46 protein-coding genes and 1 tRNA gene (2 of these 47 cut by a window edge) are annotated in these 57,671 nt (G+C 69.6%); 32 read left to right on the top strand and 15 right to left on the bottom strand.

The genetic code is table 11. The annotated features are described in order from the left end of the window. A protein-coding gene (locus KEG38_RS30915; protein ID WP_272423523.1) for a YbhB/YbcL family Raf kinase inhibitor-like protein crosses the window boundary here: on the bottom strand, positions 1-5 show its start. The gene continues 460 nt to the left of window position 1, outside the view; 5 of the gene's 465 nt are visible here — the first part of the coding sequence; the start codon lies at positions 3-5; the stop codon falls past the left edge of the window. A gap of 210 nt (positions 6-215) precedes the next feature. Between KEG38_RS30915 and KEG38_RS30920 the strand changes: the two genes are divergently transcribed. After that, complete coding sequence (locus tag KEG38_RS30920; protein ID WP_272423524.1) at positions 216-1,286, top strand: hypothetical protein; 1,071 nt, start codon at positions 216-218, stop codon at positions 1,284-1,286. A 165-nt stretch (positions 1,287-1,451) separates the two neighbouring features. Continuing rightward, positions 1,452-1,925 (top strand): hypothetical protein, encoded by a 474-nt coding sequence (locus tag KEG38_RS30925; protein ID WP_272423525.1) that lies wholly within the window; start codon positions 1,452-1,454, stop codon positions 1,923-1,925. Between the two features lie 3 nt (positions 1,926-1,928). On the opposite strand, the gene KEG38_RS30930 is transcribed toward KEG38_RS30925, so the two are convergent. From KEG38_RS30930 to KEG38_RS30940, 3 genes are all read right to left on the bottom strand, one after another. Next, on the bottom strand, positions 1,929-2,942 hold the full coding sequence (locus KEG38_RS30930) for a diacylglycerol/lipid kinase family protein (RefSeq protein ID WP_272423526.1): 1,014 nt from the start codon (positions 2,940-2,942) through the stop codon (positions 1,929-1,931). Between the two features lie 128 nt (positions 2,943-3,070). After that, positions 3,071-4,144, bottom strand: coding sequence for a hypothetical protein (locus KEG38_RS30935; RefSeq protein WP_272423527.1), 1,074 nt, complete (start codon positions 4,142-4,144; stop codon positions 3,071-3,073). An 87-nt stretch (positions 4,145-4,231) separates the two neighbouring features. After that, on the bottom strand, positions 4,232-5,569 hold the full coding sequence (locus KEG38_RS30940; RefSeq protein WP_272423528.1) for a hypothetical protein: 1,338 nt from the start codon (positions 5,567-5,569) through the stop codon (positions 4,232-4,234). Between the two features lie 186 nt (positions 5,570-5,755). Here KEG38_RS30940 and KEG38_RS30945 point away from each other — a divergent pair, with 186 nt between their 5' ends. After that, positions 5,756-7,123: an MFS transporter gene (locus tag KEG38_RS30945; protein ID WP_272423529.1), complete on the top strand. Its 1,368-nt coding sequence runs from the start codon at positions 5,756-5,758 to the stop codon at positions 7,121-7,123. On the opposite strand, the gene KEG38_RS30950 is transcribed toward KEG38_RS30945, so the two are convergent. Continuing rightward, a complete protein-coding gene (locus tag KEG38_RS30950; RefSeq protein ID WP_272423530.1) occupies positions 7,120-8,598 on the bottom strand; it encodes a hypothetical protein in 1,479 nt (492 codons plus the stop codon). The genes KEG38_RS30945 and KEG38_RS30950 overlap by 4 nt on opposite strands. A 234-nt stretch (positions 8,599-8,832) precedes the next feature. Here KEG38_RS30950 and KEG38_RS30955 point away from each other — a divergent pair, with 234 nt between their 5' ends. Then, positions 8,833-9,624 (top strand): hypothetical protein, encoded by a 792-nt coding sequence (locus KEG38_RS30955; protein ID WP_272423531.1) that lies wholly within the window; start codon positions 8,833-8,835, stop codon positions 9,622-9,624. On the opposite strand, the gene KEG38_RS30960 is transcribed toward KEG38_RS30955, so the two are convergent. Both KEG38_RS30960 and KEG38_RS30965 read right to left on the bottom strand, forming a co-directional pair. Next, on the bottom strand, positions 9,625-10,899 hold the full coding sequence (locus KEG38_RS30960; RefSeq protein ID WP_272423532.1) for a patatin-like phospholipase family protein: 1,275 nt from the start codon (positions 10,897-10,899) through the stop codon (positions 9,625-9,627). Continuing rightward, positions 10,896-15,320: a serine/threonine-protein kinase gene (locus KEG38_RS30965; RefSeq protein ID WP_272423533.1), complete on the bottom strand. Its 4,425-nt coding sequence runs from the start codon at positions 15,318-15,320 to the stop codon at positions 10,896-10,898. Before KEG38_RS30965 ends, KEG38_RS30960 begins: the two co-directional genes overlap by 4 nt. A gap of 77 nt (positions 15,321-15,397) precedes the next feature. Between KEG38_RS30965 and KEG38_RS30970 the strand changes: the two genes are divergently transcribed. The 3 genes from KEG38_RS30970 (at position 15,398) to KEG38_RS30980 (ending at position 20,025) form a co-directional block, all read left to right on the top strand. Further along, positions 15,398-16,573 (top strand): hypothetical protein, encoded by a 1,176-nt coding sequence (locus KEG38_RS30970; protein WP_272423534.1) that lies wholly within the window; start codon positions 15,398-15,400, stop codon positions 16,571-16,573. Positions 16,574-16,784: 211 nt separating this feature from the next. Then, positions 16,785-18,593, top strand: a complete 1,809-nt coding sequence (ftsH, locus tag KEG38_RS30975) for an ATP-dependent zinc metalloprotease FtsH (protein WP_272423535.1) — start codon at positions 16,785-16,787, stop codon at positions 18,591-18,593. Positions 18,594-18,669: 76 nt separating this feature from the next. After that, positions 18,670-20,025: a LysM peptidoglycan-binding domain-containing protein gene (locus tag KEG38_RS30980; RefSeq protein WP_272423536.1), complete on the top strand. Its 1,356-nt coding sequence runs from the start codon at positions 18,670-18,672 to the stop codon at positions 20,023-20,025. On the opposite strand, the gene KEG38_RS30985 is transcribed toward KEG38_RS30980, so the two are convergent. Then, the gene (locus KEG38_RS30985; RefSeq protein ID WP_272423537.1) at positions 20,022-23,555 is read right to left on the bottom strand and encodes a serine/threonine-protein kinase; all 3,534 of its coding nucleotides are present in this window, start codon (positions 23,553-23,555) and stop codon (positions 20,022-20,024) included. The two genes, KEG38_RS30980 and KEG38_RS30985, sit on opposite strands and share 4 nt — an antisense overlap. Before the next feature lie 107 nt (positions 23,556-23,662). Between KEG38_RS30985 and KEG38_RS30990 the strand changes: the two genes are divergently transcribed. The 4 genes from KEG38_RS30990 to KEG38_RS31010 are packed head-to-tail and all read left to right on the top strand — an operon-like array spanning position 23,663 to position 26,395. Beyond that, complete coding sequence (locus tag KEG38_RS30990; protein WP_272423538.1) at positions 23,663-23,914, top strand: MoaD/ThiS family protein; 252 nt, start codon at positions 23,663-23,665, stop codon at positions 23,912-23,914. A gap of 4 nt (positions 23,915-23,918) precedes the next feature. Continuing rightward, a complete protein-coding gene (moaA, locus tag KEG38_RS30995; protein WP_272423540.1) occupies positions 23,919-24,968 on the top strand; it encodes a GTP 3',8-cyclase MoaA in 1,050 nt (349 codons plus the stop codon). Positions 24,969-24,980: 12 nt separating this feature from the next. Further along, positions 24,981-25,919, top strand: a complete 939-nt coding sequence (gene moaC / locus KEG38_RS56105; RefSeq protein ID WP_372518203.1) for a cyclic pyranopterin monophosphate synthase MoaC — start codon at positions 24,981-24,983, stop codon at positions 25,917-25,919. Beyond that, positions 25,916-26,395, top strand: coding sequence for a molybdenum cofactor biosynthesis protein MoaE (locus KEG38_RS31010; RefSeq protein ID WP_272423541.1), 480 nt, complete (start codon positions 25,916-25,918; stop codon positions 26,393-26,395). The genes moaC and KEG38_RS31010 overlap by 4 nt, the downstream gene beginning before the upstream one ends. 2 nt (positions 26,396-26,397) lie before the next feature. Here the strand turns inward: KEG38_RS31010 and KEG38_RS31015 are convergent, their stop codons facing one another. The 3 genes from KEG38_RS31015 to KEG38_RS31025 are packed head-to-tail and all read right to left on the bottom strand — an operon-like array spanning position 26,398 to position 28,905. Next, entirely contained in the window at positions 26,398-27,600 is a 1,203-nt protein-coding gene (locus KEG38_RS31015; protein WP_272423542.1) for a molybdopterin molybdotransferase MoeA, read from the bottom strand. Next, the gene (locus KEG38_RS31020) at positions 27,600-28,148 is read right to left on the bottom strand and encodes a MogA/MoaB family molybdenum cofactor biosynthesis protein (RefSeq protein WP_272423543.1); all 549 of its coding nucleotides are present in this window, start codon (positions 28,146-28,148) and stop codon (positions 27,600-27,602) included. Before KEG38_RS31020 ends, KEG38_RS31015 begins: the two co-directional genes overlap by 1 nt. Before the next feature lie 4 nt (positions 28,149-28,152). Further along, entirely contained in the window at positions 28,153-28,905 is a 753-nt protein-coding gene (locus KEG38_RS31025; RefSeq protein WP_272423544.1) for a patatin-like phospholipase family protein, read from the bottom strand. A 128-nt stretch (positions 28,906-29,033) separates the two neighbouring features. Between KEG38_RS31025 and KEG38_RS31030 the strand changes: the two genes are divergently transcribed. Further along, on the top strand, positions 29,034-30,005 hold the full coding sequence (locus tag KEG38_RS31030; RefSeq protein ID WP_272423545.1) for a prolipoprotein diacylglyceryl transferase: 972 nt from the start codon (positions 29,034-29,036) through the stop codon (positions 30,003-30,005). Between the two features lie 69 nt (positions 30,006-30,074). Here KEG38_RS31030 and KEG38_RS31035 read toward each other — a convergent pair whose 3' ends face one another. Then, positions 30,075-30,959 (bottom strand): acyl-ACP desaturase, encoded by an 885-nt coding sequence (locus KEG38_RS31035; RefSeq protein WP_272423546.1) that lies wholly within the window; start codon positions 30,957-30,959, stop codon positions 30,075-30,077. A 437-nt stretch (positions 30,960-31,396) separates the two neighbouring features. On the opposite strand from KEG38_RS31035, the gene KEG38_RS31040 reads away from it, so the two are divergent. From KEG38_RS31040 to rodA, 7 genes are all read left to right on the top strand, one after another. Further along, positions 31,397-32,317 carry an RNA recognition motif domain-containing protein gene (locus KEG38_RS31040; protein ID WP_272423547.1) on the top strand — a complete coding sequence of 307 codons (921 nt, stop codon included), beginning with the start codon at positions 31,397-31,399 and terminating at the stop codon, positions 32,315-32,317. Between the two features lie 234 nt (positions 32,318-32,551). Next, complete coding sequence (gene rpmG, locus KEG38_RS31045) at positions 32,552-32,713, top strand: 50S ribosomal protein L33 (RefSeq protein WP_136930735.1); 162 nt, start codon at positions 32,552-32,554, stop codon at positions 32,711-32,713. Positions 32,714-32,936: 223 nt separating this feature from the next. Beyond that, positions 32,937-33,971, top strand: a complete 1,035-nt coding sequence (locus KEG38_RS31050) for a rod shape-determining protein (protein WP_136930736.1) — start codon at positions 32,937-32,939, stop codon at positions 33,969-33,971. Positions 33,972-34,084: 113 nt separating this feature from the next. After that, on the top strand, positions 34,085-34,963 hold the full coding sequence (mreC, locus tag KEG38_RS31055; RefSeq protein WP_272423548.1) for a rod shape-determining protein MreC: 879 nt from the start codon (positions 34,085-34,087) through the stop codon (positions 34,961-34,963). A 23-nt stretch (positions 34,964-34,986) separates the two neighbouring features. Then, on the top strand, positions 34,987-35,514 hold the full coding sequence (locus KEG38_RS31060) for a rod shape-determining protein MreD (protein WP_272423549.1): 528 nt from the start codon (positions 34,987-34,989) through the stop codon (positions 35,512-35,514). Continuing rightward, positions 35,511-37,460 (top strand): penicillin-binding protein 2, encoded by a 1,950-nt coding sequence (gene mrdA / locus KEG38_RS31065; protein WP_272423550.1) that lies wholly within the window; start codon positions 35,511-35,513, stop codon positions 37,458-37,460. Before KEG38_RS31060 ends, mrdA begins: the two co-directional genes overlap by 4 nt. Continuing rightward, complete coding sequence (gene rodA / locus KEG38_RS31070) at positions 37,457-38,590, top strand: rod shape-determining protein RodA (RefSeq protein ID WP_272423551.1); 1,134 nt, start codon at positions 37,457-37,459, stop codon at positions 38,588-38,590. Before mrdA ends, rodA begins: the two co-directional genes overlap by 4 nt. Positions 38,591-38,757: 167 nt before the next feature. Here rodA and KEG38_RS31075 read toward each other — a convergent pair whose 3' ends face one another. The 3 genes from KEG38_RS31075 to KEG38_RS31085 form a co-directional block, all read right to left on the bottom strand. Next, a complete protein-coding gene (locus KEG38_RS31075) occupies positions 38,758-40,233 on the bottom strand; it encodes a GTP-binding protein (RefSeq protein WP_272423552.1) in 1,476 nt (491 codons plus the stop codon). A gap of 129 nt (positions 40,234-40,362) precedes the next feature. Continuing rightward, positions 40,363-41,070 carry a PA14 domain-containing protein gene (locus tag KEG38_RS31080; RefSeq protein ID WP_272423553.1) on the bottom strand — a complete coding sequence of 236 codons (708 nt, stop codon included), beginning with the start codon at positions 41,068-41,070 and terminating at the stop codon, positions 40,363-40,365. 59 nt (positions 41,071-41,129) lie between these two features. Next, positions 41,130-42,092 carry a rhomboid family intramembrane serine protease gene (locus tag KEG38_RS31085; RefSeq protein ID WP_272423554.1) on the bottom strand — a complete coding sequence of 321 codons (963 nt, stop codon included), beginning with the start codon at positions 42,090-42,092 and terminating at the stop codon, positions 41,130-41,132. Positions 42,093-42,236: 144 nt separating this feature from the next. On the opposite strand from KEG38_RS31085, the gene KEG38_RS31090 reads away from it, so the two are divergent. The 13 genes from KEG38_RS31090 to KEG38_RS31150 form a co-directional block, all read left to right on the top strand. Beyond that, a complete protein-coding gene (locus tag KEG38_RS31090) occupies positions 42,237-43,019 on the top strand; it encodes an RNA polymerase sigma factor (RefSeq protein ID WP_272423555.1) in 783 nt (260 codons plus the stop codon). Beyond that, positions 43,016-43,726, top strand: a complete 711-nt coding sequence (locus KEG38_RS31095) for a hypothetical protein (RefSeq protein ID WP_272423556.1) — start codon at positions 43,016-43,018, stop codon at positions 43,724-43,726. The genes KEG38_RS31090 and KEG38_RS31095 overlap by 4 nt, the downstream gene beginning before the upstream one ends. After that, positions 43,723-44,313: a hypothetical protein gene (locus KEG38_RS31100; protein ID WP_272423557.1), complete on the top strand. Its 591-nt coding sequence runs from the start codon at positions 43,723-43,725 to the stop codon at positions 44,311-44,313. The genes KEG38_RS31095 and KEG38_RS31100 overlap by 4 nt, the downstream gene beginning before the upstream one ends. A gap of 8 nt (positions 44,314-44,321) precedes the next feature. Further along, positions 44,322-45,296 carry a lysophospholipid acyltransferase family protein gene (locus tag KEG38_RS31105; protein WP_272423558.1) on the top strand — a complete coding sequence of 325 codons (975 nt, stop codon included), beginning with the start codon at positions 44,322-44,324 and terminating at the stop codon, positions 45,294-45,296. 41 nt (positions 45,297-45,337) lie between these two features. Then, positions 45,338-46,972: a DnaJ domain-containing protein gene (locus tag KEG38_RS31110; RefSeq protein ID WP_272423559.1), complete on the top strand. Its 1,635-nt coding sequence runs from the start codon at positions 45,338-45,340 to the stop codon at positions 46,970-46,972. Between the two features lie 75 nt (positions 46,973-47,047). Continuing rightward, positions 47,048-48,877 carry a molecular chaperone DnaK gene (gene dnaK, locus KEG38_RS31115; protein ID WP_272423560.1) on the top strand — a complete coding sequence of 610 codons (1,830 nt, stop codon included), beginning with the start codon at positions 47,048-47,050 and terminating at the stop codon, positions 48,875-48,877. A 28-nt stretch (positions 48,878-48,905) separates the two neighbouring features. Then, positions 48,906-50,459: a hypothetical protein gene (locus tag KEG38_RS31120; RefSeq protein ID WP_272423561.1), complete on the top strand. Its 1,554-nt coding sequence runs from the start codon at positions 48,906-48,908 to the stop codon at positions 50,457-50,459. Continuing rightward, a complete protein-coding gene (locus tag KEG38_RS31125) occupies positions 50,456-52,519 on the top strand; it encodes a M1 family metallopeptidase (protein ID WP_272423562.1) in 2,064 nt (687 codons plus the stop codon). The genes KEG38_RS31120 and KEG38_RS31125 overlap by 4 nt, the downstream gene beginning before the upstream one ends. Positions 52,520-52,524: 5 nt before the next feature. Beyond that, positions 52,525-53,565, top strand: a complete 1,041-nt coding sequence (locus KEG38_RS31130) for a hypothetical protein (protein WP_272423563.1) — start codon at positions 52,525-52,527, stop codon at positions 53,563-53,565. A gap of 63 nt (positions 53,566-53,628) precedes the next feature. Continuing rightward, positions 53,629-53,701 (top strand) — tRNA-Phe (locus KEG38_RS31135). Between the two features lie 197 nt (positions 53,702-53,898). Then, positions 53,899-55,326, top strand: a complete 1,428-nt coding sequence (locus KEG38_RS31140; RefSeq protein ID WP_272423564.1) for a carboxypeptidase-like regulatory domain-containing protein — start codon at positions 53,899-53,901, stop codon at positions 55,324-55,326. Positions 55,327-55,366: 40 nt separating this feature from the next. Then, positions 55,367-56,521 carry an SUMF1/EgtB/PvdO family nonheme iron enzyme gene (locus KEG38_RS31145; protein ID WP_272423565.1) on the top strand — a complete coding sequence of 385 codons (1,155 nt, stop codon included), beginning with the start codon at positions 55,367-55,369 and terminating at the stop codon, positions 56,519-56,521. A 94-nt stretch (positions 56,522-56,615) separates the two neighbouring features. Beyond that, a protein-coding gene (locus KEG38_RS31150) for a serine/threonine protein kinase (RefSeq protein ID WP_272423566.1) crosses the window boundary here: on the top strand, positions 56,616-57,671 show its 5' portion. It continues 507 nt past the right edge of the window; the window shows 1,056 of its 1,563 coding nt (coding positions 1-1,056); its start codon is at positions 56,616-56,618; the stop codon falls past the right edge of the window.

The following is a 57,671-nucleotide window of genomic DNA, read 5'->3' on the forward strand; positions in this document are numbered from 1 at the left end:
AGCATGCTCCCTCCTCGGCGCGCCTGTCTTCGTTTCACCCGCGGCGCAAGGAGCATCTGCGGCCCACAGCGTCGCCCTTCCATCCCCCGGTGGACGCTTGGGGGCGCCGCCCGGATCCCCCCACCGGTTCGGCCCGGTCGGACCTGACACCCTCGCGAAAACGAGATACATCGTGCGCCATGGCTCTACGCGCGAACGTAGCCCGATGCGCGAGCATGATCGCGCTCGGCCTCGTGGTCTCCACGATCGGCTGTCAGGAAGAGAAGAAGCCCGCGGCGCCCATCGCCGACGCGGGCGCGGATGCCCAGACCGGGCCCGTCGTCGGCGGCAAGCTCGGCGAGGCCCTCGCCGCCGCAGCCCAGGCGCCGCCCGCGCAGTCCGCTGGCCCGAAGGACGGCGCCGCAGGAGGCCCGCCCGAGACCGGCATCTTCGAGCCCGCCGCGGCCGACGCCGCCCACGCGCCCACGGCCGCGCCCAAGATCGAGCTCTTCGGCGACGGCAGTGATCCGAAGGTCCCGCTCTCGTACGCGTTCGCAGGCGGCGACGAGCGCAAGACGACGCTCCTGCTCCAGGTGCGCGCGGCGCAACAAGGGCTGCCGCCGCTCGTCGTCGAGATCGCGTTCAAGGCCGACAAGGCGAAGGACGACAAGAAGAAGACCGACAAAGCAGCCGAAGCGGCCCCGGCGGGACAACCCGTGGTCGTGAAGCTCGCGTCGGTCCGCGCGATCCGCGGTGACGTGCCGGCCGAGCTGAAGAATCTGAAGGACAGCGTGATCCGCTATCGCCTGCAGCCTTCCGGGATCGCCACGGATCTCGTGGTCGAGTACCCGAAGGACTCGAACCCGGGCATCGAGCTCATGACGGGTTCGCTGATCGACGCCGTGCTCGCGTCGACGGTGCCCTTGCCGGACAAACCGGTCGGTGTCGGCGCGTACTGGATGGTGACCGACCGGGCGCGCTCGTCGGGCGTGGATGTCCTGCGGTACCGCGTGGCGAAGGTGGAGAAGCTCGACGGCAAGCGGGCGACGCTGTCGCTCGAGGTCCGGCAATACGCGACGAACACGACGCTCGGCCTGCCCGGCTTGCCGAAGGACGTGCCCGTCTCGCTCGAGCGCTACGAGTCGCGGGGCAAGGGCGAACTCGAGGTGGGCGACAGCCGGTTCATGCCCGAGCGGGGGCAGATCGCGCTCGTGATGCAGTCGCTCCTGAAATCGCCGAATCAGCCGGCGGGTCAGCAGCTCGTGATCCAAACGGAGACGAAGGCCGCGCTCGGGGCCGCACCCTGACGGGCAAGACGGGAGCACGTGGAGCGGGCGATCCCGACCGCTCTGCGACGTTCCCGCCCTGCACGTTCCTTTTTGGCGGAAGGGGGCGTTGGCGACGCTCGTGCATAAAACCCCTGTGAGGAGGCGCGGCGGGCCCGTCCGAAGGCGGGGTCCTCGCGGTACAGCATGGGGGACGCCAAGAACAAGGACACCGCGGGATCGGAGATCCCGGCGAGCCTGTCGAATTTCCTCGCCGAAGCCTCGCTGACGGAGGGGCAACGCCGTCGCATCGCCCTTTTTCGGAGCGTGGAAAACGCGGTCTGCTCGCGGATCGAGCAGATCTGCGTGACGAGCGGGATCGACGTCGTGGACGTGGCCGTGCTCGTGGTCGACGTCTCCGCGCACGAGCTGTTTTTCCAGGACGACGAGCCCGTGGGCACGTGCGTGCTCATCGGGCACCGCGACAAAGTCCACGCTTTCCTGCGATCGGCGCTCCCTCCCGCGGAGGACGCTCCGTTCGATCCGTACGAGGATCTCCGCACCGCCGCGCCCGCGCGTTGCGTGCGCGTGATGATCGTCGACCACGAGTCGCTGACGGTGATGAGCTACGGGACGTTCGTCACGGTACGGCTCGACGCCTCCGAGATGCCGGAGGCGTGAGCGTCACGAATTGCCCGGCTGGATCCAGGGCGGGGGGAACGCAAAGGTGCTCCCGCCCGGCGGCCGAATGCCCGCCTTGTGTGCCACGACAATCTGGACGCGCGGCCCCACGCGCATCTCGAGCGGCCCGTGCTGCTCGTGCAGGTCGCCGTCGAGCACGTACCGCACCACGCCCGAGCGAGCTTCCAGGATCGCGTGCTCGGCGAGGTGGTCGTACGTGTGCTCCTCGCCCATCGGGCGTGCTTGCCAGATGTCCGGGAGCTTCTTGACGAACCCGAGCGCGGTCGTGTGGATGCCGAGAATGTGGAAGCGGCCGGGGACGTGGCCCGAGCGATAGAAAGGCCGGAAACCGAGGCCAATCTGGTCGACCGTGCCCGCGGCGATGCAGAGGTAGTCCCGCATGGGCAAACGCACGCCGCCGGAGAGCTCGACCGAGCCTTCCCAGCGCTCGGCGACCGGCGTCTTGAGCCCGAGCAGGACGTTCTTGCTGGCCTCGTAGAGCGTGCTCGCTGCGTGGACGGGGTTCGGCTCGGGGTGCCGGTAGTACTCGGCCATGTATCCGTGGATCGCGCCCGTGCCGAAAATGAACCCGTAATGGTCATTGATTCGCATCGTGCTGCGCTCGACCACCTGGAGCGAGCCTTTTCCGCGCTCGTTGTAGCGGGCGATCAGCGCGGCGAGCAGGCCGTCGGGCTTGCCGCGGGGCACGCCCACGGCGTTCGCGACCGTGTTCATCGTGCCGCCGCGCAGGAACGCGATCGGCGGGAGCGGCTCGTCGCTGTAGACCTCGAGGAATCCGGTCAGGGTGATGTGATTCGTGCCGTCTCCGCCGGAGATGCCGAGCACGTCGATCTTGAGTTTTCGGAAATCCTCCGCGATTCGAGCGAGGTCCTCTCGCGTCCGCGCGGTGCGAACGACGCCTCGGTCGCCGAGGGTCCGTGCCAGCCGCGAGGCCGCGGCCGGGTCGCGACGGTTCTGTCGGGAGCGAGGATTGAGAACGACGCCAATGCCACCCATGTGATCATCCGTTACGGGATTGCGTCGAAACGTCAAGAACTTCGCGACAGCGAAACGCAATGAAACACCTGCGAAATGGCCTTCGCGGAGGTGGCGACTCGATTACGCGCGTCGTTCGAAGCGTTCGATCACGACTTCCCGCGGGGCGTTTTCCAGCGGGCCTCCAAATGGACACGCACGATATCGGCCATGAGTCCGATGTGCGCGCAGTGATCGGGCTTGTCGTCGCCGGTGTAACCGCGGACGTGGAAATCGCCCTTGTCGTAGCGGCGGATGAGGTCGAGCCCGAGCACGTCCGCGCGCTTGGCCTTCTTGGGCTTGCCCTTGAGCTCGCCGATGACGTAACTCGCAACCTCCGTCGTCGACGCGTAGCCGGGCGGGATGATCGACGAGTGGCTCAGGAACATGAACGCCTGCTTCTTGGCCGCGCGCTTGGCGTAATCCACGAAGACGTCGATCTGCCCCGCCTTCAGGGCCTTCGAGCGCTCGTCGATGTAGCCCGTGTGCAAGGAGTCGAGCAGGATGACGGCGTCGACGCGCTTGCCCGACGGCTGGCGGAGGATCTGTTCGATGGCCCCGTAGCCCGCGCTCCAGGACGAGAGCGCGAGCTTGCGGACGTGCGCCTTGGCGTTGCCCGTCTTCTTCGCCATCGCCGCCTCGACGCTGGCGAGGAGCTGCGTGAAGGTGTTCGGCGCGGCAAACCCCTGCGCGTACGCGCCCGAGCCAATGCCGAGGTCGATGCCGACGAGGACCGAGCCCTTGGCCGTCTTGACGAACTCCTTGCGGATGGGCTCGTGGCCGTGGAAGTGGACGATGAGGTCGAAGCCGCCGCTCTTCGTGATGCCGCCCTTCTTCGGGGCGATCATCTGGCCGATCGTGGGCTCGTTCGACCAGCGGTCGTAGATCCCGAAGCCCGGGTCGGGGGTCATGCAGGGGTGGATGCCGCCCCGGCGCTTCTTCGCGGGCGCGCTCGCCTGCTTTCCTTCGCTCTTCGGGGCCGCCGCACCGGCCGGCTCGGCCTTGGGCGCGACGAGGACCGCGGGCTTGTTGTCGGCCTCTTTCTTGGCTTCCTGGGCCTCAGGCTTGGGCGCGGCGTCCTCCGCCGACGCAGGCAGGGACGCGAGGAGGGAGCTCGCTGCGACGAACGAGACGAGCGCGCCGATGCGGTAGAGGCTCTTCGAGGAAAGGGAAAAGAAGCGCATCCGGGTCTTTGCCTCCTCGCATGAATACGGCGGAGAGGCCACTTTATTGACGCGGACGGCCAGGCGCGTGAAGAAAGTTCTGCGGATTCAGCGGCCGGGGTAGCCGCCGCCGGGCGGATAACCGCCACCAGGAGGCATGCCGCCCGGGGGAAAACCGCCGCCGGGGTAGCCCTGGGGCATGGCCTGCTGCGGGTAGGGCTGGGCGGCGCCGGCGTCGGCGGCGGCGAGGATCTGCTCCTCGGCCTGCGAGGCGAGCTGCGCGACCGTGGCGGCCTGCTCCTGCGCGGAAAGCTTGCTGAAGAAGGCCCAGAACTCGGGCTCGCGGCCGACGTGCACCGTCGAGAGGACGAGCACGATGGGGACCGCGGGCTTCTCGATGTCCGCGAGCTCGGTGGCGCGCGTGCGCCAGTTCGCGAGGCCCTCGAACATGCGCACGGTCCACTGGAAGCCGAGGCCGAGGAGGAGGCCGACCATGACGCCCGCGACGAAGATGTCGGCGTCGAGCGGGAACACGATCGCGGCGATGAGGCCGCCCACGCCGGCGCCGATGACGAGGCCGGGTTCGCCGCCGTTGTGCTGCGAGGCGAGCGTGAGCAGGGCCGCGGCCTGCATGCCGGAGTTCCCCGTCTTCGCGGCCTCGCGCAGGGGCAGGAGCGTCGAGAGGCGCCGTGTGGCGGCCGCGCGCACGCTGAGGAAGCTCGCGAGGAGCGCGACGACGCCGATGAGCACGCCGAGGCCAACCGCGAGCTCGCGCGGGAGCAGGCCCTTCGGCAAGGGCTCGCGCACCTGCGCGGTTTTCGCCTTCTCCTGCTCGGCGTCGGCGGCCTTCTGGAGCGTCGCCTCGGCCTCCTTCGTCGCCTCGAGCACCTTGTCGACCGGCGCTTCGCTGAGCGCCGCGAGCAGCTTGCGCGCGGCCTCGACCTGCGATTTGTAGTCCTCGCCGACGGTCACGGCGGCCGCCGTCGCGACCGCTTCCCAGCCCTTCGCCGCCTCGGGTTTGGCGCCGGTCACGCCCTCGACGAGCGGACGACACGGCGCGAGCAGTTTTACCTGTTTGTAGGCGGGGAGCGCGGAAGGCCACGCGAGATCGACGTCGGGCTCTTTTTCCTTCGGCGGCGGCGGCTTCTTGCCTTTCGTGGGCGGCGGCGTGGCGCTCGGCGTGGCCGTCGCGGCGAGGCGCGCGGCCTTCGCGGAAGCCTTGAACACGGGGATCTCCGTGTTCAGCCGATCGGCGGCGGTCTGGCAGGCCTTCGCCTGCTGCGCCTTGGTCTCTGCGGCCTTCGCGGCGGCGATCGCCGCGGGGTCGGGGATGAGCCGTCCTTCGGCCGTGACGAGCCGCACGACCGCGCCTCCGAACGAGAGCACGAGCACGGTCAGCGCGATGATCGTCCAGCGCATCTCCTCGCGTCGGGTGTAGACGTTCACCGCGATTCCCCCATCACGGAATCCGTGGCCCCAGAGCGGCGCCGGCAGAGCCTCGACATGTCGTCTCCACGTCTAACCGAGACGGCCGAAAACCGCTACCTTCTGGACGAGGCCCTCTGTATTTCCGCGGTGCGTCGGCCGGAAGGTGGGCCCGTCGGAACTTTCTGGTGTAGGGGACTCGGCAACGTGTCAGTCGTCGAACGAGCGTCCGCCGGAGCGGAGGCGGCCCCGCAGGGCCCTTCACTCGAAGAGGTCTATGCACCTCCGAAAAACGCGGCACCGGACGCACCGCGGCGCGAGGCCGAGGAGAAGGTCGCGGAGAGCCCGCTTCGCGCGGCACCGTGGGTCGCCACGACGTACTTCGGCGAGGGGCTCCCGTACTCGATCGTGCATCAGGTGAGCGCGGAGCTCTTCACGGCGTTCGGCGCGAGCCTGCAGGCGATCGGATACACGGCGTTTTTCGGCTTCGCGTGGAACGCGAAGTTCCTCTGGAGCCCGCTCGTCGACATGTACGGCAAGAAGCGCGGCTGGGTCGTCGCGACCCAGATCGCGCTCGGGCTCGCGGTGCTCGCGCTCGCGATGCCGGCCGATCGCGGGGATCTGCTCGTGGTGACGTGGGGGCTCATCGCCGTGTCGGTGCTCGCCGCGACGCAGGACATCTCGGTGGACGGGTTCTACCTCGACGCGCTGCCCGAGAAGCGGCAAGCGGCGTTCTCGGGGCTGCGCGTGGCGGCGTTCCGGGTCGCGATGCTGGTCGCGAAGGGCGGGCTCGTGGTGCTCGCGGGGATCGCGGGGGGGTGGCGCTACGCGTTCTTCGCGGCGGGCGCGATGATGCTTCTCCTCGGCGTGGGGCATGCGTTGTTCTTGCCGCGTCCCTCGGCGCCCGCGCGTGCCGAGGTCGAGGCGCGCGTGGTTCGAAACGCCGACGCTTCGTACCTGCAGGCGTTCGTCACGTTCCTGCGTCAGCCCAGGGTCGGGCTCGTGCTCGCGTTCATCCTGACGTTCCGCGCGGGCGACGCGCTCATGTTCGCGATGCACACGCCCTTCCTGAAGGATCTCGGCCTGAACCTCGCGCAGCGCGGGTTCGTGAGCGGCACGTGGGGCACGGTGTCCTCGATCGCGGGCTCGATCCTCGGCGGGATGGTGGTCTCGCGGCTCGGCCTCGAGCGGACGCTGAAGCCGATCTCGATCCTCCAGAGCGCGGCGATCCCGCTCTACGCGTGGCTCGCCTGGACGCGGCCGGGGATCGCGGCAATCACCGCCGTGGTGCTCGTCGAGCAGTTCGTGGCCTACGCGGGATCGGCCGCGTTCATGGTCTTCATCATGCGGCGCTGCCAGGGCGCCTACCGGGCCTCGCACTTCGCGATCGGCACCGCGCTCATGTCGCTGGCCACGACGCTCGCAGGCTCGGTGAGCGGGCACCTCGCGCAGAGAGTCGGGTTCACGACGTTCTTCCTGCTCGCGTTCGTGGCCTCGATCCCGGGTGTGATCCTGTCGATGTTCGTCCCGACGAACCGCGCCGACGAGGAGCCGGCGAAGGCCGCGGCGGCTTAGACCGCGCGCGCGTCGTCGCGGGGGAGCTCGGGAGCCTCGGCGCTGCGCAGAAGGGCCTCGCTGTGCGGAGGCGCTTCGGTCTGTGGATCGCGGACGACACGCGGGACGATCGCGCTGTCTTTCCAGGCGTAGAGCCCGCCTGTGATCGCGCCCTGTTCGTCGCTCGTGAGCCAGACGAAGGGGTGTTCGCCGAAGCGCGGGGTGCCGTCAGGGCCATCCATGGCCGCGGACCACGAGCCGCTGTTGCCGATGAACACGTCACCTTCCCACGAGCCCTCGGGGTTGTGCGTGTGGCCGAAGACGACCGCGCGGGCGCCGTGGATCTTCGCGACGTTCCGCATCACGCGGCCGACGCGCAGCCACGTCTCGGCGAGCGGAGGCTTGGGGACGAGGCGATCGTAGAGCATGAAGACGAGGAGCGGCACGATCCCGCCGAGGAGCCCGAGCGGCATGCCCACGGCGCTGATGAAGAGAGCGCCGAGCGCCGCGCCGACGAGGATCACGAACACGTGATCGACCCAGAGCTCGCGCACGACACGGAGGAAACGCGACTCGGCCGGCGGCTCGAAGAGGCGGGCATGACGCGCGACGGCCGCGACGCGCTCGCCCGTCTCGCGGGCGCAGGCGAGCACGTTGCCGCGGTAGCGCGCGCGGCAGAAGGGCCGCCGTGATCGCCAGAGGCGGGCGAGGATCCGCGCGGTGCCGAACGCCCAGATGAGCGCGAGCCAGCGGCGCGAGAAGAGGTAGTAGCGCGCCCAGTGCAGGAGGTAGCCGAGCTTCGTCATCATGACGGAGCTGTCGTCGTGCGGGTTGAAGTAGCCGAGCCGCGAGACGAGCAGCCGCGTCCCCATCGAGCCCATCGTCGCCACGATCTCGCGCCCGCCGTCGTCGTACGGGGCCATCGGGTAGCGGTAGCTGCAGTAGGGATCGTAGAGGTGGCCGTGCTCGATGACGACACGATCGGGCGTGACGTGCATCCACGCGCGGAAGTGGATCCGCGCCGCGATTGCGGCCCGCGCGCTCGGGCTGCGATCGCGCGCCCGCAAAGCGCACGCGGCGTCGCAGAGGCGCGCCGCGAGGTGCGCGCGGACCTCGGGCAGCGTGAGCAGGACGTCGTGGTTGCCCGACACGATCACGATGTCGTGTCCCTCGTCGAGGACACGCCCGAGCGCTTCCAGGACGATCGGGTGATCGTTCAGGATCGCCGCGATCGCCGGCACGCCGTGCTCGGCGTCGCGCGGGAGATCGTGGCAGGCGCTGCGACCGTCGATCACCCGCGGAGCGTCGAAGTCGAAGACGTCCCCGTTCAGCACGAGCGTCATCCGCTGCCCGCGGACGGCGTGGAGGACCGCTTCCAGCATCCCTGCGATCTCGCCGTCCGGCAGGAAAGCTCGCTGCCGATGACGCATCCACGGACCCGTCCCCGGCTCCACTTCGCAGAGGTGGATGTCGGAAATTACGAGCGTGTGATGCATTACGTTAAGGATGGCACGGCGGCGGGGTGGGCGCCTGCCAGGGGATCTCCTAACGGCGCGAAATCATTGAGAACGGACGGGGAACGTCAGCGGCGGTTGGGCAGGGGAAAAGGCGGAGGAGCCGGGAGTTTGGGGGCGTAGCTCGGCTTGTTCCGAGCGGGCCCCCAAACGTCGAAGGGCCTTGCGGAGGGGGGGCGCGGACGCCCAGGTTCTACCGAGTACGGAGGGGGAGTGATGCGGGCGACCGAGGCGTTGGGGCGGGCGATTGGCGGCGTTTTGTCTCCGATCACGGGGGAGGGGAGTCTTCTCCGGCGTGCGCGGCTCTTCCATCCGGACGGCGTCCTGTTCCGGGCAGACGTGCGACCGCTCATGCGCGAGGGCGCCGTGGGTGAGCTCGCGAAGAGGCTCGCGGGGCCCGCGATCGTGCGGCTGTCGAGCGCGTGGTGGCGTCACGAGAAGGAGCTGCCGGACGCGCTCGGGATCGCGGTGCGGTTCTGCGGGCGCGCGCCGACGGCGACGTCGGTGGAGGTCTCCGCGAGGGATCAGGACCTGCTTTTCGCGACGTTCCAGCACATCTGGTCGCTGCCGTTCGCGCCGCTCACCACGAACGTGCACGACTACCTGGCGAACGAGTACCACGCGATCTTGCCGTTCTACGTGCTCGGGCTCGGTCGCGTGAAGTTCAGGCTCGTGCCGTCGCGGCAGAGGGAGACGTACGGCAGTCGGCGCGAGCGGCTGGAGCGAGCCGTGGCCGCGGGGAACGCGGTGCTGCGGCTCGAGGTCAAGCAGACGGGAGCGCTCGGCGCGCGGCTGCGTTCGCCGGAGCAGATCCTGCGGATGTCGCGATGGCAAGCGGTGGCGTTGATCGATCTGGAGGAGCGATCGCTCGTGGATCAGGAGGCGCTGTCGTTCACGCCGTTCCACGCAGGTCGCGGGATCATGCCGGTCGGGCCGTTCCAGATGATCCGCGCGGCGACGTACGCCGCGAGCCGCACGGGCAGGAAGGTCGCGTCGATCGCGGGCTAGTCAGTCCACCGGAGGCGGGATCGTCCAGCTCGTGTTTTCAGCGTGGCGCGGCTCGTCGTCCTCGGCCGCGCTGCCGAAGAAGTCGGCGATGTCGTGCCTGCGGGCCTCGGCGTCGGCGCGGCCGAGGTCGATGAGCCTGCGCGCGAAGGCGCCGTCGAAGAGCAGGTAACTCGCGAGGTCCGCCTCGGTCGCCTCGCCGACGTCGACGAGCGTGAGCATGCGCCGCGCGAACGCCGGGCCGCCGTGGATGTTGCCGCGACGCACGTACTCGGCCGCGAGACGGCCGATGTCCTCGCTCGGGCGCACCACGAGCGAGTGGATGCGGTTGTACGGCATCGTGCCACGTCGCTCGGCGCTCCCGTTGACCTTGTCCAGGAACTCGTTGCCGAACGTGTTTTCCGCGTCCTCGATGATGTGGTTCAGGCGCGTCATCACCTCGAGGTCCGTCTGGATGTGGTCGAGGAGGAACGCGTTCAGGATCTTGCCGAGCAGGAAGGCCGCGCCCGGCGGTTTCTCGTCCTCGGGCATGGTGCTCGGGCCCGTGATCTCGCGCGAGAGTCCAATCGCGAAGACGTGCGTCGCGCCGAGCCGGAGCGCCGGCGCGATGGGCGTGTTCTGCCGGACGCCGCCATCCATGAAGAGCTCGCGGCCGATGCGGACGGGCGGAAACAAGATGGGGATCGACGCGGAGGCGAGCGCGTGCAGCGGGCCGATGTGCGCGCCGCGGATGAGCGTGCGCGGCGGCGCCGTCGTGGGCAGCGCGCCGTCGGGGCCGGTCTGCATGAAGATGACCGTGCGGCCCGACGCGACCTCGGTGGCCGAGACGCTGAGCGCGCCCAGGTGGCCGCGGCGCAGCGTGCGCGCGATGGCCCGCCACGGGATCTCGCGCTCGACGAGCTTGGCCATCGGCGTGACGTCGAAGACGCCGGCCGCCGCCTTGCCGCCGCCGAGGAGCACACGCGGGAGGCTCACGGCCTGACGAAAGCCGAAGCCGAGCACGTCCGGCAGATCGAGCTCGGTCCAGAGGTTCGCGAGGCGGCGGATGCCCGTCGTGGCGTCGCCGAGGTGCGCGGCGAGGAAACACGCGTTGATCGCGCCGACCGAGGTGCCGCAGAGGATGTCGATGCGCGGGACCGCGCCGCGCACGCGGGCGAAATTGTCGAGCACGTACGACAAGACGCCGACCTCGTACGCGCCGCGCGCGCCGCCGCCCGATAGGATCAACGCGACCTTTCGTCGGCCCGCCCCCGCTCGCTTCGTGGTCTTCAAACTCATGCCATTCCGCCGCGACTGAGCGGATCCGACCGAGAAGAGAGGTCGGAGCCGTCTGCCTCGGACAGAATGCGCTCGACGACGGGTCTTCGCAAGAAGAGCGCGCGGAGGCGCGCATCTCGGACATACCCGGCGACCTTGCGTACGTGCGTCGCGGCGCGGAGCAGTGCGTCACGAGCGCCGCTGGAGCTGCCTTTGCGCAGCGCTTCGATGCAGAGCGCGCGGACCTCGATGCCGTACTCGGAAAAGCTCGTGGCCTCGATCGCGCCGAGCGCCGTGCGAGCGAGCAGGACACCGGTGTGATGCTCGCCCGCATCGACGCGCGCGGCGGCTTCGATGGCGGTCGCGTGAATGTGGTAGCTCAAAAGACCTTGCGGCTCGGCGAGCTTGCGCGCGGCCTGCGCGTGGACGACGGCCTCTTGCGGGCGGTTCTCGGCGCGCGCGAGGAGGGCGCGGACGATGCGCTCGTGCACGGTGTCGTACGCGCTTCCGGTGACGGCCACGAGCGCGCCCGCGTCGCCGCACATCGTGGCGGCCTCGGCGATGCTGCCGAGCTCGATGAGGATCTCCGCGGAGCAAAGGAGCGTGTCGGCGCGCGAGTCCTGATCGGTGTAGCGCTCGTGCGCCTCGCGCGCGCGCTTGAGGTAGCTGAGGCCGCGCTCGGTGTCGCCGAGGCGCGCGTAGGCCTGGCCGACGTTGCTGAGCGTCTTGGCGATCTGGAAGCGGCCGCCGATGGCGAGGTCGATGCCGATGGAGGAGAGACCAAGCGCGATCGCGTCCTCGAAGCGCTCCATGACGAACATGGCGTAGGCGAGGGCGTTTTTCGCGCGCGCTTCACTGCGGCGCGCGCCGACGGCGCGGAAGACCGCGATGGCCTCGGCGTGCGCCGCGGCGGCTTCCTCGACGCGGCCGATGCGTCGGAGCAGGACGCCCTTCGAGCGGAGCACCTCGGCGCGCAGGCGCGGCTGGAGCTTGGCGGTATGTGTGACTTCGAGCGCGCGCTCGCAGGCGTCGATGGCGCCCTGCACGTCGCCGAGGTCGCCGAGGATCTCGGCGAGGATCGTGTACGCCTCGACCTCGAGCGCGGGCTGGCGCGCGAGGCGCGCGATCTCGGTGGCGCGCTGCGCGACGGGTAAGCCTCGCGCGAGGTGGCCGTCGTCGGAGTCGAGGCGCGCGGTGCGGACGAGAGCGAGCGCGACGCCGCGCGCCTTGCCGCTCTGCCGCGCGAGCTTGCGTAACGCTTCGAGGTGTTTGCGGCGCTCGCTGCGGCGGCCGAGGTGCCGGTAGATCGCTTCGAGCGCGGCGTGCGCGTTCATGCGGCGCGAATCCTCGGGCGGGAGCAGGGAGAGCGCGCGGAGGTAGTAGCGGAGCGCGAGCTGCTCCTGGTGCGTCGCGCGCGCGGCGCCGGCGGCTTCGAGGTACATCTCCGCGGCGGGCACGGCGGCCTCGCCACGTGCGAGATGGCGCGCAACGATCGCCGCGGAGAGGCCACGCGCGAGCGGCGTGCGCGAGAGGTGCTCGCCGAGCGAGAGGTGCATGCGCGAGCGCTTCGCCGTGTCGAGCGCGAGGTAGGCGACGTCGCGCGCGAGCGGGTGGCGGAAATCGACCGATCCGGCGCGCCGATCGCAGAGCCCGCGCGCGCAGAGGCGCGTGATCGCCTCATCGTCGGGGAGGCGCGCGAGCGCGAGGATGTCGGTCTCGGTCAGCGGGCCTCCGGCGACGGCGAGCCAGTCGACGACGTCGTGCTCGGCGAGCGGCAGCTCGCGCAGGCGATCGCCGATGAGCTGCTCGAGCGTGGAGGGCAGGGTCTCGCTGCGCTCGCCGGGGCGCTCGTGTCGCACGAGCTCGTGGAGGCCTTCGCCGCGCTCGACGATCTCCAGCGTGCCGCGTTCGAGCAGCGCGTCGACCATCTCCAGCAGGAAGAAGGGGTTGCCCGCGACGCGCGGGACGAGCTCGCTGCACACGGCCGCGACGCCTTCCCGGACGCCGAGCCGCGCCTCGACGAGGCGCACCTGTTCTTCGGCTTCGAGCCCGCGCAGCTCGATCCGCACGAGGCCCTCGACGTACGGCAGCACGCGCTCGTCGGCGCGGGTCATGAGCACGACGAGGATCGGGAGCGGATCCGGTCTGCGGAGCAGCTCCTTCAAGAGCTCGAGGCTCGCGCGATCGGCCCACTGCAGGCCGTCGACCACGACGACGATCGGCTGCCTGCGCGCGAGCCCGGCGAGCAGGTGGCGTATACCCTGGACGACGAGGTCGTGGCGGTAGTTGCTCGCGTCCTCTTCCTGGTGATCGCCGTGCTTGCCGGTCACGAGCTCGGCGAGGCGCTGGATCTCGCGCGGCGCGCTCGGCGTGCGGGCGAAGGGGCCGAAGACGTCGCGCAGCGCGTCTTGCGCCTCGTCGAGCGAGTTGTCGAGGTCCATGCCCGTCACGTCGCGCACGACGTCGGCGACGGTGGCGAGGGGCAGCTCCATCTTCACGGGCGAGCACTCGACCTGCACCACGCGTGCGCCGCTCGGGAGCTCCGAGAGGAACGTCGAGACGAGCGCGGTCTTGCCGATGCCCATCTCGCCGACGACCACGCGCGCGACGAGCTCGCCGAAGGATCTGCGCGAGAGCGGCGCCGCATCGAACGTCTGCGTCTTCGGGCCACTCGGGGACTCCTGCGAGGGATAGGCCTCCGAGGAAGGCGGCGATCCCGGCACGCCGCCGAGCGGCGGTGAGACGGCGCGGTGATACGCGGCGTAGAGGTCCGCCTTCTCGGCGTCGCGTCCGACGAGATCACTCTGACCGAGCGCGTGCTCCGCCGTGCGCTCCTCGCGCGTGAGCAATCGATCGAGCGCGTAGAGGCGCATCTGCGCGGGGACGCGGTGGCCGCCCGTGTCGCCGAGCGTGAGGCTCGGCGCCTCGCCCCAACGGAAGTCGCGCCGCACGAGGCGGTAGACACCTCCCGCGACCCACGTCTTGCCAAACGGCGTCGCGGCGCCCACGCGATCCGCGAGCAGATCCGCGGGCTCCTGCAACGTGTGCCGCACGAGGTGGCCCTGCGGATCACGCTCCCCGGAGGCGATGCCCCGCACGATGCCGATCGACGCGCGCAGCGGTGCAGGCAGATCCTCGCTCGCACCGGCGAGCGCCTCGTGCACGTCGATCGCGAGCGTTGCGGCGTCGGCCGCCGCGCGTGAAGGGTTCGCCATGAGGCCAACGACGGCCCGCGCCGACCACAGCGACTCCCACGACCACACCGCACTGCGCTTGAACGCGATGTCGTCGAGCGTCTGCCGGATCGACGCGCCCATCCGCCGCGCCGCTTGTTTGCCGTGCGCGCTCTCGAGATCGACCGTGCCGTCGATGCGCAGCGTGACGACCGCGACGTGCCGGACCTCGCGGGCGACACGCGTGAACTTCTCGCCGTTCGTCCCGTCGGACGGCGTGCGCGCGAGCGGCACCGCGGCGAGCGTCGCGGCCTCCGGCGCCTCGCGCGGGCTCGCGAGCGGCAGCTCGAGCTCGCGGCCGAAGAGCTCGAGCAGCATCGCCTCGATCGACGCCGAGTCGACGAGCTCCTGCTTCGCGAGCAGCGTGCGCATGATCGCGGCGCTCATGTCGCGCGCGGTCTGAAAGCGGTGCTCCCGCGGGCCCCGCATCGCTTTGAGGACGATGGATTCGAGCTCGGGCGGCACGTCGTTCACGTACGTCGACGGAGGCTGGAACGCGCCCGTCTTCACGGCTTCGAGCAGCGCATCGTCGTCGAGCTTCCCGTACGGCGATCGGAGCGCGAGCATCTCGTACAGCACGACGCCGAGCGCGTAGACGTCGCCTCTTCGATCCACGCGCTCGCCGCGGGCCTGCTCGGGCGACATGTACCCGAACTTGCCCTTCAGGACGCCGGCCTCCTCACGGAAGAGGTTCGCGGTCGCGATGCCGAAGTCGGCGATCTTCACCGCGCCTTCGTACGAGAGCAAAATGTTCTGCGGTGAGATGTCGCGGTGGACGATGGCGAGCGGCACGCCGCCCTCGTCCTTGCGCTCGTGGGCGTAGTGCAGGCCCTTGGCCGCCTCGGAGACGATGTATGCCGCGACGAACGGCGGAATCCGCGCTCCGATGCGCTTCGCCGTCGACATGATCTTTCCGAGGTCGAAGCCCTCGACGTACTCCATCGAGAGCAGCAGCCCGTCGTCGCCGTGGTCGTTGAACTCGTAGACCTGGACGATGTTCGGGTGGTTCAGGCGCGTCGCGAGGTGCGCCTCCTCGACGAACATCGAGCGGAACCGCCGCGACGAGCCGTGCGCCGGGAGCACGCGTTTGACGACGAGCAGCTTGTACGTGCCCTCGGCGCCGCGCTTTTTGGCGAGGAACACCTCGGCCATGCCGCCTGCGCCGAGGCGGCGCAGGATCTCGAAGTCGGCGAGCTGGTCGGGGTGCATGGCCATCGTTGCGCGCGCCGGGAGACGGACGCCTCGGCTGCATGGTAGCGTCGCGGCCCACTCCCGTGACACCGAGCATGCTACGCCCCACGCCCTTCTCCAGCACCAAACGGAAGCTCGCCGTCGGCTTCTCCACCTTCGCCCTCGCGCTCGTCGCCGTCCCCGCGCTCGCCTTCGCCCAGGCGCCGCCCAGCAAGGGGACCGACATGGAGATCGACCCTGACGCGCCTCCTCCGCCGCCGGCCGAGCCCCCGCCGCTCCCGCCCGCGCAGGAGGGCGACTGGGGCGTCGGCGGCTCGGAGGAAGAGGGGAAGTTCGCGCCGTCCGGCAAGACGGGCGCGAAGAAGAGGGAAGAGGATGAGAAGGCGGAGGAGGCGAAGGCAGAGAACTACCGCGCGCTCCCGCCGCGCGAGGTCGGCGTCGACATGGTGATCGGCTTCGGTGAGATCCGCGATGTCCTCAGCGATACGGATCCCACCGACGTCACCGTCGCCTCGTTCGTTCCGTACTTCTTCTGGCGTCTGAACGAGACGTGGGCGATCGGCGCCCGCGTGCCCTTCGCGACGGGCAGCGTCGACGGTCCGATCGAGAACCCCGTCGACTCGTTCGTGCTCGGCAACATCGAGGTGAGCGTGCATGCGCGCTTCAAGTTGAAGCGACGCATGACGCTACCCGTGAGCCTCGCGATCGCCCTGCCTACCGCGCAGGGCGACATGTTCCCGGAGCAGGATGCGGCAGGCGCGAGGCCGCAGGCGATCTTGAACCAGGCCGTCGCTGGCGCGCGTGGCTGGGAGGAGCAAGCGCCCTACACGCCGAACCGTCTCGGCGCGACGCCGAGCGTCGGTTTCGCTTACGACACGCGCCTCTTGCACTTCGCGGCGAGCACGAAGTTCGAGCTCATGATCAAGACGGGCGGCGGCGCGCCCGAGAGCGAGGCCGCCGGCACGTTGCACTCGCCCGCGTACAACTGGGTGACGAGCGCGTCGTTCTTCTACGACTTCCTCGACGGCATGATCTCGCCGGGCCTGCGCGCGTGGCTCGCGGTCTCCCAGCAGCCGGTCACCAAGGGCACGAGCGACTACTCCGGCGCGCAGTTCGTGATCGAGCCCGACGTGAACAGCACGATCCCCGTCGGCAAATCGCTCGCCGTGCGCGCGGGGCTCGGATTCCTCGTCCCGCTCGGCGGCCCGCTCGGCGGCTCGAATGGCGCGACCATCAACGGTTTCCGTCTTCGCGCCGGTCTCGCGTTCTGACTTCCGGACAAACCCGGAACAACGTCTGCTGGAGGCCGCTCGCCGAGTCTGTAAGTCTCGGAAATCAGGCCATAAAACGTCATCGTCCACGCTGGCGGACAACCTCCTCGCAGCTATCGTGCTTCGCCCCGGCTGCAAACCGCCGGCCGTTGCGACCGTTTTGGTCGACTGCGCGCCGGATCGGATGGGCCGGGCGACGAGGTGCGACGCGATGGGATGGCTCTCGAGATTCGAAAAGCGGCTGGGGCGTGTGGTCGGTCCGGTGGTCGTTCTGATCATCGCGGTGACGATCGGTGCCCTCGTCTACTCGCTGCGAGGACCGCGCGAGGGGACGATCTCTTACACCGAGCTCACGCAGATCACGGGATCGCAGGCGGTCACCGAGGTGCGCGTGGAGGGTGAACGCTTCTCGATCCGGGGTGCCGACGGTTCTCTTCGCGTGGGCATCGTCGGTGACGAGGAGGCGCGGCACGCGCTCGTCGACAAGTTCGCCGCAGCGGGCATCGCGGTCGAGTACGGCTCGCGCGAGGGATCGGCGGGCGCGCGCGCGGCGACGGCGCTCGCGCCGATCGCAGTGATGCTCGCGCTCGGCGCCGTGGGCCTCGGCATGCACCGCAGGAAGAGCCGCGCGCACTTCTCGGAGGGCCAGTCGCCCGGCGTTGGCAAGGTCCGCTTCACGGACGTCGCCGGCATGGACGAGGTCAAAGAGGCGCTCGCCGAGACGGTGGAGTTCCTCAAGAACCCCGAGCGCTTCGGCCGCCTCGGCGGACGCGCGCCGCGCGGCGTGCTGCTCACGGGTGAGCCTGGCACGGGCAAGACGCTCCTCGCGCGCGCGGTCGCGACCGAGGCTGGCGTCCCGTTCCTCTCCGCGTCCGGTTCGAGCTTCCAGGAAATGTTCGTCGGCGTCGGCGCCTCCCGCGTACGCAACCTCTTCGCCGAGGCGCGCCGCGTCTCGCCCTGCATCGTGTTCATCGACGAGATCGACGCCGTCGGCCGCTCGCGCGGGCGCGGCGGGGACTCGGCCTCCGCCGATCACGATCAGACCTTGAACCAGCTCCTCGTCGAGATGGACGGCTTCGATCACACGACGGGCATCGTCGTCATGGCCTCGACGAACCGCGTGGACGTGCTCGATCCGGCGCTCCTCCGCCCCGGCCGCTTCGACCGTCAGATCGTGGTGCCGCTGCCGGATCTGCGTGGTCGTCGGGAGATCCTCGAGGTGCACGCGCGGCCGATCGCGCTGAAGGAGGACATCGACCTCGCGCACGTGGCGAAGGTGACGCCGGGTTTCTCCGGCGCGGAGCTCGCGAACCTCTTGAACGAGGCGGCGATCCTCGCGGCGCGCAGCGGCGCGGACAAGGTCGACCTCGAGCACATCGACAAGGCGCGTGATCGCGTGCTCATGGGCGAGGAGCGCAAGAGCCTCGTGATGGACGCGGAGGAGCGGCGCGCGACGGCGGTCCACGAGGCCGGGCACGTGACGGTGGCGCTCGCGTCGAAGCACGCGGACCCCGTGCACAAGGTGTCGATCCTCCCGCGCGGTCGAGCACTCGGCGTGACGCAGGCGCTGCCCGAGCGGGATCGGTTGCTCTACACGAAGGAGTACCTCGAGGATCAGATCTGCATGCTCATGGGCGGTCGCGCGGCGGAGATGGTCGTGCTCGGCACGATGACCGCGGGGGCGGCGGACGACATCCAGCGCGCCGCGTCGCTCGCGCGGAAGATGGTGGCCGAGCTCGGCATGAGTGAGCTCGGGCCGATCAACGTGACGGATCATCCGGGCCACGTGACGCACAGCGAGCACCTGCACGCGCGTGTCGACGAGGTCGCGCGCAAGCTCGTCGAGCAGCAGCTCGAGCGCGCCTGCCGCATCGTCCGCGAGACGCGCGACGGCGTCCTCCTCCTCGCAGAGCGCCTGCTCGAAGCGGACACGCTCGTCGGCGCCGCGATCGTCGCGTGCTTCGAGAAGGGCGCCGATCACGCCGAGGCAGCGCCCGCGGAGCTCGCGGCTTCCGCCTGAAACGTACGTCCCTCCTCGGGCATGCGGATCTGCTCGGCGCTTGCCGGGTCCTCCGCGCGGCGTGATCCTTCTCCGCATGCCCCAACCCCCTCAGCGCTACACCGTTCGACGCGGCGATACCCTCGGGCGTATCGCCGCGCGTTTCGATGTCTCCGTCGGGGCGCTCGTCGACGCGAATGCGGCGACGTACCCGAGCCTCCGCACGAATCCGGGTTTCGTGCGGATCGGATGGGGGCTCGAGATCCCCACGGAGGGCGGGCCGAACGACCGCATCCTGTTCGTTGGGATGAACCCGGGCGCGGTCGTCGAGCACCGCGCGCTCGCGAGCACCGGGGTGGATGTGGTGCCCGTGCTCGACTCGCCCGAGGGCGACGATCGGCTGCGTGTGGCGGGCGTGGTGCACGATCTCTCGACCGAGGAGGGCGCGCTCGGCTTCGCGCGGACGCTCTCGATGTCACCGGATCAGACCGCGGCGATCGCGCGCGTTCTCATCGATGCGCCGCCGGACGCGCGGGACGAGCTCGGCCGGATGGCCGAGGTCTGGGCCGAGGCGGAGAAGGGGCGCTCGATCCCCGCGCGGCTCGTGCTCTCCGGGCACAGCGTGGGCGCGGGCGTGTGGGGCGACGAGAACGGCACGCTCACGCTCGACGCGATCGGTGAACTCGCGACGGCCATGCCTCGCGCGGCGCGTGCGATCGAGGACGTGCACGTCTCGGGCTGTTACTCGGGTGGTCGGTACGCGCTCCTCCGCCTGCAGGCGATCTTCCCGCACGTGGCAACGATCTGGGCCTACGCAGGATCAGCACCCGGCGCGGAGAGCGGCGCGACGACACACGAGGCGCTCTGGGAGCGCGCCACGCGGGGGCGCGCGGAGACGATCGATCGTTCGATCGCGGAAGATACGCGCAAGGGCGAGAACGTCGTCGTCTGGAGCCGCGTCACGGGTCTCGATGACGGCAACTCCGCGCGACCGCTCGAATCGCTGCGCATCGACCTCGCATACTTCGAGCCGCTCCAGGCGCTCTACGACAGCGGCGATCTCGTCGTGGACGACCCACAATCGGGGCAGCTCCGCGACTACTACGACGCGCTGCATGCGCTCCTCGCGCACCCCGACGTTCCCGCGGACGAACGCGCCGCGCTCTCGGCGCGGCGTGATCACACGGTTCGCCTGCTCTACTACCGCAGGACCGTCGCGCCTCGGTTCGCGGCACACCACGCGGAGGTGATCCGCGACGGATACCGGAGCCTCGGCCTGCCTGCCGTCGACTACAGCGTGCTCTCGCGCCGTGACGCGCTCGCGCAGATCGAAGCGTTCTCGAGCCGCGCCCGCGCAGCCGGCGCGCCCGAGGCCGCGGTCGTGCTCGCGAACCTGCTCGAACGCGGCCTGCGCGACCTCGATCCTGCGGTGATCCCCGACGGCTGGGTCTAGCTGCTGGGCTTCGCGGAGGGCGGCGCTGCGGCGGCTTGCTCCGCGGGCGGCGGCGTCGAGAGCGGGCTCCGCGTGGAGAGCGCGCGCATCCATGCCGCGATCGTCTCGCTCGCGGGCGCGGGCCAGCCCATGCGGCTGAACCTGCGCAGGAGCTCGGGCGTGTGATCGCCGGTGCGGCTCGGATCCTGGAACGCCTTGCGCGCTTGATCGAGCTCGTGCGCGGCGTCCTGGAACCGGCCCTCGTGGTACGCGAGCCACGCCCGCGTGAGCGCGAGGTGTTGCTTCGGCTCGGCCTCGGCGAGCCCCGTGGCCTCGCACTCGGCAAGTGCCGCGCGCGCGACCTCCGCTTGCCCACGTTCGAGCGCGATCTGCGCGACGATGATCTTGATCTCGACCTGCCCCCACGGATCGGCGAGCCGATCGAAGAGCGCCGTCGCGGCGCGCGCGTGCGCGTCCGCCATGTCGAGCTGACCCGCGTCGAACGCGGTCATCGCGAGCAGACGCTCGCACGCGCCCTCGCCGCGCGGGTTGCCGAGGTCGCGGAAGCTCCGGCGCGACAGGAGCGCCACCCGCCGCGCTTCTTCGAGCCGACCTTCGCGGTGATCCGAGTGCGCGAGCGTGACGTCGCACTGGGCCATGCCGAGGCGATAGCCGATCGCGTCGAACTCGGCGCGCGCCGTGCGGAGGAGCGCGCGCGCCTTCTCGGGCGATCCGCCGGACTGCTCGACGAAGCTGTGCAGCACGAGGCACTGCGCGTGGCCGAGGCGATCACCGACGGCCTGGAACTTGGGCCCTGCGCTCTCGAGGATACGGGCCGCTTCGAGGTGATCGCCGAGCAGGAAATCGATCTCCCCGATGATCACTTCGCAGAGCGCTTGCCCGTGCGTGTCGCCGAGCGACCGGAACATCTCGAGCGCCTTCGCCACGAGCTTGCGCCCTTCGGCGGGCGCGGCGAGATCACTCGCGGCGTGACCGAGGAGCCGGAGACACGCGGCCTCGCTCTCGGGATCCCCTGCTTCGTGGAAGAGCCTGCGCGCCTCTTCGGCCTCACGGCGGCAGTCTTCGAGCCTGCCCGCGTGCCGCAGCGCCTCGGCGCGCCACCTGCGATGCCGCGCGAGCAGCAAACCTTCGAGCCGACCGTCGAGGAGCGACAGATCGCGCAGCGTCGCCTGCACGTCGCGCTTGCGCCCCCACGACTCCGCGATCGATCGGTGCAAGAGCTCCGCGGCGACGTTCACGTCGCCCGCGCGGACGAGGTTCATCACGCGGTGACGCACGATGCGCCGGCTGCCTGCGTCGGGGTGATGCGCGAGCGCGTTCGCGGCGGCGCGCAGCACCGCGGCCGCGTCGGGCTGTGCGAAGAGCTGCCCGAGCAGGTGCTCTTGCAAGAGCGCGTGTGGCCATCGCAGGCGCTCTTCGCCGGACGCGAGCAGGATCTGCGCGCGCTTCATCGCGGCCACGGCGCGCTCCGCGTCCACGCCGAGCGCCCCGAGCTCGAGCCGCAGCACGTCCTCGCGGATGTCGCCGCCGAGAGCCGCCGCCGCGCGCGCGCCGCGCCGGAGATCCTCGGGGATCGCGCGCAGCCGCTCCTCCCAGAGCTCGGCCGTCGTGGCCGCGCGCATCGCGAGCTTCGCTTCGGGCACCACGTACCGCCCGTCGCGCAGCTCGATGTGCCCGCCCGTCGCCCACGCATGAACGATCTGCAGCGCGAACAGCGGGTTGCCTTTGCTGCGTTGCGCGGCCTCGACCACGGCCGCCTCGTCGAGCGGCAACGTCTCGCGCAGGAGCGCGTGCGTCTGCGTCGGGTCGAGCGGCTCGAGCGTCAGGCGATCGCCGCCGAGTTCGCGCAAGAGCCACTCGACCCACTCGCGCGCGACCGGGTCCGTCATGATCGCCTCGTCGCGCACGGTGCCCACGATGAGCAGCCGGAGGCCCGGCGTCTCGCGGTGGAGCCGCGCCATCCCTTCGAACGTCGTCGGCGATCCGTGATGCAGATCGTCGAGCATCAAAAGAAGCGGACGGTTCTTGGCGATCTTTTGCAGCGCGTACTGCATCACGCGCCACCGCGTCTCCGACGAGAGCGCGAAGCGTTTGCCCGTCGGGCCGATCGCGTCGCCTTGCGACGAGGGCCGGATCCACTCGGCCGTCGCGGCGACCCACATCTTGCCTTCGTCGTCCTCGGGCGCGACCTCCCACTGGTTCAGGAGGACTTTTTCGACGACATCACGCACTTCGCGCTCGAGCCGATAGTGCTGCACGATCGCGCCGACCACGCCGTCGAGCGGCGCCGCGATCTTCCGGTACCGCGCGCGCAGCGGCACCACCAGGCCACGCTCGTGCACCTCCTCGCAGAGCCACTCGGCGAGGCGCGATTTGCCCACGCCGGCTTCGCCCGAAAGCAACAAGAAGCGGTGTTCTGGGCTCTCCGACGTGGCGATCTGGTTCGCCACGTCGAGCAAGCGCGAGCGCTCCGCCGCGCGCGCAACGAAAGGGCTCGGCCGCAGCCCGAGCAGGCCCGTCGTGGTCACCTGCGAGTCGAGGTAGTTGCTCTCGACGACGAGCGGCGAGTCGCGCAGCGGCATGGACATCGGCGGCGCAGCCGAGGGCCTCGGCGTCGCCGTCGGGTCTCCGCTGCGCGGCCGCATGCGCCAGAGGAGCGCGCGCGCGTCGGCCGCGAACTCGAAGCGCTGCCACGGCCGCTTGTTCATCAAGCGCCGCACGAGCGGAACGATGTCCGGCGGGATGCCTGGACGGAGCGGCACCTCGGGCAGCGGCGAGCTCTTGTGTTTCGCGAGCAGTTCCTCGTCCGTGCCCTCGTACGGCTCGCGGTTCGCGAGCATCGTGAACAGGACGCAGCCGAGCGAGTAGAGGTCCGTCGACGGACCCACGTGTGGCGCGGCGTAACGGATCTGCTCCGGCGCCATCCACCCCGGCGTGCCTGCGCCCCAGCGGATCGTCGGCTTCGAGACGGGCGAGCCGTCGAGCCTGTGATCGACGCGATCCTGCATGAGCCACGCGAGCCCGAGATCGAGCACGTGCACCGTCGGCGGTTCCGAGTCGTCGTGCGGGATGTCGACGAGGATGTTCGAGGGCTTGAGATCCCCGTGGATGACGCCGCGCGCGTGCGCATGCGCGAGCGCGGCGAGCACGTCGTCGGTGATCTTCCAGATGAGCGGCCACGGCAGGCCGCCTTCCTCTTGTGCGAGGTAGAGCCACTCGTGCAGCGAGCGACCCGGCACGGCATCCATCACGAGGAACGGCGTGCCGTCGGCGAGCGCGCCGAAGTCACGCGCGCGCACGATGCACGGGTGCGAGAGCGCCGCGAGCGCGCGGGCCTCCTCGTGGAACCACCACGCTTCCTCGGCGCGTGGTCGCGCCCCCGGTCGGCTCAGGACCTTCACGGCCACACGGTCGTCAGCCACGAGGTCGCGGCAGAGGTAGACGACCCCCATGCCGCCACGCCCGAGCTCCCTCCGAACCTGGTACCGTCCGGCCAAAATCTTGCCGATCGTGCCGGTTTGCTCGCTCATCGGACGGGCGACTATATCGCGCCCCTGGCCGCTCGGCACAGCGACGAGACGGCTTGTTTTCGCGCCCGATCTGTCAACCTCGATCCAACAATGCTACGTTACGGAACATGTCGAACACGGTGAGGCTGCTCGCGTTCGCGGGGGCGCGAGACGTGCTCGGTGCGTCGGAGCTCGTCTTTCCGCTCGACGCGCCGTGCACCGCGGAGGAGCTTCTTCACCACGTTTGCAGCCGTTTTCCCGCGCTCGTGCCGTATCGGCGATCGATCCGCGTCGCGGTGAACGGCGCGTATGCGCGGCCCGACGAGGAGGTCCGGTCGGGGGACGAGGTCGCGTTGATCCCGCCCGTTGCGGGAGGATGAGGCGATGGCGGTGGTGAACGATCCAACGGTCGAGAAGCGGCGCTCCTTGCCGATGCTCGGCGTGCGCTCGCTCGTGCCGACGCGCGTTTCGGCCGGCCCGCCGCCGCGCAGCGTGCGTGTCTCCGTGACCGATCGGTGCGACTTCGCCTGCACGTACTGCCGGCCCTCGCGAAACGACGGCTACGCGGACGGCCGCCTCATGACGCCGGCGTGGAAGACGATGTTCGAGGCGCTACGCCGCGCGGGCGTGCGCCGCGTGCGGCTCACGGGCGGCGAGCCCCTCGTGCATCCCGAGATCGTCGCGATCGTCGCGCACCTCTCCTCGCTCGGCTTCGAGGATCTCGCGCTCACCACGAACGCCTCGCAGCTCGCACGCCTCGCGCGGCCGCTGCGCGACGCGGGACTGCATCGCGTGAACGTCTCGATCGACACGCTCGATCCCGTCCGCTTTCGCGAGGTCACGCGCGGCGGAGATCTCGACGCTGTTCTCGCGGGCATCGACGCCGCGATCGAAGCGGGGTTCTCCCCGATCAAGCTGAACACCGTCGTCCTGCGCGGCGTGAACGAGAACGAGCTCGAGCGCATCTTGCTCTGGGCCTGGGAAAAACGGCTCTTGCCGCGGTTCCTCGAGGTCATGCCGATCGCCGAGGGCGCCAAACTCGTAGCCGATCATCTCGTCACGGCGGCCGAGATGCGCCGCGCGCTCGACGCGCACCTCCTCCCCGAGGAGGCCGTCACCGATCCGGGCCTCGGCCCCGCGAAGTACGTGCACGCGCGCCACGATCCGGCGCTGCGCGTCGGGTTCATCACGGGCACGAGCGACACGTTCTGCGAGACCTGTGATCGCCTGCGCGTCTCGTCGACGGGCGTCTTGCGTCCTTGCCTCGCCACGGACGACGGCGTCGACGCAGGGGCTCCTGCGCGCGCGGGCGACGCGGAGGCGATCGTCGAGCAGATCGGGCTCGCCTGGTCGATGAAGCCCGACGGCACGATCTGGAAGGGCTGCACCGAGGAGACCGCCGCGGGTGTGTCCATGCGCGCGATCGGCGGGTAGGATCCGGCCGCCGTGAACGAAGTGTTTTCATTCGAAGCCGAAGAGATCGGCCCCGCGCTGGATCTCGTCCCTCTGGCCGCGCGACGCGCGCTCGATCACGCCGGGCTCCGGCTGCCACTCGAAGGATGGCGCTCCCTCGCGTTCGAGGATCGACGGCGGATCACACGCGCCGGCGCCGAGGCCGTCGTCGACGTCGCGACCGTCAACGAGGTCGTGCAGCAAGCCCACCCGCCTGCGCTCCCGATGCCACTCGCCGTGGATCCGAGCTCGGATCACCTGCCCGAAGGCCTGCGCGAAGCTTTGCCGACGGGTCGATCGATCGACGCACGCACGTGGGCCTCACTCTCGGGGCTCGTTCGTTTTTCTCTCGTGCATTGCGTCCGCCGCGCGGCGAAGCGTGGCGATCCGACGATCCTCTCCGCCGCGCTCGACGTCCTCGTCCCGCGCGCTGCGGTGCACGCGACCGATGCGACGAGCCTCTCCTCGCACCTCGGTCCTCGCGGGGATGTTCGGATGGTCGACGTCGCCGAAAAGCAGCCGACGCAGAGGCGCGCGGTCGCCGTCGCGCGCGTGCGCATGCGGCCCGAGACCGCGGCTCGCCTCGCGCGTGGCGACACGCCGAAGGGTGAGGTGCTCGCGACGGCGCGAATCGCCGGCATCATGGCCGCCAAGCGCACGCCGGAGCTCATCCCGATGTGCCACGCGATCGCCCTGACGCACGTGGCCATCGCGCTCGACGTCGACGAGGCTGCCGCGCGCGTGACGATCACGGCGAGCGCCGAGGCCACGGACAGGACCGGCGTGGAGATGGAAGCGATGGTGGCCGCATCGGTCGCCGCGCTCACGCTCTACGACATGCTCAAGGGCATCGATCGCGAGATGGTCGTCGAGGACGTGATGCTGGTGGAGAAGAGTGGTGGCCGATCGGGCCACTTCCGGAGGTCGCCGTGAGCACGACGCGTATCCGTCGCGAGGCGCTTTCGCTCGACGAGGTCATCCAGATCGTGGCGCGTCCCGAGGCCGGCGCGATCGCCACCTTCCTCGGCGTCGTTCGCAACATGAACGACGGCCGCGCCGTGAGCCTGCTCGAATACGAGGCCTACGGCACCATGGCCGAGGCCGAGCTCCAGCGGATCCTCGAAGAGCTCGAGCGCGAGATCCCGGGCGTTCGTGTCGCAGCCACGCACCGCATCGGCGCTCTCCACGTCGGCGACGTCGCCGTCGCATGCGCCACGAGCGCCCCCCATCGCGGCGAGGCGTTCCGCGCGTGTCGCGAGCTCATCGATCGCATCAAGGCCAGGCTTCCGATCTGGAAACGCGAGCACGGCCCCGACGGGCCTTACTGGGTCGGCTGGGAAGACGCGCGCTGCGCACCCGATCACGGCGAACACGAGCATCACGCGCACGCGCACCACGAGAAGCGCTGACCTCAGAACGCGTCGATCCGGATCGCTTCGAGCTCGCTCCCGTCCTCGACGCTCCCCTGGCTCGCGGGCACCACCACGAGCACCTCTGCCTCGGCAAAACTCGTCACCGCGCCCGACGCCTGATTCGGCAGGATCCGCGCGCGCACCGGGCCCGTGCCCGGCTCGATCCGCGCGCGGACGAACTCTTCGCGGCCCGGCGTGCGCTCGTACGAGCCCACCACGACCACGCGCTCGCGACGCGGGAGTGGCGCCGGATCGCCTTGCAACGCGCGCACGAGCGGCGCGCCGAAGAGCAGCCAGGTGAGCGATGCGCTCGCGGGATTGCCGGGCAAACCGAGCACGTGCGTGTCGCCGGCACGACCCACGGCGATCGGCTTTCCCGGCTTGATGGCCACGCGCCAGAAATCGAGCGTCACGCCGGCCGCTTCGAACGCGGGCCGCATCACGTCACGATCCCCGACGCTCACGCCGCCGATCGTCACCACGAGATCACTTCCGCGCAGCGCCTCCACGACTGCCGCGCGCGCGACATCGAGGTCGTCCGGCACGTACGCACCCACGCGCGCGATCGCCCCGATCTGCCGCGCTGCAGCCGCCACGAACACACCGTTCGACTCGGCGATCGATCCGGGCTTCCCCGGCTCACCTGGCGATCGCAGCTCGTCGCCCGAGCACAGGATCGTCACCACGGGCCGCTGCGCGACGAGCACGAAAGGACGATCGAGCGCCGCCGCGAGAGCCGCGTGACCCGGCGTCATCCGCGTGCCCCGCGCGATCGCCACCGCGCCTTCCGCGAGATCGGATCCACGCCGCCGGATCCACGCGCCCGCGCGCGGCGCCTCGCGGATCACGATCACGTCGCCGCGCCGCTCGACGTTCTCCTGCATGATCACGGTATCCGCGCCCTCGGGAAGCCGAGCGCCGGTGAAGATCCGGCACGCGGTCTTCGGAGCAAGCGCGGGCCTCTCGCCGCCTGCCGAGCTCTCGCCGACCACGGGCAACTCGAACGGCCCGCCTCCCTCGAGGTCCGCGGCGCGCACCGCGTAGCCATCCATCGAGCTGTGATCAAACGCAGGCATCGGCGCGCGCGCGACGAGGTCCTCCGCGAGCACGCGTCCGGCGGCCTGATCCACGCTCACGCGCTCCTTGCCCACGGGCTTCGCCGCGGCGAGCAGGCGCGCGAGAGCGTCGCGATACGAGAGCATCAGTGTTTCCTCCCGTGCTTGCCGTGAGGATGGCCGTGCGCGGCGTGTTTCCCGCCTCGCCCCGACGCCAGCGCGATCGCGTGCGCCAACGTCGGCGCGAGCAGCGCATCGACCGCGAGCTCGACGGCGCTCGGGCTGCCCGGCAGCGCCGCGATCACCTTGCCTCGCACCACGCCGGCGATCGCGCGCGAGAGGATCGCGCGGGGCCCGATCTGATCCCACGAGAGCCTGCGGAACGCCTCGCCGAAGCCGTCGATCGTCTTGTCGAGCATGGGCTCGATCACCTCGATCGTTCGGTCCCGCGGCGCGATCCCCGTCCCGCCTGTCAGCACGATCGCGTCGGCCGTGTCCGCGTCGCAGACGTAGTGGATCGCCTCGCGAAGCTCGTCCCGCTCCTCGCGCAGGATCGCGTGCGACACGACGGTAAAACCCGCCGCCCGCAGGCGATCGACGAGCACGCGGCCGCCCACGTCGTCGCTCGGCGTGCGCGTGTCGCTGAGGGTGAAGGTGGCGACCTTGAAGACCTCGGGACTTTCGTTGGTTCTCATAAATTCAACGACTTTTCGGCTCGATGACGACCGAGCGGTGCGGCATCGTGAGCGCCTCTTCCATCGGATCCGGATCGAAGTCGAAGTGCCGCTGCCGGAGCGGCCGCTCGGGAAACAGTAGGCGCAGGCGCACGTGTGGCGGCGCTGTCGGGGGCTCCTCGGGCGAAAAGAGCGTGCGCGCGATCTTCCCGCCTGGAAACGGCGAGATCACCGTGATGTCCGTCGCCCCGCGCGCCACGAGCGTGTCGATGAGCGTGTTGTCCGCGGCGCCTCCGTCGAGGTGCACGTCTCCGTCGAGCCGCGGCACGCGCGCGTACACGACCGGGATGAAACACGAGGCCACGAGCACGTCGTGCATGTCGCGACGCTCGTGGTTCGAGTGCACCACGAGCGCGTCCTTCCTCCCCGCGAAGAAGCGCCGCGCGTGCGTGGTCGCCACGAGCAGCTCGGTCTTCGTCCCGTAGAGCTTGTCCTCGGGCAAGAAGCGTTCGAGCGCGCCGCGCAGCACCGCGCTCATCCCGAACGGGCTCCGCTCGCTTTGCAGGTAGCGCCGCGACACGACGGGCGTCTTCGCCATCGAGCGCCAGAGGTCCGGGCCCACGGCCGCGAGACCCGCGACGAGCGCCGCGCCGGAGATGGATCCCGACGAGGCCCCCGCCACGAGATCGAAGCGCTCGCCCGCGGCCACGAGGCGCGAGAGCACGCCGAACTGGAACGCCGCCCGGCAGGCGCAGCCGGGCAAGGACAGCGCTCGCACGCCGAGGTCTTATCAGAGCCCGTGTTCGACGTCACCCTTCGCCGGGGCAGGGGCCTTCGGCGCGGAAGCGTGAGGCTCGCTGCGCGCGTCCATGGCGTCGGCGCGCGCGCTGCGCTACGCACGTCCGCGTGGCAGAGCCGCTGATCCCCTACATCTCGCTCCCCGAGATCCCGCTCGGTTTCCTGCTCGACGTCCCCGTCCTGGGCAAGCTCTTCGACCCGGCTCACCCGCCGTCGATCAAGCCGTTCGGCACGCTCGTCGCGCTCGGCGTCTACATCGGCTCGGTCATCACGATGCACCGTGCGAAGGAGCGCAACCTCGACACGAAGAAGATGAACGAGTTCATCTTCTGGGTCGTCGCCGCGGGGTTCGTCGGCGGACACGTCCTCGACGCGATCTTCTACCACCCGCAGCGCGTCGCTCGTGATCCGCTCTACCTGCTGATGCTCTGGGACGGCCTGTCGAGCTACGGCGGCTTCATCGGCGCGATCATCGGCTGCTTCGCGTACAAGTTCATCAAGCGCGAGAAGGTCCTCCCGTACGCGGACGTCGTCGTCGCGACCTTCCCGATCGCCTGGATCTTCGGCCGCGCCGGTTGCTCCGTCGTGCACGATCACCCGGGCCGCCTCTCCGACGCATGGTTCGCGGTTCGTTACCCGATGGGCAGCGGATGGGTCGGCCGCTACGACCTCGGCCTCTACGAGTTTTTCCTGACGATCCCGCTCGCGATCATCGTCACGATGCTCTGGCGTCGTGGCCCGCGGCCGCCGGGCTACTTCACCGGCGTTATCTGCATGGCGTATGCGCCCGTGCGCTTCGTGCTCGACTTCTTCCGCGAGGAAGAGGGCGCGAGCATGCTCGGCGGCGATCCGCGGTACGGCGGCCTGACGCCCGCGCAATGGGCCTGCTTCGGCCTCTTCGCAGTCGGCGCCTACTTCACGTTCGTGATCGCCAAGAACAAGGCGGTGCCCACGGATGGCGCGCCGCCCGCGGCGGGCAAGAAGAAGCGCAAGAAGAAGGCTCGCCCCGTGGAGAACACGGCTGCGGAAGAGGGCGGCGAGGGCAGCGAGAGCAGCGGCGCGGCGGGGCAGGAGAGCTAGAGGGCGGACAGCAGGTCGCTCGACGCGATCCACGCCGTCGTGGCTCGCGTCGAGCGTGGCTGTCGAGCGTCACTCCGCGTCGAAGAGCGCGGGCTCGGCTTCGACCTTCGGCTGGCTCTTGGCGCGGAAGTTACGCGGGAACCACGCGTCGGGCGCGCGTCGGATGTTGTGGCGATCGGCGAACTTCGTGAACAGGTCGAACCACTCGAGCCCGGGCAACTCGCTGATCTTCTGATCGACGCGTGCGATCGCCTTGCCGTCGAGGCCGTCGAAGAGGAAGCGGATCGTGTGAAGGACGTCTTCCTTGGAGCACATACCGTCGCCGACGGGGGTCCAGGCGAGCTTCAGCGCCGCGGAGACGATCTTCGCCGTCATCGGATCGCGCTGCAGGCGGCGCTTCGCGTGCTCGCGATAAAACGCGTAGTGGCGGAGCTCCTGCTTCATGATCCGCTGGCAGATCTTGTTCAGGATCGGGTGATCGATCCGCTCGATGAGCGCCTGGTAGGCGCTGTACGTCGTGAACTCCTGGATCGTGCCCCAGACCATGTGCACGCCGGGCCAGTGCGTCGGGAAGAGCTTGCCGAGCATGTTCTGCCCGAACTCGTCGATCCGCTCGCCGGGGCTGCGCGAGAGGAACATGTCACGCCGGTACGTCGGAGAAAGCGGCTCGCCCAGCGCTTCCATGAACCTGCGGAAGGCACGTCCGTGGAACTCCTCCTCGTACATCCACACGCAGAGGAAGGGCGCGATCTCCGGCTCCTCGTACACGGCGTTCGTGGACATGAGGGCCTTGGTGTAGAAGAACGTCGAGTTCTCCGTCAGCAGGAAATACCGCAGGCAACGGATCGCCTCGGGGGTCATCGGGTGCTTCGGGACCTCGGACCAGTCGATGTCCGAAAGGTCGACCCTGCCAGACGAATCCATCAAGCGCTCGATGTTGAAGTGCTCCGCCATCGCGTTTTGAACCTCGGGGAACGGGTCGTAACACGATTTACGTCCGACGACGCAAGCGGATCCTCCGTCCCGGTCGCCCGGGCGCCGAACGTCTCCCTACGCCTGTTTTTTTCGCTGCGTAAAGCCTTTCGCCGCCCTGATTTCAGCGACCGAACGGCGATGCGGGAAGGGCGAGACGGGAGGGGTCGGCGAGGCTGCGGAGGCGGGGGCTCGGGGGCTGCCGCGGAGGAATCGACGCGCTCGGGGACGAACGGGCCGAGAGAGGCTCCCTTGACGCGGGAAGTGGGCCATATATCGTGGGCTGTAGCTCGTCCCAGGAGGTACGGTCCTCGCCATCGTGATGCGAGACGCGCCTCTCAGGGAGAGTGTTCGAGGCAAGCAAGAGGGCGCGAGCCTCGAAGGCGAGGCGCTAGGATCGATGGTGCGCAGGTTTTTCGATGGCTGAAGATTCTCGTAAGTTGTTCGTAGCAGGACTGCCCGACTCCATTACCGAAGATGTTCTCCGCGGGCTCTTCGAGGCGACAGGAGGCAACGTCGTCGAGGTGAGCCTGCCGAAGGATCGCGCGACGGGTCGGCCGCGCGGTTTCGGGTTCGTGACGCTCGCGACGAGCGAAGAGGCGAACGCCGCTCGCGAGTCGCTGGACGGCTCGTTCCAGGGCGGCAAGTCGATCTCCGTGCGGCCCTTCCAGGCCGAGCCTCCGCGCCGTGAAGGCGGCGTGGGCGGCGGGCGCCCGATGGGCGGCGGCATGGGTGGTGGAGGTGGTGGCATGGGCGGTGGTGGGCCTGCTGCGGCAGCGCCCGACCGCACTCTCTACGTCGGCAACCTCCCGTACGACGCAAGCATCGAGGAGGTCGAGTCGATGATCACCTCGACCGGCGCAGGCCCCGTTGTGCGCGTGCACTTGCCGATGGACGCGGACGGACGCAAGCGCGGCTTCGGGTTCGTCACGATGGCGAGCGCCGAGGCGGCGAAGGGCGCGATCGAAGCGCTGCGCGGCGTGGACGTGCGTGGCCGTCGGCTCGTCGTCAACCTCGCGCATCCCAAGGGCGAACGTCCGGCTGGCGCGGAGCGTTCCGGCGGCGGCGGCGGTTACGCCGGCGGCGGCGGCGGCGGTTATGGCGGCGGCGGCGGTTATGGCGGCGGCGGTTATGGCGGCGGCGGTGGTGGTGGGTCGAGCGGTTACGCCCCCGCGCCTCCTCCGCCTCCACAACGCAAGACGTTTGACGATCGTCGTCGTCGTGGCGGCGGCGGCGGTGGCCACGACGGGGACGGCCCTGGGGGTGGCGGCGGACGTCGCAACAACAAGAACTGGGGCCGCGACGACGACTGGAGGGACGGCGGAAAAGACGACGAGTGATCGGGCTCGGCGAGCGCCCGAGCGTCGGCTCGGGCTCGCCCGTCACGGCTCGTTTGCGATCTTTGCCCAAGGTCGTGCTCGCCGACGTTGACAGCGGCGGGAAATTCCGTAGGTTACCGCCCTCCTTTGCGCCCCCCGTCGTGGTGGGGTCGTGGAGGGCGGGTTTCGCGGCGCCTCACGCGAGCGTGCCCGTGACCGAGCCGGCGCGAAACCGGTGAGTTTCAGGAGACAGCCATGCGCGACATCATCAAGCTGACGTGCGGCAATTGCAGCCGGGCGAACTACCACACGACGAAGAACAAGCGGACGATGTCGGACAAGTTCGTCATCAAGAAGTTCTGTCCGGTGTGCCGCAAGCACTACGAGCACAAGGAAGGCAAGATCTCGAAGGGCTGATCGGCCTTTCTCGGGATCTGCCTGTGCACGTGGGAATGTGATTGACGGGTGGATCCATGGCATGGCCATGGGTTCGCCCGTGCTTGCTGCTGAACGGGTGTGCCCGACCTGAGCAGGCGCTCTCGTTGCGACCACCTACCATGGATGATAGGACCGCCGTCTGCCCGTGCGGCATGGATGCACGTCTCGGGCGGACCGGACCCCAAGCTTCGAAGGCGATGCGATGATCTTCGACTGGCTCTACGGCCTGTTCTCGAACGATCTCGCGATCGATCTCGGCACCGCCACGACGCTCATCTACGTGAAGGGCAAGGGCATCGTCTCTTGCGAGCCTTCCGTGGTGGCCGTGCAGCGCGACAACCGCGGCGGCAAGAAGGTGCTCGCGGTCGGCCGTGAGGCGAAGGAAATGCTCGGGCGCACACCCGGGAACATCCAAGCCGTGAGGCCGCTGCGCGACGGCGTCATCGCCGATTTCGAGATCACCGAGGCGATGCTGCGTTACTTCATCGCCCGCGCGCACAACCGCCGCACGCTCGTCAAGCCGCGCATCATCATCTGCGTGCCCTTCGGCATCACCGAGGTCGAGAAACGCGCGGTGAAAGAGAGCGCGGAGGGCGCGGGCGCGCGCGAGGTGTACCTCATCGAGGAGCCCATGGCGGCGGCCATCGGCGCCGGCCTTCCGATCACCGAGCCCTCGGGCAACATGGTGGTCGACATCGGCGGCGGCACGACGGAGGTCGCGGTCATCTCCCTGGCCGGCATCGTCTACTCGCAGAGCGTGCGCGTCGGCGGCGACAAGATGGACGAGTCCATCATGGCGTACATGAAGCGCAAGTACAACATGGCCATCGGCGAGCAGACGGCTGAGCGGATCAAGATCACGATCGGCAACGCGTATCCGCTCGAGCAGCAGCTCACGATGGAGGTCAAAGGGCGCGACATGGTCGCGGGCATCCCGAAGACCGTGGTCGTGAACTCGGACGAGATCCGCGAATCGCTTGCAGAACCAACGAATGCGATCGTCGACGCCGTGCTCGTCGCGCTGGAGCGCACGCCCCCCGAGCTCGCGGCGGACATCGTGGACAAGGGGATTGTCCTCACCGGCGGCGGTTCCCTCCTGAAAAATCTCGACGTGCTGCTTCGCGAAGAGACGGGTCTGCCGGTGATGGTCTGTGACGATCCGATCAGCGCCGTCGTTCTCGGCAGCGGAAAAGCGCTCGATCACCTCGAGCTCCTGAAAGAAGTCACGATCAGCTGACCGGAGCGCGTGTGCAGGTAGCGTCCGCGCGTCTCTCGTGGCATCGAGGGAAGAGCGGGGACCTCCCGCGCGTTGCCTGATGCCGCCTTCCCGGCGGCAGCGCCGCCCGAAGCATGAACTTCAAGCGTTACCGCGACCTGGCCATCGTCCTGCTCGCCCTGGCGGTGCCGTTCTGGTTCCTCCGGGCCAGCATGCGTGATCCGGGCAAGGTCACGGGCGCCGACAAGGTGATCGTCCGGATCGCGACGCCCCTCCAGTACGCTGCGGCGACGCTGGCGCGCGGGCTCTCGAACATTTGGGGCGACTACATCTACTTGGTCGACGTCAAGGAGGACAACGCGCGGATCGCCTCGCAGAACGCGCGTCTCCGCGAGCGCGTGAGCAAGCTCGAAGCGCTCGAGGAGGAGAACCGAAGGCTCCGGCGTCTGCTCGATCTGCGCACGAGCGTCCGCACCGACGTCGTGAGCGCGCAGGTTGTCGGGAAAAACACGAACGAGTTTTTCCGCGTCGCGCGCGTGGCCCTCGATCGCGAGTCGCGCGACGTGCAGCCGAACCTGCCCGTGATCTCGCCCGACGGCGTCGTGGGCACGACGCTCAAGGTCTCGGGCGACACGATCGACGTGCGGCTCGTCGTCGACGCAGGCAGCGGCGTCGACGTGGTCGTGCAGCGGACCGGCGCGCGTGGGTTCGTCCGCGGGACGGGCGACGAGACGAAGTACCTCTGCAGCGTGGAGTACGTGCAGCGCACCGACGAGGTGGAGGTCGGCGATCTGCTCGTCACGAGCGGCGTCGGGAAGCGGTATCCGAAGGGCATCCCGGTCGGCAAGGTGACGCAGGTCGTGAAGCGGGACTTCGGCATCTACCAGCAGGTTTACGCGACACCTGCCGTGGATTTCTCGCGGCTCGAGGAGGTGCTGATCGTCACCTCCGCGCCCCCGGAGGAGGCCCAGCCGGCACCCTCGGCGTCTGGCTCGTCCACGCCGCGGCGGTAAGGTCGGGAGGAGGAGAGAGGACGATGCGAAACACCGCATTTCTCGCTGTCGGCGTCGCCCTTCTCATCATCCAGTCGAACCTCTACCGGCTGATCGGGCGGCTGCAGATCGCGGGGATCACGCCGAGCCTGCTCCTGCCGCTCGTGGTGTTCATGGGCGTGCACGAGTACTCGATCGCGCGCGGCGCGGCGCTCGCGTTCTTGCTCGGCTACCTGCTCGATCTGTTCTCGGCCGCGCCCATCGGCCTGTTCACCTTCATCACGGTCGCCACGTTCGTCGTCGCGCGCGCCGCGGGCGTGCGGCTCGCCGCGCAGACGCTCCTCACGAAGGTCGCGCTCGCCTTCGCCTTCGCGCTGCTCGAAGGCGTGCTCATCGTGGTGCTCACGGCGATCTTCGGGACCGACACGGCGAGGCCGCGCGCACTCGCGACGCTCGTCGCGCCGCACGCGATCGGGACGGCGATCTTCGCGCCGCTCGTCTTCAGCCTCGCCGAGCGCGTGCATCAGGCGACCATCAACGTGCCGAGGCCCGGAGAAGGAGGGCAGCGATGAGCCTCGTCGTTCAGCGCTCCGACGTCAGCGAGTTCAGGCGCCGCTTCCGCTGGATCGCGCTCGCGATGGCGGTGCTCCAGCTCATCCTGATCGGGCGCCTGTTCCAGCTCCAGATCATCGAGGGCGACGACAACAAAGCGATCGCCCGCGAGAACATCGTCCGTCGCATCACGCTCGCGACGACGCGCGGGCTCATCCGCGATCGGGGCGGCAAGATCCTCGCGGCGAGCCGGCCCTCGTACAACCTGTACGTCGTCCCCGAGAAGATGGACATGCAGGGGGTATGGCCGAAGCTCGTCGAGTACCTCGGCGTCGGCGTGGACGAGCGCGCGCGGCTCGAAGCGCTGCTTACCACGATCCGCGCGAACGACGGCCCTCGGAAGAGCCAGCAGATCCTCCTCAAGGAGGACATCTCGCGTGACGCCGTGGCCACGCTGCGCACGCACGACGCCGAGCTGCCCTTCGTGGACGTCGTGCCTGTGCCGGTCCGCTACTACCCGTACGAAGAGGTCGGCGCGCACGCGCTCGGTTACATGGTCGAGGTCGACGCGGAGAAGCTGAACCAGCTCCGCAGCGCGGGCTACGTCGAGGGTGATCGCGTCGGCGCGACGGGCATCGAGCGCGCGTGGGAGAGCTACCTGCGCGGTTCGCGTGGCTGGGAGAAGGTGCTCGTCGACGCGAAGGGCCGGCGCAGGCCCGGCGGCGAAGGGATCATCGAGGAGCCGCGGCGCGTCGATCCGATCCCGGGCCGCGATCTCCGACTCACGCTCGACGCCGATATCCAGCGCGCGATCGACAAGGCGATGCGCGGCGAGCTCGCGGGCGGCGTCGCGCTGATCGACGTGCGCACGGGCCGCATCATCGGCCTCTACTCGAAGCCGAGCTACGACCCGAACGCGCTCTCGGGCGGATCGGGCAAGCAGGTCATCCGCGACGCGTTCCGCAGGCTCTACTCGGATCCGCTCAAGCCCGCGCTCGACAAGACGATCTCGGGCGCGTATCCGCCGGGCTCGACGTTCAAGCCGTTCACGGCGCTCGCGGCGCTGGAGAAGGGGCTCATCGATCCGCGCCAGGCGACGAACTGCCGCGGCGCGCTCACCTTCGGCAAGCGCACGTTCCGCTGCACGCACGTCCACGGGCCGGTGGATCTCCACCAGGGGATCGCGGAGTCGTGCAACGTCTACTTCTACCGCCTCGCGGCCGAGCTCGGCGTGGGCATGGACGTCATCGCCGAGATGGGCCAGCGCTTCGGCCTCGGCGCGAGGACGGGTCTCGGCGTGAACGCGGAGGCAGCCGGGCGCATGCCGACGCGCGCCTGGATGACCTTGCGCAACAAGGGCCAGTTCCGACTCGGCTTTGGCCTGAACGCCGCCATCGGCCAGGGCGCGACGACCGTGACCGTCCTGCAGCTCGCGCTCGCGTACGCGGCGCTCGCGAACGGCGGCACGCTCTACCAGCCGCAGATCGTGCGCGCAGTAGAGACGAGCGCGGGCACGGTGGTGCAGGAGTTCGCGCCGCGCGTGCGGCGGCAGATCGACGTGAGCCCCGAGAACCTCTCGCTCGTGCAGAAGGCGCTCTACGCGGGCGTGAACTCCGAGGAGGGCACCGCCTTCAAGGCGCGCGTGCTCGGCGTGGACATGGCAGGCAAGACGGGCACCGCGCAGGTCTCGCACAAGCTCGCGCGTGGCGCCGAGGCCGAACGCGTCTGGTACTTCAACCGCGAGCACGCGTGGTTCGCGGGCTACTCGCCGTCACGCGCGCCCGAGGTCGCAGTCGTGGTCCTCGTCGAGCACGGCGGCGCCGGCGGCAAGCACGCCGCGCCCGTCGCCTTCGAGGTCGTCCGCGCCTACAACGAGCTCGCACGCGAGCGCGGCCCGCGCGCCGGCGTGAACAACGCGGGCAACGCGCGAACGCAGCCGAAACCCGATCGAGGAGGCTCCCCGTGATCCGCGGCGACGTTTCGCCCCGCGCGAGGGATCACTTCGACTGGCCGCTCTTCATCGCGGCGGCCCTCATCGCCGTGCTCGGCGTGGTCAACCTCTACAGCGCGACCAGCGTCTACCAGGGTGTGCGCGCCGAGCTCTACATCAGCCAGATCTACTGGCTCGTGCTCGGCGGCATCCTCGGCGGGATCCTCGTCGCCATCGACTATCGCCACCTCGAGCGCCTCGGCTACGCCATCTACACCTTCGGCGTCTTCTCGCTCGTCCTGGTCTTCATCTTCGCGAAGGACTTGCGAGGCTCCAAGCGCTGGATCGAATTCGGCTCCTTCCGCTTCCAGCCGAGCGAGTTCATGAAGGTCTTCCTCGTCATCGCACTGGCGAAATTCCTTCACGACGATCCACGCAGCGAAGGACGCACGCTGAAGGATCTCCTCGTTCCCGCGCTGCTCACGGGCGTGCCCGCGCTGCTGATCCTGAAGCAGCCCGATCTCGGCACCGCCTCGATCCACGTCCTCGTCTTCCTGATGATCGCCGCGCTCACGCGGGTCCGGTGGAAGAGCGTGCTCACGTTCATCGTGACCGTCGCCTGCGCTCTCCCCATCATCTGGAACTACGTTCTGCTCGACTACCAGAAGGCGCGCGTCACCGTCTTCTTGAAGCCCGAGGACGACATCCTCAAGACCGGCTGGCACGCGCATCACTCGCGCGTGGCCATCGGCAACGGCGGGCTTTTCGGCAACGGGTACATGAAGGGCACGCAGAACCAGTTCAACTTCCTGCCCGATCAGTTCTCGGACTTCCCGTTCCCAGTCTTCGCAGAGGAGTGGGGCTTCGCCGGTAGCGTGCTGCTTGTGCTGCTCTACGGCTTCCTCTGCCTGTGGTCGATTCGCATCGCCTCGCTCGCCAAGGATCGCTTCGGCGCCGTGCTCGGCGTCGGCTGCGGCGCAATCCTCTTCTGGCACGCGTTCATCAACGCAGGGATGGTCTGCGGCATCCTCCCCGTCGTCGGCGTGACGTTGCCGCTCTTCTCCTACGGTGGCTCCAGCGTGACCACGATGCTCATGTGCGTCGCGCTGCTCATGAACGTGTCGATGCGTCGCTACTCGGTCGTTCCCGCGCCTGATCGCCTTTGAGAGGGCGATTGGCAGCGTAGCGCCGGGGTTTCACCCCGGACCCGACGAGGGGCTGTCCGCCCCTCGACCCGGACCAGGGCAAGCCCTGGACGTTTGGTGCATCGACCGCGATGCGGTCGATGCACGCGATGCACCGCTGATGGTCGAACGCCGTCTGCGCAGAGCACTCAGCGGATCGAGCTGCGCGCGAGCCGCGCGTCGATCGCGAAGGCGTAGACCGCGAGCGCGTCGCGCGCGGTCATCTTCACGCCCCCGCGCGCCGCACGCACGGTCGAGCGGAAGGACAGGTAGCGGCGTCCATCGAGCCCGAGCATGAGCGGCACCGTGGAGGGATCCCGCGGCGCATCCGAGGCGCCGAACAAGCTCGCAGCGCTCGCGAGCTGGCGCGCCACGAGTCCATCACACTGCTCAATCGCCTCGGCGTAGCGGCCGTTCGCGATCGACGCTTCGACGTTGTGGATGAGCGCGTGATCGCCATCGGACCAGAGCTCCGCGAACGAAAGCCCCGCGCCTCGCAGCCCCTCGGCGTGCACGCCTGCTTCGGTCTTCGATCCGATGTTCAAGCCCGCGTGGTTCGAACCCGGCGCCGAAGCCGGTGCCTGCGGGACGAGCGGCGCGAACGGTTTCGGTGGCGGGAAGACCGAGCCACGCGTCCGACTGCGCACCGACTCGGGCGCGCGCGGCCGGCCCGCCGTCGGCGGCGGATGCACGGACGGCGGCGGCGGTGGCCGCACGGACTCGGTCTTCGGCAGGATCGGCGCCTCGGCGGGCGGCGCGATCGCGAGCTGCGCGCTCGACGGCGTCGGCTCTTCCTGCGCCTCGGGGAAGCTCGTGACGGGCAGGGGAGGCGGGCGAATCGCAGCGCTCTTCAGCTCCTCCGGTTCCTCGATGCCCGTGTCGGGCGGCACGCTGCCCCAGGCGCGGCTCGGGGCGACGCGGTTGACCATCGCGGCGCTCACGGGCGGACGATCGCTGCGCGAAGCATCACGCAGCGCTGCGGCGAGCCCTTCCTCGGCCGGATCGTAGGCCTCTGCGGCCGCGGCACGCACCGACTCGGGGATCTGCGACTCGAACGACGCGAGCACGACCTGCGTGATTCGCTCCAGCGTCTCGTACACGCCCATGCCCGTCTTCGCCGACGCGGGCAGGGACGGCGCGCGGAAGCGGTTCAGCATCCGATCGAGCTCCTCCATCGGGAGCACGTCGGGCAGGTCGCGCTTGTTGTGCTGGAAGACGATGGGCATGTCCGCGACGTTCCGGCCCTGATCGGCGAGGTTGTCGCGCAGGTTGTCGAAGCTCTCGAGGTTCGCGTCGGCGCGCGCGATCTGCGAGTCGCTCACGAACACGATGCCGTCGGAGCCCGTGAGCACGAGCTTGCGGGTCGCGTTGAAGTAGACCTGGCCCGGGACGGTGAAGAGTTGCAGCCGCACGTTCATGCCGCGGATCGGCGGCAAGCGCATCGGCAGGAAGTCGAAGTAGAGCGTACGGTCGACGGGCGTCGCGAGCGAGACGAGCTTGCCGCGGTGCTCGGGCTTGGCCGTCGCGTGGATGTACTCGAGCGTGGTCGTCTTCCCGCCGAGCCCCGGGCCGTAATAGACGATCTTGAAGACGAGCTCCCGCGAGAGCGGGTTCACCGACGCCATACGCGAGGCGACGATAGCATCATGGCCACCCGCCGCGTCGAATAAGCCGCAGGATCGAGGCGCTTGCGAGGGGTCGGGACGAACGAAGGGCGGAGAGAGTCGGGATGATCGCGGGGTGAGGCGCGCGAGCTAGCGAACGCCCACGAGGGGACGCGGCACGGCGTCGCCGATGGCCTCGGCCACCGAGAGGGAGAGGGCGACCGTGCCCTTCTTGCCCTGGAAGTAATCGAGGCGGAGCTGGTGGCGGCCGGCCTTGAGGGCCGTCTGCGCCGTGGCTTCCTGAGGCATGTGCACGCCGTCGTTGTCGATGACCTTCGCGCCGTCGATGTAGAGGATCGCGCCGTCGTCGGAGACGAGCTTGAAGAGGTAGGTAGCGTCCTTGGAGATGTCGAACGGGCCTTCGTAGCGGATCCCGAACCACTCTTCCTGGGCGAGGGCGCCGGGGAAGCCGCCCGAGAACTCCTGGCGCTGGACGATGAAGCTGTCGGTGAGCAGCGTTGCGAAGGGGACCATCTTGGAGAAGTCCGGCATCTTCGTCGTCGTGTTGGGGATCACGTACGCGTAGCCCTTGAAGGCGCCGATCGAGCCGTTGCCGAAGGCGATGCGGCCGTTGATGCGCGGCGGCTCGACGGCGGGCTTGGTGGTCCCGGTCTGGGTCGGCGTCGTGGTGGTGGGCCGCTGCGCGTTCGTCGGGCGGGGCATGCCGCGGGACGGCTGCCGCGCCGGCTGCGCTTGCTGCTGCTGGTTCGACGGGGGACGGTTGTTGACGTAGACCGTGCAGCCGCCAAGGGCGACCGCGGAGGCGAGAAGGGCGAGCCGAAGCGAGCTGTGCGACATGGCGTCTCCTGGGGAAGAAATCGATACGAGGCGGTAGACGGTCGGAGACGATTTTGCAATCACCGCTTCGTCTGGAAATCGACTTGCCCGGTCTCCGCCCCACGCCAGGACGAACGCTGCCGGCTCTGATCGAGCTCGCGCCACGTCGGAGAGAGCTGCGCCAGGACGAGCGAAGCCACACACGTGAGCAGGCCGAGCACCGCGGCGACGTTCATCCCGAGGTCCGATTTCCCGTCCCGGCTGGAAACACGCACGGGCTTGGCAAAAATCACGCCGAGGAGGATGCCGGCGGCGAGGCCGCCCAGGTGGGCGATGTTGTTGATGACCACACCAACGTTGGCCTGGTTGACGGCGAAGCCGAACACCACGTTGAGGAGCACGGCCTGCAGGGCGAAACGCTTCCACTGCGGGTTTCGCTGTCGGTACAGCATCCCGAGCACGAGCCCCATGATTCCGAAGACGGCGCCGCTCGCGCCCGCCGTGAGCCCCCCGCCCGAGGGATCGAAGAACAACGTGTAGGCCATCGAGGCGACGAACCCGAAGACGCCCGTCACGACGTAGGTGAGGAGCAAGCGCGCCGGCCCCACGGCAGGCTCGGCGATCCGGCCGAGCCACGAGAGCACGAACATGTTGCCGAGCAGGTGCAGGGCGCCGAAATGCACGAATATCGCCGAGACGAGGCGCCACGGCTCCGCGAAGACGAGCAGCACGTGGAGCGCCCCGAACCGGAGGGTGTCGATCGGCGCCGGGCGAAGCAACGCCGAGAGCCCGTCCTCGGAGCCCCCAGCGCGGAGCGCGACGTAGATTTGCGCCGCGAAGACCAGGATCGTGAGTCCAAGCACGAGCTTCGAGGCGAGCAAGGCTTCCGGGTCGAGGCGCGCGCCGAAGCGATCGAGCGAGCGAGCGACGGTGGAGAGCGCCTGCCCGCAGCGCACGCAGCGATCGAAGCCCGCACCGTTCAGCGCGCCGCAGCGCGCACAGGGCACCGCCTTCGTCCGCGAGGAGTGAGCTTCTTCTGCCAAGTCGACGCTCCCTTGGTGGAAATTCCGGCCTTTCCCGCGAGAAAATCCGTTCGAGGCCGGACGATGGGCCGCGTGACCGCGCGCCGGGGCTCAATGTGGTGGCGATCGCCCGTAAGGTCGAGCGGCAAAGGCCGTTCTCCAGGCGTGCAAGCGTTAGCTCTCGCGTTCCGTCCGCTCGCGCCGCCCGCCCAGGATCCGATGGCGGCGCTCTTGCTCGCGGTCGGGCTCGGTCGTGCGAAGCCGTCGCCGGTCCAGGCTGTGCGGCCGAGGCCGAGTCCAGGTATGGTGGCGTCCGTGGCCGTTGCGCGTACGGATCTCGAAGCAGAGCGCGAGCTCTGCGAGCGCGCGAAGGCCGGCGATCGCGCGGCGCTCGGGCAGATCCTGCGTCGCTACGGTCCGATCCTCTACCGCTCGGTGCTCCTGCCGCGTCTCGGGCGCGAGGCGCTCGCGCAGGACGCGCTCGCCGAGACGTACGCGCGCGTCGTCGAGCGGTTTCATCAGTTCCAGTGGCAAGACGCGGGCGTCTACCCGTGGCTGCGCGTCGTGGGCTTGCGGATCGCGTACGACATCCTGCGATCACGCAAGCGCGAGACGCTGTACGAGCCCGACGATCTGCAGCGCGAGATCGACGCGGCGGAGGCCGATCCTTCGACGAACGGGGAGGCGGAGCTCTGCGAGAAGCGCGACCTCGCCGAGGCGCGTGCGCGGGTCGAGGCGGCGCTGCGATCGATCCATCCGCGGTACGCCGAGGCGATCCGGCTGCGCGTGCTCGAGGAGCGATCCCGCGAAGAGGTGGCGAGCGCGCTCGGCGTGACGGTCTCGACGTTCGACGTGGTGCTGCACCGCGCGCTCGCAGCGCTGAAGAAGGCGATCGACGTGCCTCGCGTGGCCGAGGGCAAGCTCGCGTCGAGGGAGGCTCCGCGATGAAAAGGGAGCACAAGCTCAGGCTGGTGCGTCCGGACGAGCGCGTCTCGTTCGAGGACGAGCCGCCGCCGTCGCCCGAGGAGCTCGCGGAGGCCGAGGCGCTCCGCGCGTCGCTCGAGAAGGGAGAGCACCCGCTCGCCGTGGTGCTGCGATCGGCGAGCGCGCCGGCATCGCTCGACGATGCGCTGAACGATGCGTTGATCGAGCGAGCGCTCGGCAAGAGCGAGACGCGCGCCGAGAGCGAGGACGAGCCACCGACGGCCTCCGAGCGCGCGGGGGCCGCGAAGCTGCGTGACGCGCTCGACGCGCCTCGCGGCGAGGAGCGGACGGTGCCGCTCGCGGAGCTCGCCGAGGCACTCGTCGCGGCGCACAGGCCGCGCTCGATCGAGCCGCTCCGCAACGAGGCGCTCATCGCGCGTGCGCTCGGACGAACGTCCGCGCAGCCGCGCAAGGGGCGCGTGCTGTCGGTCGTCACGGCGGCGGTCGTCATGGCGGCCGCGGCGGCTGCGGGCTTCGTGCTCACGCTGCGTCCTTCGGCAGAGAGCACAGTCGCAGAGGCGCCGGAGCTTCAGCGATCGCGCTCAGCAGGCGAGCTCTTCGACACGCCGTTCCCGCGTGTGGGCGGTGCGTCGGCGCGTGTCGATCGCATCGCGAGCGCGCGCGCCACGGAGCTCCGTCAGAACCGCTTCGCCTTGTGGGGTGTGCGATGACGCGCCGCTCGGTGAAGATGGCGATCGTGGCGATCGGGCTCGCGGTGATGGGCACGCTCGGCGTGAGCTGCGCGCGTTCGGAGCGCGCGGCGACGCAGCCTTCGGCATGCGAGCCCGGTGCCGCGCCGGTCGTCGACTCGGTGCTGCTCGCGTTCCTGTCCAAGGCGCGCGCCGCGCATCACAAGGCCGATCTCGCGGAGGCCTCGGGCGACGTGGCGGGCGCGATCGCCTCGCTCGAATCGCTCACGAGCGGCGCGCGTCCCGGCGGCTCGACGCCGCTGTCCGAGGCGAGCGAGGTTCTCTCCGACACGTACGCGCGCCTCGCCGATCTGCGCAGCGCGCAGAGCGAGTTCGACGTGGCGCTGCGCGACGTCGATGCGGGGCTCGCGCTGGCGAAGGAGACGACGTACTTCCGCGGTCATCTCTTCGAGGTGCGTGGGCTCGTCGAGGAGCGGCGCGCGAAGTCGATGCCCGAGGGCGAAAGTCGAGAGCGCGCGCGCAAGGCCGCGATGGATGCGTTCGACGAGGCCGTGCGGATCCAGGACCAGGTGATCTCCTCGGCGCTCGGCGACGCGGGCCCGCGCTGAGCACGCGCGTGGCGAGCGAGGACCCCGTCGCCGACGTCCGTGAGGGGGGGACGTGGACCCCGCGGCAACGCCTGAAGAACGACGTCGTGTACGTGCTCGTGCGGGCGCTCCTCGCTTTCGCGTTGCTCCTGCCGCGGCGTGTCCTCCGCGCCGCTTGTCGCGCCCTCGGGGGCGTCGCGTACGCCGTCCTGCCGCGCACGCGGCGCATCGTCGCGGCGAGGCTCGAAGCCGGACTCGGGAGATCGAAGGTTCGTGCTCAAAGCGTCTTCACGACCGTCGCGGGGATGCTCGCGGACACGCTCGATCTCCTGCGACCGGGCGAGCGCGCGGGGGCGCGGCTCTCGCTCGATCCGACGTCGCGCCGCGTGTTCGCGGACGCGCTCGCCGAGGGACGCGGTGTGGTGTTCGTCGCGGCGCACCTCGGGCCCTGGGAGCGCATGGCCGCGCTCCTCGTCGAGGAGGGTTTTCCCGTGGCCACCGTCGCGCGCGAGAGCTACGACCCGCGCTTCACCGAGCTCTACGAGCGACTGCGTCGTCCGCGCGGCGTTCGTTCGCTCTACCGAGGCCGGCGCGGCGTCGCGCTCTCCATCGCGCGCGAGCTCGCGGAAGGCCGCGCCGTGGGATTTCTCGTCGACATCCCCGCGCGTGTGCCCTCCACCACCCGACGCCTCTTCGGCGCCGATGTCCTCGTCCCGATCGGGCCCGCGCGCATCGCGCTCGCGCGTCGATCTGCGGTGGTGGTGGGCACGTGTGCGCCTCCCGCGCCCGCGCCGACCACCTCGGGTTCGTCGCACCCGATCGTCTTGATCTCCCGGGTTTCCCTGGACGATCTTGGGCCGGAATCTTGCGCCGAGGACGTTCTCGTGACGAGAATCACGGCCGAGCTCGAACGACGCATCGCGGCATGGCCGGAGGCGTGGCTCGGGAGCTTCGTGCCTCCCGGGCGTCCGGCTGCGTTGCGGGGCGCGCTCGATCCTCACTAGACTGCATGCTCGGTTCCGCGTCCGCTACGTCCGGTTTCCCCATGGTGCGTGTTCCTAGGCCGGTGCCCGGGTGCGACATCAAGTCGCTGCCGCTCAGGCCCGACGAGGCTTACCTGCTCTCGCGCATCGACGGCGTGGTGAGCGAGCGTGAGCTCTCGCTCATCACCGGTCTCTCGCAAGCCGAGGTGACGACCGCGCTGGATCGGCTCTTCGTGCTCGGCGCCGTCGACTTCAACGAGCCGACGGCGCCCGTGTCCCGCCGCGCGCACCCGAGCGTGGCGCCGTCCTCGGGAGCCACGTCCACCCGAGGAACCGAGGGCCCGTCGAGCCGCACGTTCGAAGGAGGCTTCCGCGCGGGTCCGTCGTCGCGGAGGTTCGAAGGGACCGTCGACGCTCCGCCCGCGAGCCGCCGGAGCTTCGAGCCGCTCGCGGATCTACCGCCGCCGACCCGGCGCAGCATCGAGCTCTCGGCCGAGCGACGCAGCGGCGCCGACACGGGCGTCGAGCCGCCGCCCGCGACGCGTCGCGCGATCGACCTCACGGTCGAGCAGCCGCGGATCGTCGATCCGGAGCTCGAAGAGCCCGTCGATCTCGATCACGCGAAGAAGAAGCGGGTCCTCGAGCTCTACGACGCGCTCGACGAGCGCAACCACTACGAGCTGCTCGGGGTGAGCATCGACGCGGACAAGAAGCAGATCAAGAGCGCGTACTGGGTGCTCGCGCCGGAGTTTCACCCCGACAAGTACTTCCGGAAAAAGCTCGGCACGTACAAGCAACGGATCGAAGCGATCTTCGACAGGCTCACGCTCGCGCACGACGTGCTCACGTCGAAGCAGCGCCGCGCGGAGTACGACACGTACCTCGAGCAGACGCGGCGAAACCGGACGATGGCCGCGCTCCTCGAGCACGATCCGGCCGACATCCCCGCGGTCGTCGCGGCGGCCGAGGATGCGCCGGGGAACGGGCCGCCGACGTTGCCCGGACGCCTCGTGGGCACGAAGCTCGCGTCGACCCCGATACGGCGCACGGTGGCCGACGCTGGCGGCACGTCCCCCGCGCCCGCGACGCCCCCTACGCCGACGAATGATCCCTTCCGCCGATACGACTCGACGCGGAACGAGGCGCGGCGTCTGCAGCTCGATCGGTACGTGCTGGCGGCGAAGGTGGCGCTCGAGCGGAAGGATCTCGCCGCCGCCGCGAACGCGTATCGGCTCGCGGTGGCCCTTGCGCCCGAGGACGACGCTCTCGCGCGCAAAGCGGTCGAGATCCAGCAGCAGGCGGCGGCGGAGCTCGCGGAGGGCTTCTTGCGTCAGGCCGAGTACGAGGCCAGCCAGGGGCGCTGGTCGGAGGCGGCCATGAGCTTCGCGAATGTCTGCAAAGCGAGGGGAGACGACCCCCGGCCGCACGAGCGTGTCGCGTTTTGCACGCTCAAGACCGGCCAGAACAACCGGCGCGCCATCGATTTCGCCCGCCGCGCGGTGAAGCTTTCACCTGGTGTCGGCGAGTACAGGCTCACCCTGGCGCGGGCTTACATGGCCGCCGGGCTGGAGACGAGCGCGCGGGTCGAGATGGAGCGCGCCGCCGAGCTTTCGCCGAACGATGCTAGGATACGCGAGGCGATCGCGCAGCTTCGCGCACAGATGAAGAAACCAGACGGCGCCGATCCCGAGAAATGATCCCCGGCGGCAGCGGTCTCGCCGTACTTTGGCACGTCTCTCCCCGGCACCCCCCTCCACGGAGCACCTGAATCGATGGAGCGCGTCATCGGAATCGATCTCGGCACCACGAACTCGTGCGTGGCCATCGTCGAGGACGGCGTACCGACCGTCATCCCGAACCGCGGCGGTTACAAGACGACCCCTTCGATGGTGGCGATCACCGAGGCCGGCAAGCGCCTCGTCGGTCACATCGCGAAGCGGCAGGCAATCACGAACGCGGAGAACACGGTCTACGCCGCCAAGCGCCTCATCGGGCGCAAGTTCTCCTCGTCGCAGGTCAAGCACGCGACGCTCTCGGCGTCGTACCGGATCGTCGAGGGGCCGCACGGCGACGTGCGGATCCAGCTTCGGGACAAGACGTACTCGGTCCCCGAGATCAGCGCGATGGTGCTGCAGGAGATGAAGCTCTTCGCGGAGGACTACCTCTCGGAGCCCGTCACGAAGGCCGTCATCACCGTGCCCGCGTACTTCAACGACGGCCAGCGCCAGGCCACGAAGGACGCGGGGCAGATCGCGGGGCTCGACGTCATCCGCATCGTCAACGAGCCCACGGCCGCCGCGCTCGCGTACGGCTTCGAGCGCAACGTCGAGAAGACGATCGCGGTCTTTGATCTCGGCGGCGGCACGTTCGACATCTCCATCCTGGAGATCGGCGCGGGCGGCGTGTTCAAGGTCATCGCCACCGCGGGCGACACGTTCCTCGGCGGCGAGGATTTCGACGCGCGGATCATCGACTGGCTCGTGCAGGGCTTCCGCGATCAGACGGGCGTCGATCTCAGGCAGGATCGCATGGCGCTGCAGCGGCTCAAGGACGCCGCCGAGAAAGCCAAGTGCGAGCTCTCGGGCGTGCGCGAGACCGAGATCAACCTGCCGTTCATCATCTCGAGCGGGCGCAACGAGGCCCTGCACCTCCAGCGCACGCTCACGCGCGACGCGATGGAGTCGCTCTCGGGCGATCTCGTCGAGCGCTGCATCGAGATCTGCCGCCAGACGCTGGACGACGCGCGCATCGAGCGCGAGGAGATCGAGGACGTGATCCTCGTCGGCGGCATGACGCGCATGCCGCGCGTGCAGGACGCGGTGCGCCAGTTCTTCGGCCGCGAGCCTTGCAAGGGCGTGCATCCCGACGAGGTCGTCGCGCTCGGCGCGGCCGTGCAGGGTGCCGCGCTCGTCGACGAGTCGAAGCAGATGGTGCTGCTCGACGTCACGCCGCACGCGCTCGGCATCATGACGCACGGGTCGAACTTCGACGAGCTCATCCCGATGAACACGACCGTGCCCACGAGCCGGTCGAAGATCTTCACGACGAGCCGCGACAACCAGACGGCCGTGAAGATCCTGGTCATGCAGGGCGAGAGCGCGCAGGCCGAGGGCAACGAGCTGCTCGGCGAGTTCGTCCTGACGGGGCTCCGGCGCGCGCCGAAGGGTCAGGTCGAGATCGAGGTGACGTTCGCCATCGACAGCGACGGCATCGTCTCCGTTGGCGCGAAGGACCTCGAGACCGGCCAGCAGCAGTCGATCCAGGTCACGGCTTCCAGCGGCCTCACGAAGGAGGAGGTCGGCGCGATGATGGAGGCCGCCAAGGAGTACCTCGTCGAGCGTCGCTCGAACGACGAATTTGAAGGGGTCAAGCAGGAAGCCGAGAAGGTCATCGTGGACATCGAAAAGATGTTCCCGAAGGTACAGGCCATCGTTCAGTCCAGCGATTTCGGGCGTGACGCCATCGAGAAGGCGCGCGCCATCCTCGAGCGTTGCCGCGATGCGATCGCCCGCAAGGATTTGACCGCGCTTCGTGGTCAGATGGACTCGCTCGCCCGCACGCACCGCATGTTCAAGGGCGTCATCGCCAGGCCGCAGGGGTGAGCACGGCGCGACGCTTTTTCGGGGTGTGATGTCGCAAAAGCCTCCCGAACGATCGAACGAAGAGACCGGAGACGAGGGACCGGGCCCGGAAGGCAAGGGCCCCGCGGATCGCGGCGCGCGCAAGCCCGTCGTGCCGCGTGGCCTCGGCCTCGCCGGCGACACCGTGCGTCCGCCGCAGCCCGTGGTCTCGTTCGGCGACGCCGAGCCGCTGCCGGACTTCATCCAGGATCGCGAGACGTTGCCGCCGCCCATCCCGATGGAGCAGCTCGTCGAGCAGATGATGAAGCCCGACGTGGAGGAGGAGCCACGCGGGTTCTCCGCGGCCTCCGAGACGATCCCGCCGCCGGCGAGCGACGTGGACACGGTGCGGCCGCGCGGTGACGACGCGAAGACGATCCCGCCGCGCGGCGACGACACGATCCCGCCGCGACCGCTCCACGAGGCGAAGACGGTCCCGCCGAGCGGCGACGATACCGAGCCGCCGCAGCGGGACGACGCGAAGACGATGCCGCCGCGCGCCGACGACACGGTCGACATGCGGCAGGACGATCTCGCCACGATGCCGCCGCCGCTGCTCGATCAAGACACGCTCCCGGGCGTGGCGCCGAACCTGCTCGAGGAGCACGAGCCGCTCTACCGCGGCATCGCCGCGCGCGAGTCGTCGTCGTCGCTCACGGCGCGGGCCCTCGACACGGCGGAGGCCGTGTTCGAAGAGCTCGGCGTGGAGCTCTTCCGCGCGAGAGACACGCTCGAGACCGAGCCGCCGCCGCGCAAGCTCGAGACCGAGCCGCCGCGCAAGCTCGAGACCGAGCCGCCACGTTCGCGCCCGGTGGAAGAGCCTCCGCGCTCGCGCCCCGCGGAAGAACCTCCGCGCTCGCGGCCCGTGGAAGAGCCTCCGCGCTCGCGCCCCGCGGACGAGCCCGTGCGCGCGCGTGTGCCCGCGCCTCCGCCGACGCCCGAGGAGACGCCGCGTCCTCGCGCGATGGTCGACGATCGTCCGCGTCTCTCGCCGCGCCTCACGCCTACGCGCACCGTAAAACCCACGTTGGACGCACCGCCGCCTCCGCCGGCGCCGAGCAGCGCGGCGGGTCGTCCGGGCTCGCATCGTCGGCGCGGATCGGAGACGGGAACACGCAGCAGCGAGTCGGTCATTTCGAGCGAGCGCTCCTCGCCCGTGCAGCACGTGCCCGCGAGCGAGCGGCTCAACGAGGTGCGGTCGCGGTACGAGGCCGGGGATCATCGCGGCGCGCTCGCGCTCGCGGAGGCGATCCTCGCGGACGCGCCGGACAACATCGGCGCGCTCAGCTACGCCGAGAGCTCGCGGCAGATCTTGAAGCAGAAGTACATGGCGCGCATCGGCGACATGAGCCTCGTCCCGCGCCTTCGGGCCTCCATCGAGGAGCTCGCGCGTGGCCTCGACGAGCGCGGGCGCCTCGTCGTCGCGTCGATCGACGGTGTGGCCTCGATCGAGGACATCATCGGCGGCGCGGGCCTGCCGACGATCGAGGTGCTGCGGGTCGTCCACGATCTGCTCGTGGCGCAGAAGCTCGAGCTCGTGACGTTCTCGAGAGGAAGACGATGAGCAAGCGGCAGGGGGGGCGGGGCGCGTGGGGTCGGACGCTCCTCGCCATCTTGGTGGGCCTCGGCGCGACGTACGGAGCCGCGCTCGCAGCGACCTCCGGCGTCTCGGCGGAGCCTGCGGGCGCGACGGGCGTCGAGCTCGCCGAAGCCGTCGTTCCGCCGAGCACCGCAGGCTCCGGCGCGCTGCCGGCGTTCGCCGCCGAGCCCATGGCCGCGCACGCTGATCCTGTCGCGAGTTACACGCTGCGCGCCTCGTTCGATCCGAAGCTCCACCAGGTGCGTGGCGAGGGCACGATCGTCTGGCGCAACGCCTCGCGCATCCCGCAGCGCGAGCTCTGGCTGCACCTCTACCTGAACGCCTTCAAGAACGAGAAGACGAACTACATGCGACAGCGCGCGCGCGGCTTCCGTGGTGGCGGCGCGCTCGCCGACTACGGCTGGATCCGCGTCTCGAAGCTGTTCGCACGCGAGCTCGACACGGAGCTCTGGGACAAGGCCGATCGGCACACGCCCGGCGATCCCGACGATGAGACTGACATCCGCGTCCCTTTGCCGCGCGCGATCGAGCCCGGCGAGACGCTCACGCTCGACGTCGCGTTCGTCTCCGATCTGCCGAGCGTCACGCTGCGGACCGGGTTCGACGAGAGCTTCCACATGGTCGCGCAGTGGTTCCCCAAGCTCGCGAAGATCGAGCCCGACGGGCGCTGGGCGCACTTCCCGTTCTATCGCTTCTCGGAGTTTTACGCCGACTACGGCAACTACGACGTCACCATCGACGCGCCCGAGGGCTACGTCGTCGGCGCGACCGGCAGGCTCGACAAGGAGAGCGCGAAGGACGGCCGTGTCGAGCGCCGTTTCCTGCAAGAGGACGTGCACGACTTCGCGTTCACCGCGTGGGATCACTTCCGCGAGGTCACGGCGACGACAGCGGACGGCGTCGCGCTCCGTTGCCTCTATCCGCCGGGCTTCGATCGCGTCGCGACGATCGAGCTCGACGCGGTGCGGTTCGGTCTCGAGCACTTCGGCGCGGCGTACGGAAAGTATCCGTACGGCACGGTCACGATCGTGCATCCGCCGCCCGGCGCCGGCGAGGCCGGGGGCATGGAGTACCCCACGCTGATCACCACGGGCGGCGCGTGGTGGACGCCCGAGACGGGCGCGCGCGCCATCGAGGGCGTGACGATCCACGAGCTCGGGCATCAGTGGTTCTACGGGCTCGTCGCGACGAACGAGCATGCCTTCCCGTTCCTCGACGAGGGCCTCAACTCGTACGCCGAAGGCGAGTCCATGGAGGCGCGCTGGCCCTCGAACTCGGCGCTCCGCTTGCCCGGCGGCTTCAGCGTCGCGCTCCCCGCGGCCTACCGCGTCGCCGCCGCCGAGGTCGAGCACAACGAGGCCGTCGCGCAGTCTGCCGCGCGTTTCGCGAGCGGCAGCGACTACGGCTCGCTCGTCTACTCGCGCACGGCGACGATCTTGAACACGCTCGCCGGCGTCTACGGCCCCGATCGCGTCCGCGAGGCGATCGGCCGGTACACGCGCCGCTACCGCTTCCGCCACCCCGGGCCCGAGGAGCTCCTCGGCATCATTCGCGACACGATGGGTCCCGACGCCGAGCTCGCCACGCGTCAGGCAGTCTTCGAGCGCGGCTGGGTCGACTACTCGGTCGCCGAGATCAGCTCGAGCCGCATGGATCCGCTCGGCGGCATCTTCGGCGATCCGGACAAACCTTCGGCCGCGCCCGTGCTCGACACGTACGGCTACCGCGGCCGTGTCCTCGTCCGGCGCCGCGGCACGCTCGTCTTCCCCGTCGACATCGATCTCGTGATGGCCGATGGCTCGACGAAGCGCGTGCGCTGGGACGGCAAGGGCGTCACGCACGAGGTCGACTACGAGGGCGAGCGCGAGCTCGTCGCGGCCGTCATCGATCCCGAGCATCGCGTGCTGCTCGACGACGACCTCTTGAACAACGCGCAGAGCCAGCGAGGCGGCGGGCCCGGTTCGCGGGTGCTCGAGCGCGGCGTGTTCGGCGCCGAGCTCCTCCTCTGGCTCCTCGCTCCGTGAGCACCATGAACCACGCGCAAGGCACGATCGAAGAGAGACCTCTCGCGCGCAAGCGCCCCGGGGTGGTGCTGCTCGCCTACGCCTTCCGCCTCGTCGCGGCCTTCGTGCTCGCGTGGCCCTTCGCCGTCACGCTCGGTGGCGCCGTCTCCGGTTATCCGCGCGGAGATGCCGTCCTCTTCGATCAAGGCGGCATGCTCCTCCTCGAAGCGCTGCGCCGTTCGGCCGGCGCCCTCAGGCCGGCGACGTCGAGCTCGCTCTTGCTCTTCGTCCTCGTCTGCTTCCTGAGCCTCTTGCCGCTCGCCGCGCTCCTCGGCGCGCTCGGCGCGAAGGGTCGCATCACCGCGCGTGATCTCGGCGCGTGGGCCCTCCGCCCGATCGGCACCTTCTCGCTCTTGCTCGGCGCGGCGGCGATCGTGGAGGCGATCCTCGGCGGCATCGCGATCGGCATCGGCAACGCCGTCGCGCGCAGGGAGACGATCGACCTGCGCGCCGCCGATCAGATCCGCGTCGGCTTCGTCGCGGGCGCGCTCCTCCTCGTCCTCTTCGTCTCCGTCTTCCACGACCTCGCGCGTGTCGCGACCGTGCGCGGCGAGCTTGGCTTTCGCGCCTCCATCAAGCGCGCCTTTGCCGCCTTTCGCAGCGCGCCGCTCTCGCTCCTCGCAGGCTGGTCCTGGCGCGCCGCGCTCGGTGCCGTGCTCCTCGGCGCCGCGCTCGTCGTCGCCTCCCGCCTCGGTGTCGAGCGCAAGTCGCAGGTCGTCGCCGGATTCTTGGTGCACCAAGCATCCGTGCTGGCGGTCTTCTTCCTCCGCGCGTCCTGGCTCGCGGCGGCCATCCGCCACGTCGATCGCGTCTTGCCGAAGACCACGACCGGGCCTGTCGTCCCGGCCTTGCTCCCCGAGTCCCCCGCCGAAGACGACGCCGAGCCCCCCGCGCCGCTCGGGCTCCTCGCTCCAAACCCCGAGGAAAACCCTTCGGCCGAGGCTCTGGACCCGGTGCCCGTTCGCCCCGAAGAAAAAGTTGTCGCGGAAGAACGATTGGACGCTTGACTTGGGAGACGATCCGCGTAACGTACGCGGTCCGCGGAGCTCGCGAGAGCCAACGCGGAGAACGCCCAGGTAGCTCAGTTGGTAGAGCAGCGGATTGAAAATCCGCGTGTGGTTGGTTCGATTCCGACCCTGGGCACTACGTTTCGATTCTAGACGCTGCCTCCCCATCGAGGCGGCGTCCGTCGAGAGCATCACGTCATCCGTGTGACGGCGATGCAGCCTTTCCCCGGCTGATGCAGAATGCAGACGGCCGGGAGGGCTCAAGTTGTTGCCCTCTCCGGCGCTGGCTCGGGTTCTTTGCTTGGCGCGCGGCGCCGGGAGAGAGGCAGCAACATGAGAGGCAAACACGCGGTTTGCGTGGGGATCGGCGCGACCTTCGCCATCCTCGTCGGGCTTTCTGCGGGCGCTTGTGGCGGGGGCGGCAGCTCCACGCCCACGGGTTCGGCCGGCTCCGCCGGCACGGCGCAAGGCGGCATGGGTGGCCAGGGCGGCACGGGTGGCGATGGCGTCGGCGGCAGCATCTTCACGGGTGGCGGACCGCCTTGCTCGAACCTCGAGTGCCAGCAGGTGAACTGCGCCGGCGGCGCCAAGACCACGGTGAGCGGCAAGGTCTTCGATCCGGCCGGCAAAACGCCGCTCTACAACGTCACCGTCTACATCCCGAACGAGCCCCTCAAGCCCCTCCCCGAGGGCGCGAGCTGCGATCAATGCGGCTCCGTGCTTTCCGGTGACCCGGTGGTCACCGCGCTCACGGACACCGAGGGCAAGTTCGTCCTGGAAAACGTTCCGGTCGGCAAGGACATCCCGCTCGTGATCCAGGTCGGCAAGTGGCGCCGGGAAATCGTGCTGCCCGAGGTCACCGAGTGCGTCGACAACGCGCTCACCGATCCCCAGGTCACGCGCCTGCCGCGCAACCAGTCCGAGGGTCATCTCCCGCGGATCGCGCTCACCACGGGCGGCGCCGATCCGCTCGAGTGCCTTCTGCGCAAGATCGGCATCGACGACGCCGAGTTCACGCCTGCCGACGGCCCTGGCCGCGTCCAGCTCTTCGCGGGCCCGGGCGGCTCGAGCAAGTACGCCTCGTCGCTCAACAACGGTGCCAACTTCGCCGCCGCGACCACGCTCTGGGGCACGCTCGAGAGCCTCCAGAAGTACGACATCGTCCTCATGGCCTGCGAGGCCAACCAGAACCCCGGGCAGAAGCCCGAGTCCGCGCGGCAGGCTCTGTTCGACTACGCCTCGCAGGGCGGACGCATCTTCGCCTCGCACTGGCACAACTACTGGCTCGAAGAGGGCCCCGATCCCTTCCCGCAGACGGCGGTCTTCAACCACCAGTCCGACCTCGCGAACCCCTTCACCGCGAAGATCGACGACACCTTCCCCAAGGGCGCCGCGCTCCGCGACTGGCTCGTCAACGTGAACGCCTCGACCACCGCTGGCGAGCTCGTCATCAAGGAAGGACAACACACGGTCGACGAGGTCAACCCGGCCATCTCGCGCCGCTGGATCTACGGAGAAAACCCGGGCTCGGTCCAGTACCTCACGTTCAACACGCCGATCGGCGTCGCCGAGGAGAACCAGTGCGGGCGTGTCGTCTTCAGCGACATCCACGTCTCGTCGGGCGACGAGATCGGCGTCGCGTTCCCGAGCGGGTGCAAGACGACGGATCTCTCGCCGCAGGAGAAGGCGCTGCTCTTCATGCTCTTCGACCTCTCGGCTTGCGTGCAGCCCGACGACGAGCCGCCCATCCCGCCGAAATGAGGCTGGCGCCGGATCCCTGCTCGACTAAGGGAGGGCGGGTATGCGGATCGTCTCGTCCCTCCCGTCGATCGTCGCGGCCGTCGTGTTTTTCGCCGCGTGTTCCGCCGCCACACCCGAGCCCGTGACGGCCGGCCCGCCGCCGGCGCCGCCGCCCCCCGCGCCGCCCCCCGCGGCCGCCGTCCCCACCGACAAGCCCGCGGACGCGACGCCCGCAGACACGACCGCGAAGCCCGCCGAACCTCCGCCGGCCACGAGCGCCATGGCCACGCCCGCGCCCACGCCCGTGCCTTCCGCCGAGCCTTCCGCGTGTCCTCCCGACATGAAGCTCGTCGAGGGCGAGTACTGCACGGAGGTCGAGCACAAGTGCAAGAAGAGCTGGTTCGACAAATCGAACAAGAAGACGGTCTGCGAGGAGTTCGAGCCCACGAGCAAGTGCGTCGGCAAGAAGGTGAAGAAGCGCTACTGCGTCGACACCTATGAATGGCCGAACCAGAAGGGCGTGCGGCCCGAGGTGATGAACCGCTTCCACCAGGCGCAGATCAAGTGCGCCTCCGTGGGCAAGCGCATGTGCACCGAGTCCGAGTGGAACTTCGCCTGCGAGGGCCCCGAGATGAAGCCCTTCCCGCACGGCTACGTCCGCGATGCAGCCAAGTGCAACGGCGACCACCTCTGGGACGATCCCAACATGAAGAAGGTCGCCGCGCGTGACGGAGACGAGCTCGCGCGCCTCTGGAAGGGCGTGCCGAGTGGCTCCCAGCCGAACTGCATCAGCGACTTCGGCGTTGCCGACATGCCGGCCAACACCGACGAGGTCGTCGCGAGCGAGCAACCCAAGGGCTCACGCCACGCGCTTTACGACAGCGTCCACACCGGCGGCCCTTGGTACAAGGGCGTCCGCAATCAGTGCCGCCCCAAGGTCTACACGCACGACGAAGACTTTTATTACTACTTCTTGAGCTTCCGCTGCTGCGCCGAGGCGGACGGCAAACCCACCGATCCGCGCACGCCGTGGCAGGCCCGGGACAAGTGGACGATCCAGAAGGTCGAGAAGCGGGCCGGGTTCACCATCGCCGAGATGCAGAAGAAGCTCGAGGCGAAGAAGCAGGGCCAGTGCACCTGCGCCGCGCAAGACATCCTCTGCAAGACCATGTGCGGCACGTTGCTCGGCCCCGGCGCCGTCGACGCGAAGCACTGACCGCCCAGTCAGTCGTGTCGCCGTTTCACCCACCCGAGGCGCGGATCGCCGGGGGTTTGTGGCGCGCGCGCCAAAGGTGTACCTTGGCGATCCCATGTCGGAGTCCCAGGACGTCCCCGAGCGCCTCGGTCGCTACGAGATCGTAGAGCGACTCGCGTCCGGCGGCATGGGTGAGGTCTTCATCGCGCGTTTCGTCGCGCCCGGCGGCTTCGTCAAACCGGTGGCGGTCAAGCGCATCCATCCGCATCTCGCGGAGGACGAGACCTTCATCCACATGCTGCACGACGAGGCCAACGTCGCTGCGGCGATCCGGCACCCGAACATCATTTCGACGATCGACGTCGGCTTCGAGGCCGGAAACCACTTCGTCGTCCTCGACTACGCGAACGGCGACCCGCTGCAGCGCATGCTGCGCGACATCCGGAAGAACCACAGCGCGGCGTTTCCCGACTGGATGGTCGCCTGGATCGGCGCCGAGGTCGCCTCCGCGCTGCACGCCGCGCACGAGGCCAAGAACCTCGAAGGCGAGTCGCTGGAGATCATCCACCGCGACGTTTCGACCTCGAACGTGATCCTCTCGGACGCGGGTCACCCCATGCTCTTCGACTTCGGCGTGGCGAAGGCGAAACAGCGCATGGTGCAGACGTCGCACGGCGAGCTGAAGGGCAAGCTCCCGTATATGGCCCCCGAGACGTTCCGCGGTGAGGCCGTGGATCGGACCGTCGACGTTTTCAGCCTCGGCGTGATGCTCTACGAACTCTGCACGGGCAACTCGCCCTTCGCGCGGAACTCGGATCTCGAAACGATCATGGCCCTGCAGAGCGCGGTCGTGGAGCCGCCGAGCCGCGTGCGCGACGCGATCCACGACTCGCTCGATCCCATCGTGATGCGCACGATGGCGCGTGATCGCGCCGAGCGATATCCGACGGCCCTCGCCGTGGAGAACGATCTCCGCGCCTGGGCGCGCGCCCGTGGCGCCCCGCACGACGCCGCCTCGGCCGCGGCGTGGATCGCCGAGACCTTTCCCGAGCGGTGCGCGTTCCGGAAGGCCTTGCTCGCGCGCGTGGCGAGCAACGCGCCGCGATCGCAGATGATCTCGTCGCCGCGCATCAACACACTGACGCCGGGCGCGTTCACGCCGCCCTCGCGT

This window comes from Polyangium jinanense (assembly GCF_028435265.1).
GTDB classification, from domain to species: domain Bacteria; phylum Myxococcota_A; class Polyangia; order Polyangiales; family Polyangiaceae; genus Polyangium; species Polyangium jinanense.

Bases quoted from the DNA above. Each gene is read 5' to 3' on its own strand.
- KEG38_RS31050 (WP_136930736.1), top strand. From the start codon at position 32,937: ATGATCTTCGACTGGCTCTACGGCCTGTTCTCGAACGATCTCGCGATC.
- ftsH (WP_272423535.1), top strand. From the start codon at position 16,785: ATGGGATGGCTCTCGAGATTCGAAAAGCGGCTGGGGCGTGTGGTCGGT.
- KEG38_RS31080 (WP_272423553.1), bottom strand. From the start codon at position 41,070: ATGTCGCACAGCTCGCTTCGGCTCGCCCTTCTCGCCTCCGCGGTCGCC.
- KEG38_RS30930 (WP_272423526.1), bottom strand. From the start codon at position 2,942: ATGGGTGGCATTGGCGTCGTTCTCAATCCTCGCTCCCGACAGAACCGT.
- dnaK (WP_272423560.1), top strand. From the start codon at position 47,048: ATGGAGCGCGTCATCGGAATCGATCTCGGCACCACGAACTCGTGCGTG.
- KEG38_RS31040 (WP_272423547.1), top strand. From the start codon at position 31,397: ATGGCTGAAGATTCTCGTAAGTTGTTCGTAGCAGGACTGCCCGACTCC.
- KEG38_RS31020 (WP_272423543.1), bottom strand. From the start codon at position 28,148: ATGAGAACCAACGAAAGTCCCGAGGTCTTCAAGGTCGCCACCTTCACC.
- KEG38_RS30935 (WP_272423527.1), bottom strand. From the start codon at position 4,144: ATGCGCTTCTTTTCCCTTTCCTCGAAGAGCCTCTACCGCATCGGCGCG.
- KEG38_RS30965 (WP_272423533.1), bottom strand. From the start codon at position 15,320: ATGCACCCCGACCAGCTCGCCGACTTCGAGATCCTGCGCCGCCTCGGC.
- KEG38_RS31100 (WP_272423557.1), top strand. From the start codon at position 43,723: ATGACGCGCCGCTCGGTGAAGATGGCGATCGTGGCGATCGGGCTCGCG.
- KEG38_RS30980 (WP_272423536.1), top strand. From the start codon at position 18,670: ATGCCCCAACCCCCTCAGCGCTACACCGTTCGACGCGGCGATACCCTC.
- KEG38_RS31095 (WP_272423556.1), top strand. From the start codon at position 43,016: ATGAAAAGGGAGCACAAGCTCAGGCTGGTGCGTCCGGACGAGCGCGTC.
- KEG38_RS30970 (WP_272423534.1), top strand. From the start codon at position 15,398: ATGCTACGCCCCACGCCCTTCTCCAGCACCAAACGGAAGCTCGCCGTC.
- KEG38_RS30950 (WP_272423530.1), bottom strand. From the start codon at position 8,598: ATGCATCACACGCTCGTAATTTCCGACATCCACCTCTGCGAAGTGGAG.
- rpmG (WP_136930735.1), top strand. From the start codon at position 32,552: ATGCGCGACATCATCAAGCTGACGTGCGGCAATTGCAGCCGGGCGAAC.
- KEG38_RS30990 (WP_272423538.1), top strand. From the start codon at position 23,663: ATGTCGAACACGGTGAGGCTGCTCGCGTTCGCGGGGGCGCGAGACGTG.
- KEG38_RS31140 (WP_272423564.1), top strand. From the start codon at position 53,899: ATGAGAGGCAAACACGCGGTTTGCGTGGGGATCGGCGCGACCTTCGCC.
- KEG38_RS30955 (WP_272423531.1), top strand. From the start codon at position 8,833: ATGCGGGCGACCGAGGCGTTGGGGCGGGCGATTGGCGGCGTTTTGTCT.
- mrdA (WP_272423550.1), top strand. From the start codon at position 35,511: ATGAGCCTCGTCGTTCAGCGCTCCGACGTCAGCGAGTTCAGGCGCCGC.
- KEG38_RS30920 (WP_272423524.1), top strand. From the start codon at position 216: ATGATCGCGCTCGGCCTCGTGGTCTCCACGATCGGCTGTCAGGAAGAG.
- KEG38_RS30960 (WP_272423532.1), bottom strand. From the start codon at position 10,899: ATGAGTTTGAAGACCACGAAGCGAGCGGGGGCGGGCCGACGAAAGGTC.
- KEG38_RS31125 (WP_272423562.1), top strand. From the start codon at position 50,456: ATGAGCAAGCGGCAGGGGGGGCGGGGCGCGTGGGGTCGGACGCTCCTC.
- mreC (WP_272423548.1), top strand. From the start codon at position 34,085: ATGAACTTCAAGCGTTACCGCGACCTGGCCATCGTCCTGCTCGCCCTG.
- KEG38_RS31110 (WP_272423559.1), top strand. From the start codon at position 45,338: ATGGTGCGTGTTCCTAGGCCGGTGCCCGGGTGCGACATCAAGTCGCTG.
- KEG38_RS31145 (WP_272423565.1), top strand. From the start codon at position 55,367: ATGCGGATCGTCTCGTCCCTCCCGTCGATCGTCGCGGCCGTCGTGTTT.
- KEG38_RS30985 (WP_272423537.1), bottom strand. From the start codon at position 23,555: ATGAGCGAGCAAACCGGCACGATCGGCAAGATTTTGGCCGGACGGTAC.
- moaA (WP_272423540.1), top strand. From the start codon at position 23,919: ATGGCGGTGGTGAACGATCCAACGGTCGAGAAGCGGCGCTCCTTGCCG.
- KEG38_RS31120 (WP_272423561.1), top strand. From the start codon at position 48,906: ATGTCGCAAAAGCCTCCCGAACGATCGAACGAAGAGACCGGAGACGAG.
- KEG38_RS31060 (WP_272423549.1), top strand. From the start codon at position 34,987: ATGCGAAACACCGCATTTCTCGCTGTCGGCGTCGCCCTTCTCATCATC.
- KEG38_RS31130 (WP_272423563.1), top strand. From the start codon at position 52,525: ATGAACCACGCGCAAGGCACGATCGAAGAGAGACCTCTCGCGCGCAAG.
- KEG38_RS30925 (WP_272423525.1), top strand. From the start codon at position 1,452: ATGGGGGACGCCAAGAACAAGGACACCGCGGGATCGGAGATCCCGGCG.
- KEG38_RS31035 (WP_272423546.1), bottom strand. From the start codon at position 30,959: ATGGCGGAGCACTTCAACATCGAGCGCTTGATGGATTCGTCTGGCAGG.
- KEG38_RS31015 (WP_272423542.1), bottom strand. From the start codon at position 27,600: ATGCTCTCGTATCGCGACGCTCTCGCGCGCCTGCTCGCCGCGGCGAAG.
- KEG38_RS31075 (WP_272423552.1), bottom strand. From the start codon at position 40,233: ATGGCGTCGGTGAACCCGCTCTCGCGGGAGCTCGTCTTCAAGATCGTC.